General features: G+C 65.8%; 18 protein-coding genes. 10 read left to right on the top strand and 8 right to left on the bottom strand.

Translation table 11 applies throughout. The features are described 5' to 3' along the window. Positions 1–38 precede the first annotated feature (38 nt). The 3 genes from ACF8E5_RS02140 to ACF8E5_RS02130 all read right to left on the bottom strand — a co-directional run bounded on the left by ACF8E5_RS02140 (position 39) and on the right by ACF8E5_RS02130 (position 2,536). Entirely contained in the window at positions 39–1,358 is a 1,320-nt protein-coding gene (locus ACF8E5_RS02140) for an MFS transporter (RefSeq protein ID WP_392474852.1), read from the bottom strand. A 74-nt stretch (positions 1,359–1,432) separates the two neighbouring features. Beyond that, positions 1,433–1,906, bottom strand: a complete 474-nt coding sequence (locus ACF8E5_RS02135) for a histidine kinase (protein WP_392474851.1) — start codon at positions 1,904–1,906, stop codon at positions 1,433–1,435. Between the two features lie 153 nt (positions 1,907–2,059). Next, complete coding sequence (locus ACF8E5_RS02130; RefSeq protein WP_058602651.1) at positions 2,060–2,536, bottom strand: sigma-70 family RNA polymerase sigma factor; 477 nt, start codon at positions 2,534–2,536, stop codon at positions 2,060–2,062. Positions 2,537–2,747: 211 nt separating this feature from the next. Between ACF8E5_RS02130 and ACF8E5_RS02125 the strand changes: the two genes are divergently transcribed. From ACF8E5_RS02125 to ACF8E5_RS02115, 3 genes are read left to right on the top strand one after another with little or no spacing between them, the layout of a single operon-like run. Continuing rightward, positions 2,748–3,917: an efflux RND transporter periplasmic adaptor subunit gene (locus ACF8E5_RS02125; RefSeq protein ID WP_392474850.1), complete on the top strand. Its 1,170-nt coding sequence runs from the start codon at positions 2,748–2,750 to the stop codon at positions 3,915–3,917. Beyond that, entirely contained in the window at positions 3,914–5,878 is a 1,965-nt protein-coding gene (locus ACF8E5_RS02120) for a MacB family efflux pump subunit (protein WP_197844778.1), read from the top strand. Before ACF8E5_RS02125 ends, ACF8E5_RS02120 begins: the two co-directional genes overlap by 4 nt. A gap of 3 nt (positions 5,879–5,881) precedes the next feature. Beyond that, a complete protein-coding gene (locus ACF8E5_RS02115) occupies positions 5,882–7,294 on the top strand; it encodes an efflux transporter outer membrane subunit (protein WP_392474849.1) in 1,413 nt (470 codons plus the stop codon). 249 nt (positions 7,295–7,543) lie between these two features. On the opposite strand, the gene ACF8E5_RS02110 is transcribed toward ACF8E5_RS02115, so the two are convergent. Continuing rightward, on the bottom strand, positions 7,544–9,172 hold the full coding sequence (locus tag ACF8E5_RS02110) for a PvdJ/PvdD/PvdP-like protein (RefSeq protein WP_392474848.1): 1,629 nt from the start codon (positions 9,170–9,172) through the stop codon (positions 7,544–7,546). 211 nt (positions 9,173–9,383) lie between these two features. On the opposite strand from ACF8E5_RS02110, the gene ACF8E5_RS02105 reads away from it, so the two are divergent. The 5 genes from ACF8E5_RS02105 to ACF8E5_RS02085 all read left to right on the top strand — a co-directional run bounded on the left by ACF8E5_RS02105 (position 9,384) and on the right by ACF8E5_RS02085 (position 17,211). Further along, positions 9,384–10,730 (top strand): dipeptidase, encoded by a 1,347-nt coding sequence (locus tag ACF8E5_RS02105; protein WP_058602646.1) that lies wholly within the window; start codon positions 9,384–9,386, stop codon positions 10,728–10,730. A gap of 16 nt (positions 10,731–10,746) precedes the next feature. Next, positions 10,747–12,033, top strand: a complete 1,287-nt coding sequence (locus tag ACF8E5_RS02100; RefSeq protein WP_392474847.1) for an aminotransferase class V-fold PLP-dependent enzyme — start codon at positions 10,747–10,749, stop codon at positions 12,031–12,033. Between the two features lie 37 nt (positions 12,034–12,070). Continuing rightward, a complete protein-coding gene (locus tag ACF8E5_RS02095) occupies positions 12,071–12,973 on the top strand; it encodes a formylglycine-generating enzyme family protein (RefSeq protein WP_078478832.1) in 903 nt (300 codons plus the stop codon). Positions 12,974–13,000: 27 nt separating this feature from the next. Further along, entirely contained in the window at positions 13,001–14,650 is a 1,650-nt protein-coding gene (locus tag ACF8E5_RS02090; protein WP_058639758.1) for a cyclic peptide export ABC transporter, read from the top strand. Positions 14,651–14,760: 110 nt separating this feature from the next. Then, positions 14,761–17,211 (top strand): TonB-dependent receptor, encoded by a 2,451-nt coding sequence (locus ACF8E5_RS02085; RefSeq protein WP_081321339.1) that lies wholly within the window; start codon positions 14,761–14,763, stop codon positions 17,209–17,211. 560 nt (positions 17,212–17,771) lie between these two features. On the opposite strand, the gene ACF8E5_RS02080 is transcribed toward ACF8E5_RS02085, so the two are convergent. From ACF8E5_RS02080 to ACF8E5_RS02070, 3 genes are read right to left on the bottom strand one after another with little or no spacing between them, the layout of a single operon-like run. Beyond that, a complete protein-coding gene (locus tag ACF8E5_RS02080) occupies positions 17,772–18,734 on the bottom strand; it encodes an alpha/beta hydrolase (RefSeq protein ID WP_078478834.1) in 963 nt (320 codons plus the stop codon). A 36-nt stretch (positions 18,735–18,770) separates the two neighbouring features. Next, positions 18,771–36,458: a non-ribosomal peptide synthase/polyketide synthase gene (locus ACF8E5_RS02075; protein WP_392474846.1), complete on the bottom strand. Its 17,688-nt coding sequence runs from the start codon at positions 36,456–36,458 to the stop codon at positions 18,771–18,773. Then, positions 36,458–46,108, bottom strand: coding sequence for an amino acid adenylation domain-containing protein (locus ACF8E5_RS02070; protein WP_392474845.1), 9,651 nt, complete (start codon positions 46,106–46,108; stop codon positions 36,458–36,460). Before ACF8E5_RS02070 ends, ACF8E5_RS02075 begins: the two co-directional genes overlap by 1 nt. Before the next feature lie 186 nt (positions 46,109–46,294). On the opposite strand from ACF8E5_RS02070, the gene ACF8E5_RS02065 reads away from it, so the two are divergent. Further along, the gene (locus ACF8E5_RS02065; protein WP_145257544.1) at positions 46,295–47,416 is read left to right on the top strand and encodes a cupin-like domain-containing protein; all 1,122 of its coding nucleotides are present in this window, start codon (positions 46,295–46,297) and stop codon (positions 47,414–47,416) included. A 65-nt stretch (positions 47,417–47,481) separates the two neighbouring features. Continuing rightward, positions 47,482–48,450 (top strand): siderophore-interacting protein, encoded by a 969-nt coding sequence (locus tag ACF8E5_RS02060; protein ID WP_392474844.1) that lies wholly within the window; start codon positions 47,482–47,484, stop codon positions 48,448–48,450. A 39-nt stretch (positions 48,451–48,489) separates the two neighbouring features. Here the strand turns inward: ACF8E5_RS02060 and ACF8E5_RS02055 are convergent, their stop codons facing one another. After that, positions 48,490–49,881 (bottom strand): aspartate aminotransferase family protein, encoded by a 1,392-nt coding sequence (locus tag ACF8E5_RS02055; protein ID WP_392474843.1) that lies wholly within the window; start codon positions 49,879–49,881, stop codon positions 48,490–48,492. Positions 49,882–50,047 lie beyond the last annotated feature (166 nt).

Raw genomic sequence — 50,047 nt, 5'->3', positions numbered from 1 at the left:
CGGCCAGGGCGTGCTCGGAAACGGCAGGGTCGCACGTGTCAGGCCGTGCGCGAGAGCTCAAGCCCAGGTTCACCCGCCGCCAGGGGCTCTCGGCGCCCGAAGTACACCGCCGTCATTACCCCTACCCCGCCCATCACCAGACAGAAACCCACACATACCCAAGGGCTCCATGGCATCAGTGCGATAAGCGCCAAGGGCGTGATACTGGCCCACAGCGCATAGGCCACGTTGTAGGTGAACGAAATACCCGATACGCGAATCTGCGCGGGGAACAGCCCGACCATGACCGAGGGCACCACGCCCACCACGCCGCACGACAAGCCCGCCAGGGCATAGGCCACCCATGTCATGCCCCAGTGCCCGATCAGGCTGGCATAGAGCACGCCGATCCCCAGGGGTAGCAGCACGCTGTACAGCAGCAGCGCCCGCCACGCGCCCACGCGGTCTACCAACAACCCGGCAAGCACACAGCCCAGATTCAGAAACACGATGCCCACGCTGCTCAGGGCAAAGGTATCCCCGGCACTCATGCCAAAGCGCTGCTGCATGACCGTCGGGGTGATCACCACCAGCACCACCACTGCCGAGGTCAGCACGCAGGTCAGCAACGCCGCTGGCGCCAAGGCACGTTTATGTTCGCCAAGCACCTGTCGCAAGGGAAACTTCACCGGGGCCTGCTGGCTGCGCAAGGCCACAAAAACCGGCGTTTCACTCAGCCAGCGGCGCAACCACACGCCGATGACCCCGAACACGCCCCCCAGCAGGAACGGATAACGCCAGGCGTAGCTGAGTATTTCCTCGGGCGAGAACACGTGGGCCAGCAAGGTTGCCGTCAGGGCGCCCAGCAGATAGCCGAACGTGAGCCCGGCCTGCAGAAAACCCAAGGCATAGCCGCGTCGCCCGGGCGGTGCATGTTCGGCAACGAAGGTCCAGGCACTGGGCACTTCACCGCCTACTGCAGCCCCTTGCAGAATGCGCAGAGCCAGCAACAACAACGGCGCCGCGTAGCCGATGTCGGCATACGTCGGCATGACGCCGATGAGCAGGCAAGGCAGCGCCATCAACAGAATGCTGAGGCTGAAAACGCGCTTGCGGCCCAGGTGATCCGCGAAATGCGCCATCAGGATGCCACCCAATGGCCGGGCCAGGTAACCGGTGACGAAGATGCCGAAACTTTGCAGCAGCCGTAGCCATTGAGGCATTTCGGGCGGGAAGAAAAGCTGGCTGAGGGTCAGGGCAAAAAAGACGAAGATGATGAAATCGTAGATTTCCAGCGCGCCGCCCAGCGCAGCCAGGCCCAGCGTCCTGTGGTCACGGCGGGTGAACCGGGGTGGACGAGCGGTATCGGTGGCAGTCATGGCAGGTTTCGCAGCAATGGTCAAAGGCCGGAGGATAGCAAATAGCGACCCGATTGCCCCCTACCCTGCCCGGCTCAGCGATGAAAGACCGTCTGGGCCAAGTTGCCGGGCGCTCTGGGGCCCGCCCTGCGTAGCCCGTCCGGCATAGGTAAGGTGCCCACCACCACGGGGGCGTCGATGATGGACATGAACGACGCCAGGGCATCATCGTCAGGTACGTGGGGCAGGCTCAGGCTGACCGCCTGGCGCTCGGCCTGGGGCACCGCAGGCACCTTCAGCTGGGCGCAATGGTAAAGCAGGGCATGCTGGATCTGCGTGCTGACCCGGCAAAACCGTGCCAGGTCTACGCCTGCGTGGCTGGTCAATTCGATGTTGCCCAGCAGCAGGTGGAAGGGCTGCAAGGCACCGAGTACCAGGCGCTGCAGCTCCTCGAAACTGTCGACAGGGGCAATACGGTAATACCCCAGACCATTGAGCATACGCTCCAGTTGCAGGCGTTGGTGCGGGTGGGCATCGGCAATCAGGATACGCAAGGACTTGTTGGCCATGGTCGGACCTGCACAGTGGTAGGAGCGCCCAAGACCTGGCCGAGCCCGTCAAGCCCATGCCAGGTCCGGCATTGATACCCCTAGATACAAGCCGGGAAACCCTCGGAAAGCAAGCGGCGGCCCAACAGAATGTGCAGTTTGCGCGGCGTGCCGTCAGGACTCCCACTGGCGCATGCGTTGCCGGCAGTGTTTCATGGCATTGACGATGTGCTTCTCCACCAGGCTACGCGACAGGCCCAGCCGCTCGGCGATCTGCGGGTGGGACAAGCCTTCGAGCTTGCGCAGCAGAAAGCTGTCACGGCATGGCTTGGGCAATTCGTCCAAGGCGCGCTTGAGCAGGTCCAGCCGCTGGGCGTGGTGCATGTCCTGGGACCAGACCGTGTGCTGCCACTGAACGCCCTCGTCGAGCACTTCCAGCGGTTCGGTCTGGCGAATCAAGTGGCGCCGATGTCGATCCACCACCAGATTGAGCGCGGTGCGATAAAGAAACGCGCGGGGGTGTTCGATCACTTGCGCATCGACACGCTCCAGTACCCGAACGTAGGCGTCATGGGCCACATCTTCGGCAGCCTGGCGGCTGCCAAGGCGTGCGCTCAGGAAATTGACCAACTCGCGATAATAGTGTTCCACGGCGGCACCCTGAATCGCCCGATGAAGGCCCCGCGCAGCCCAGATGGTCGCAGGTGATATCAAATTGGAATCTTACAAATTATCATTAACCGCAGCAACCGACGTCGGTCGCCTGCCAAGGCTAAATTCAACACCATGACCTTCGTTTAACGGGGACCTGCCTGCGCACAGGCATTGCTTGCGCTCAGGCCCACTTCGGCTGGAAGTCCCCATGAGACGTGCACCCGCTACTCGCCACCGCCTGCTTCTGGGCGGCTTCGCCCTGCTGAGTCTGGGCAGTCTTCTGGCCTGGAGCACCCTGCCCCTGGGCGCGGTACCGGCCAATACCGTCACCGTGACGCGTGCAGACATTGAAAGCAGCGTCACCGCGCTGGGCACGCTGCAACCCAGGCGCTATGTGGATGTTGGCGCACAAGCCTCCGGGCAGATTCGCACGCTTCACGTCGAAGCCGGCGATACCGTGCGCAAGGGACAACTGCTGGTGGAGATTGACCCGTCAACACAGCAGGCGCGCGTGGATGCCGGGCGCTTTTCCATCGACAATCTCAAGGCGCAGCTCGCCGAGCAGCGCGCCCAGTTCAAACTGGCCAAGCAGCAGCTCGCCCGCCAGCGCAGCCTGGCCGATGCCGGCGCCACCCGCGAAGAGGATGTGCAGGCGGCCAATGCGCAGCTCAGCGTCACCCAGGCGCGTATCGACATGTATCAGGCGCAGATCCGTCAGGCCCAGGCGAGCCTGCGCAGTGACGAAGCCGAATTGGGCTACACCCGCATCTACGCCCCGATGGATGGCACCGTGGTGGCGGTGGATGCCCGTGAAGGCCAGACCCTCAATGCCCAGCAGCAAACCCCGTTGATCCTGCGCATCGCCAAGCTCTCGCCCATGACGGTGTGGGCGCAGGTATCGGAGGCCGACATCGGTAAGGTCAAGCCTGGCATGACGGCCTACTTCACGACACTGGCAGGCGGCAAGCGCCGCTGGAGCAGCCGCGTCAGGCAGATCCTGCCGATTCCACCCAAGCCGCTGGAGCAAACCAGCAGCGGTGGCGGTAGCCCGGCGAGCGCGACCAATGGCGCCACCGGTACTCAGGTGGTGCAGTACACCGTCTTGCTGGATGTGGAGAACCCTGACGGTGCGCTGATGGCCGAAATGACCACGCAAGTGTTCTTCGTCGCCGGGCAGGCCAGCGGTGTACTGACCGTACCCCTGGCCGCGCTGGACGAACGCGATGGCATGCACATCGCCCAGGTGCTCGCCCCCGATGGCCAGGTGCAACCGCGTCAGGTACGAACAGGGCTTAGCGATCGCCTGCGTGTGCAGGTGCTCGAGGGCCTGGGCGAAGGTGAGCGGTTACTGATCGGCCAAGCAGTGGAGGCTAGATGACCACGCCCCTGATCGAACTGCGCGACATCTGCAAGGCTTACGGCGGCTTCGGCACCCCCAGGGTGGACGTGCTGCGGGGTATCAGCGTGCGTATTCATCCCGGTGAATTCGTTGCCATCGTTGGCGCTTCGGGCTCCGGAAAGTCGACCCTGATGAACATCCTCGGTTGCCTGGACCGTCCCACCCGCGGCAGCTATCACTTCGCGGGGATGGACGTGGCCGAGCTGGGCAACGATGAACTGGCGTGGCTGCGCCGCGAGGCCTTCGGATTCGTCTTTCAGGGTTACCACCTGATCCCTTCCGGCTCTGCGCTGGAAAACGTCGAAATGCCCGCCATTTACGCAGGCATCCCGGCCCAGGAGCGCCAGGTGCGCGCCGCGGCCCTGTTGGACCGGCTAGGCTTGGCAAGCCGCACTGCCAACCGCCCGCATCAACTCTCGGGTGGTCAGCAGCAGCGGGTGTCGATTGCCCGCGCCTTGATGAACGGTGGCCACATCATCCTCGCCGACGAGCCCACCGGTGCCCTGGACAGCCACAGCGGCAAGGAAGTCATGGCCTTGCTGGACGAGCTGGCCAGCCAAGGCCATGTGATCATCCTGATCACCCACGACCGCGATGTAGCGGCCCGCGCGCACCGGGTCATCGAAATTCGCGACGGCCTCATGATCAGCGACTCGGCCGACCAGCGCGACGGCGCAGTCCGCCACCCCGGCCTGCAGGCCGATGATCTGCGTCAGCGCCTGGGCCAGGGGGCGCAGCTGCGCGGCGCCTGGAAAGGCGAGCTGGTCGAAGCACTCCAGGCAGCTTGGCGCATCATGTGGATCAATCGTTTTCGCACCGCGCTCACCTTGCTGGGCATCGTCATCGGAGTAGCCTCGGTGGTGGTCATGCTGGCCGTGGGCGAAGGCAGCAAGCGCCAGGTGATGGCGCAGATGGCCGCGTTCGGCTCCAACATCCTTTATCTCAACGGCAAGCCGGCGACACTCGGCGAGCCGGCAGGTACCGTCACCCTGGACGATGTCGCCGCCATCGGCCAGTTGCCGCAGGTCAAGCACGTCATGCCCGTTATCGGGGAAAAGCTCATGGTGCGCCAGAACAACACCAGCCAGATGTTCTACGTGGGCGGCAACAACACCTGGTTCGAGGACATTTTCAACTGGCCCGTGGTCGAGGGCTCATTCTTCAGCCAGGCCGACGAAGCCGGCGCGGCGGCAGTCGCCGTGATCGGCCAGAAAGTGCGGGAGAAGATGCTGGGCGATCATGCCAACCCGATCGGCCAATACCTGCTGATCGGCAACGTGCCCTTCCAGGTGATCGGCATACTGGCGGGAAAAGGCGCCAGCTCCGGCGACCAGGACAGCGACGGACGTATCGTGGTGCCGTACTCGGCCGCCGCCATCCGCCTGTTCGGTCATCGCGACCCCGACTACATCACCATCGCGGCGCGCGATTCGGCGCAGGTCAACGGGACCGAGGCGGCCATCGATCACCTGTTGCGCCAGCGCCACCAGGGCCGCCACGACTTCGAACTGACCAACGATGCGGCCTTGATCCAGGCCGAGGCACGCACCCAGAGCAGCCTGTCGTTGATGCTCGGCGCCATCGCGGCCATCTCGCTGCTGGTGGGCGGCATTGGGGTGATGAACATCATGCTGATGACCGTGCGCGAGCGTACCCGCGAAATTGGTATCCGCATGGCCACCGGAGCGCGCCAGCGCGACATCATGCGCCAGTTCCTCAGCGAGGCGGTCATGCTGTCGATGGTGGGCGGGCTCAGCGGCATCGTCCTGGCCCTGGTCGTCGGCGCCGGCTTGATGCTGGCCGATATCGCGGTGGCCTTCGCGCTGCCTGCCATGCTTGGCGCTTTTACCTGCGCTGTGATCACCGGCATCGTGTTCGGCTTCATGCCCGCACGCAAGGCCGCCCGACTCGACCCGGTCAAAGCCCTTACCAGCGAATAAGCCATGCCCTTGCCAAGCCGCATCAGCCTGTTGACCCTCTACCTGGCGCTCGCCGGGTGCAGCCCGCCCACTCTGCCCCAGGCAGAGGTCCAGCTGCCAGGGGCCTGGCAGGGCCCGACACGCGCTTTCAGTGAGGGCGATAGACCGGCGCGTCAGTGGTGGCAGTCCTTCAACAGCCCCGAACTGGACAACCTGGTGCAACGCGCCCTGCATAACAGCCACGACCTGGCGGCCGCCACCGCGCGCATCCGCCAGGCCAGAGCCCGCGCTGCCATCGCCAATGCACCCTTGCTGCCAGCGGTCGAACTGGGCGTGGATGCCAGCCGCCAGCGGCTGCTCAAGGGCGAGGGTTATAACGACCTCGATGCCACCAGCAGCCAGCGCACCAGCACCGCGTTCGATACCCAGCTCAGTGCCAGCTATGAAATCGATTTCTGGGGCGGCCTGCGGGCTAGCCGCGACAACGCCCTGCACGCACTGCAAGCCAGCCGCTTCGACCGGCAGACGGTGCAGCTGAGCCTGCTCAGCGACATTGCCAACACGTATCTGCAGGGCCTGGCCCTGGCCGAGCAACTGCGCATCGCCCAACTGAACCTGGACAATGCACGGGGCATCTTGCGCCTGGTCCAGGCGCGTCAGCGCGCAGGCTCGGCAACACGCCTGGAGCTTGCCCAGCAGCGCAGCCTGGTCGCGGCCCAGGCGCGTCAGATCCCCCTCTTGGTGCAACGCGTGCAAGACGCCCGAATCACCCTCGCGACATTGCTCGGCGACCCGGTGCAGCAACTGCCAACAAGCCGTCAGCCGTTCGCCAACGTGGCCTGGCCGACGGTCGACAGCGGCCTGCCCAGCGACCTGCTGACCCGTCGCCCCGATATTGCCGCCGCCGAGGCCCGCCTGGCAGCGGCCAATGCCAACGTGCAGGTGGCCCGAGCGGCCATGCTGCCCAAGGTAACCCTTGGCGCCACCCTTGGCAGCGGCGCCCGCACCTTCGCCCAGACACTGGAAAGCCCCTATTACACCCTGACCTCCGGCCTGCTTGCGCCGATTTTCGACAACGGCAAGCTGCGCGCCTCCCGCGACCTGGCCGAGGCCGAGCAGGCCGAATTGCTGGAGCAGTATCGCAGCAGCATCCTCGCTGGCCTGAGCGATGTGGAGAAGGCGCTCAATGCCCTTGACGGTGTCGACCGCCAGCGTCACTGGCAGGACGAAGAAGTGCGACAAGCCCAACTGGCCTTTGACCTGGCCGAACAGCGCTACGGGGCAGGCGCCGAGACCGTGCTGACCGTACTGGAAACCCAGCGCACGCTGTATACGGCCCAGGACCAGCAGGCAACGCTACGCCTGGCCCGCCTGCAAGCGAGCGTGGCGCTTTACAAGGCGCTGGGTGGTGGGTGGTGGGTGGTGGGTGGGAGGTGATGCACCCTAGGCGCAACGCGGAGCTCGAAAAACGCCAGGATCGCCGAGGCCGCGGCGCAAGGCCACTCCCACACGGGCTAACCTTTAGATGCGATGCAAGGCAGTTGCTTCGGTATAGTCCTGGAGCGGCCTCGCCAGGGCGCCAGACCGACCGCGTTGGGCTGCGCAGCAGCCCCAAGAACCCAGCGTCGCAGCGCATATTGTCGGGGCCGCCTTGCGTCCCATCGCTGCATGAATTGCCCCAGGCCCTTACCGCGACGCCCGCATCACCTTCAGATGCCGGGCATACCACGGCCGCTGCGGCACCTTGGGCCGTAACGCGGCGAAGCGCTCGTCTTCGGCATAGATGATACGCAGGGCCAGCTTCATGGTCTCCGGGTCCATCTCCACGCTCCGCCCTGGGCGCAAACCGGGCACTGTAGAGCACCCATGGGTATCCGGCCCCAGCCAGGGGTCGGCGACCTCTACCCAGCGCCCCGGCGCGAACCAGGGCACGCCGTTGACCTCCAGGCGCCGCACCTCACCAGGATGAAGCCGTTCATGGGCCTGGAACCAGTCCTCGATGCGGTCGTCGATCCAGCCATGAAAGCGCCAGAACACCGGGTTCACATGGGATGAAAAAGGGTCGCCGAGAAAATCGTTCTCGGCGCCATACCAGCGCTGGGCATAGTCGTCGGGCGTGCGCGCCATCGGCACCGGCATGCCGTTGGCCGGATCGCGCGGCACCGAGGCCCAGCGCATGTGCAGCCAGTCATGCAGGCCCAGCTCCAGCTCCGAGCCAAGCTGCCCCAAGGTCAGCGTACTGAGGTAATGAGGATCGCCATAGCGCGACTCCCAGACCTGGAAGTTGCCGTAGAAGGTGTCCGGGCTCTTGATGTCGCGCACCCACTGGGCGTACTCCTCGTCATCATCGGCCAACCATGTAGGCGGCAAAGCATTGCCGTCATGGTTGTCGAAGTAGGCCGCAAACCCTGCGCGGTCGCGCTCGAGCGCCGGTTGGGGCAAGGGAAAGCGCGGCCACGACGGTAAAGGCTCGATGGCCCTGGCGTTATCCAGCATGTGCCGGTGCATGAACAGAAAGTCCTCGCCGGAGCCGTTGCGGTCCTTGTGCCGGCCCCGGGCATCACGCTCGCGCGCCCTTGGCCCTGGCTGCCAGCCCAGCCCTCGCAGCGCACCGCGCTTTTCGTCATTGAGCTTGTGCCACTTGTCCCGCGACGCATGCCACAGCTGGTGAAACAGCCGGTGTTCCGGCGCGATCAACTTGGCCAGCAACGGCGCCGACAACGGCGTGCGCTCCCGCGCTTCGGGAAAGGTTTTTTTCAGCGCCAGGAAACGGTTGTCCTGCACAGGCAGCGCCAAGGGCCGCTCCAATACCGCCACGTGCCCGCTCAAGGTCGCAGGCCCTGCGTTGCCGTATGCCCCCCAGACCTCGTCAAGCACAACCTGGCACTCGTAGCGTGCCCCAAGCGGGTTGGCGTCCGTGGCCAACAGCCGCCAGCGTAGCGTCCCTGGCTGATCGAGCAACAAGTCAGCCACCACCCGATAGCGTGGCTCCAGGGTGCTGCGCAAACGTTCAGGTGTGTCGAGGTAGCCGCGCAAACCCCGCCCGCTCCAAGCCACATCCAGGAACAGCTCAAGCTCCCCTGGCGGCACGCCGGCAAGCCCGGCCTCGCGGCCTTGAGGTGTCCAGTGCCAGATACCGCGCAAGGTGTCGCCCAGTTGCCTGACAGGCGTATCGGCGAGTTCCACCACCGCCTCGCCAGGGGTCTCAGGGTATTGCTCTTCACTGGCTCGCCGCCGCTGCAGGTACCGCGCGCCTGGCACTGCCATACCCGTCAATGCCACACCGGCGATGAACCCGCGTCGAGAAATCGTCATTGCCCTACCTGTGCTTTCACTTCGGCCATGGAGCACGGCCCATCCAAGGCTAGGACGTGGCCCGGCGGGCGAAATTTAGCGCTGCAGTGCGCGCTGGCACCTGCCTTCAGCCAGGCCGCGGGGGCTTAAATTTCTGCCATCGCAGCTCGTTCCCTCCAGGTAGCGGCGGCATCCAAGCCCATCCCTCGACGGTGAACCTACTGAGACCAAGATGACGACACCACGCTGGAAGAAAGCCCTGTATATCAGCCTGGCCGCGGCCGTGGCCGCCGGTGCCGGGTGGGCGGCCTGGGACTACCTCGACACGCCGGCAGGCTACCCCAGGGAGGTCATGCGCCAGGCCAATGACCTGCAGGAGCGCCTGCTTTCGTTCGACAGCCACATCACGCTGCCGCTGACCTTCGGCACCGAAGGCAGCGAAGCCGACCAGGACGGTGCGGGGCGCTTCGACCTGAACAAGGCAGCGCGCGGGCGCCTGTCTGCCGCTGCCCTGACCCTTTTCGCCTGGCCCGAATCCTGGACCGGCGACAATGGCCCACACCGCCCTACCCCCGGCTTCGTCGAGGCCGCCCGCCATACGCAAGAGGTGCGCTACAACGCCATCATGGGCATGGTCCGCGACTTTCCCGAAAGGGTGGGCATTGCCTATACCCCACAGGACATGCGCAGGTTGCACGGCGAAGGCAAGTTTGCGGTGTTGCTCAGCATGCTCAATGCCTACGCACTGGGCGACGACCTGGACCAGCTGGACCGTTGGGCCGCCCGCGGCATGCGCCTGTTCGGCTTCAGCTATGTGGGCAACAACAGCTGGGCCGACTCCTCGCGCCCGCTGCCCTTCTTCAATGACACCGTCGATGCACTCGAAGGCCTGTCACCCATAGGCAAACAGGCGGTACAGCGCCTGAACGATCTGGGGGTGGTCATCGACGTGTCGCAGATGTCCAGCCAGGCACTGGCCCAGGTCGTGGCGCTCAGCCGGGCACCGGTGGTGGCGTCGCATTCAGCGCCCCGGGCGATGGTCGACATCCGCCGCAACCTGTCGGACAAGGAAATGCAACTGATCAAGGACAGCGGCGGCGTCATCCAGATCGTCGCCTTCTCCACCTACCTCAAGCCCTTGAGCAGCAAAACCCAGCAGCGGCTCAACGCGCTGCGCAGCGACTATGCCCTGCCGCCCCTGGCCGACCTGAACTACGCCCTCATGCCGGGCGACCCTGTCATCGCGGGCTGGCCTGAACAGAAAGTGGGCCAGTACGCCAATGCGTTGTACGCCATCCTCGACGAAGAACCGCCAGCCACGCTCAAGGACTACGGCGACGCCATCGACTATGCGGTGCGCAAGGTCGGCATCGACCATGTCGGCCTGAGTTCGGACTTCAACGAAGGCGGCGGCATCGACGGCTGGCAGGATGCCAGCGAGGCCCGCAACGTTACGGCCGAACTGATTACACGGGGTTACTCCGAAGCTGACATCAGCAAGCTGTGGGGCGGCAATTTCCTGCGTGTCTGGCAGCAGGTACAAGCGGCAGCGGCCCCTGGCGCCACCCCCTCCCGATGATGATGCGAGCCCTTAGATGAACGACCGTCGCGCCTTTCTGAAGCAGGCCAGCCTGCTCGCTGCCAGCCTGCCACTGGCAGGGCACTTGATAGCCGCCGCCCAGGCCGCGCCCACACCCGCCACAGGCGCTGACGCCTGGGCGGGCTTTCGCAGCCTGTTCAACCTCGACCCGGCCTACGCCCACTTCGCCAACTTCCTGATCACGTCGCACCCAAGACCGGTGCGCGAGGCCATCGAGGCCTTGCGCGCGCAATTGGACCGGCACCCGGCACGGCTGGTGGACTGGGACAGCCAGTCGGAATGGAAACACGAAGCGCAGGTGCGCGAAGCGGCGGCCCGCTACCTGGAAGTCGCCCCGCGGCAAATTGCCCTGACCGGCAGCACCACCGAGGGGTTGGGCCTGATCTACGGTGGGCTGAAGATAGCACCCGGGCAAGAGATCCTGACGACGGTGCACGAGCACTCCGCAGCGCGCCACACCCTGGACTTTCGCACCGCCCGCGACGGCACCCCGGTACGCCGCCTGCGGCTGTTCGACGAGCCGTGGAACCTGTCCACCGACCAGGTGCTGAGCACCATCAAGGCGGCCATCAACCCCAAGACCCGCGCGCTGGGCATGACCTGGGTGCACTCGGGCAGCGGCGTGAAGCTGCCGGTCGGCGCCATCGGCGAACTGGTCCGCGAAGCCAACCGCGACCGCGCCGAGCATGAGCGCATCCTGTACGTCATCGACGGCGTACATGGCTTTGGTGTCGAGGACATGCGCTTTGCCGACCTGAACTGCGACTACTTCATTGCCGGCACGCACAAGTGGATGTTCGGCCCACGCGGCACAGGGATCATCTGCGCTGCCACCACCGCACTCGATAACCTGAACCCGCTTATCGCGACCTTTTCCGAGGACGAGGATTTCGCCACCACCTTCACCCCAGGCGGCTATCACGCCTTCGAGCATCGGTGGGCGCTGGGCACAGCCTTCGACTTGCACCTGCAGCACGGCAAGGCCGCCATCCAGGCACGCATCCACGGCCTCAACAACTACCTCAGGCAGCGGCTCGAAACGTTACCGGGCGTGCAGCTGGTCACGCCGCGCAGCACCCGCCAATCGGCTGGCTTCACCTTCTTTCGGGTGGCCGACCAGGATGCCGACGAGGTCGCCGCCTACCTCAACAGCCAGCGCATCGTCGTCGATGCGGTATCGCGCGACGTGGGACCGGTGGTGCGCACTGCACCGGGCCTGCTCAACACCGAAGCCGAAATCGACCGGCTGATCGCCGTACTCACGCCACGCTTGCGCCGCTGAACCCCTCATCCAGACCACCGATCACGGACTTATCACCATGCCCAACCTGCCTTGCGCTTCACCCAAACCATTGTCCAGCAGACTGTACAAGCTAGGCGCTGCCTTAGTGCTCGGCCTGCTGGCCTGCCCTGTTGTCCACGCAGGCGAAGCGATCAAACCCGGTAGCGTTTTCAAGGACTGCCCACATTGCCCGGAAATGGTGGTACTGCCCGCCGGCAGCTACCTGATGGGTACCCCGGAGGATGAAGTGGGCCGCGAATACGACGAAGGCCCGCAGCACACCGTGACCTTCGCCAAGCCGTTCGCGGTGGGCCGCTTCCCGGTCACCGCAGGCGAGCTGGATGCGTACATCCGGGAAACCGGGGTCAAAATCGCCGATGGCGACACCCGTCCTGGCCGCTTCTGCAAGGCCAGCAAACCCACCTATAAGCAGGGCCCTCGCCAACCGGCGGTGTGCATCAGCTGGTTCGACGCCGATGCGTACGCTCAATGGCTGACGAAAAAGACCGGGCACACCTACCGTCTGATCAGTGAGGCGCAGCGCGAATACGCCGCCCGGGCCGGCTCCACCGGCCCCTTCCCGTTCCCCTTCGACAACAACGACGAGAAGGCCTACAGCATCAGCCAGCACGCCAACACCTACGGCCCCGCCGATGGCTACTCCTACACCGCGCCCGTGGGCAGCTACCCGGCCAACGCCTTTGGCGTGTACGACATGCATGGCAATGTCTACGAGTGGACGGCCGATTGCCTGAACCCTGACTACGAGGGTGCGCCTGCCGATGGCAGCGCCTGGAAGACCGGCAACTGCGAGAAGCGCGTCATGCGCGGCAACGACTGGGGTGAGGCCCCGGTGTTCTCGCGCTCGGGCAACCGCAACAACCGCTCCCCCGAGGTGCGCGGCGACTTCCTTGGTTTCCGAGTCGTCCGCGACCTCTGACAGCCCCACGCGATTGAGGAGAAACACATGACCCATCAACCTCGTGGCGCCGTCAGGGAACTGTTCGCCCTGCTCAAGCCGTTCTGGCCCCTGGTCACGGTTTGCATCGTCCTGGGCATGATCGGTGGCCTGAGCGTCACCGCTCTGCTGGCCACCATCAACAGCAGTTTGCACAGCGACGCCGGCCTGACCCAGGGCGTGGTGCTGGGCTTCGCCGGCCTGTGCCTGCTGGCGCTGCTCAGCTCGATTCTGTCCGACATGGGCACCAACTACGTAGGCCAGCACGTCATCGCGACCTTGCGTCGTCAGCTGGGTGAAAAGGTGCTGGCCGCACCCATCGACCAGATCGAGCGTTACCGCAGCCACCGGCTGATCCCGGTACTGACCCATGATGTGGACACCATCAGCGACTTCGCCTACGTCTTCGCCCCGCTGGCCATCTCGCTCACCGTGACGCTGGGGTGCCTGGGCTACCTGGCCCACCTGTCGTGGCAGATGTTCCTGGTGATCCTGGTGGCCATCGGCGTGGGAACCGTGTTGCAGTTCATCGCCCAGGCCAGGGGCATGCGTGGCTTTGAAGCCGCCCGAGAAGCCGAGGACGACTTGCAGAAGCACTACAGCGCCATCGCCGAAGGCGCCAAGGAATTGCGTATTCACCGTCCACGCCGTCAACGGATGTTCAGCCACGGCATCCGCGACACGGCCAACCGGATTTGCGCCACCCAGGTCCGCTCGATCAACACCTTCGTGATCGCCAAGACCCTGGGCTCGATGTTGTTCTTCGTGGTCATCGCGGTGGCGCTGGCCCTGCAATCGTACTGGCCCTCGGCGGACAAGAGCGTTACCAGCGGTTTCGTGCTGGTGCTGCTGTACATGAAGGGCCCGCTGGAGCACCTGATCAGCACCCTGCCGATCATCGGCAAGGCCCAGATCGCCTTTCGCCGCATTGCTGCGCTGTCCACGCAGTTCTCCTCGCCCGAACCACACCTGCTGCTGGACGACGCACGCAAGCCAGCCCTGGCCATGAACTCGCTCGAACTCAGGGATGTTCGCTACACCTTCCCTGCCGTGGAGGGCGCCGAGCCCTTCCAATTCGGGCCGGTAAACTTACAGGTCGAGCAAGGCGACATCGTGTTCATCGTCGGTGAAAACGGCTGCGGCAAGACCACCCTGATCAAGCTGCTGCTGGGCCTGTACGCCCCGCAGGCCGGAAGCATCGTGCTCAACGGCCAGCCCGTGACGGCCCAGACCCGCGATGACTATCGCCAGCTGTTCACCACCATCTTCGCCGACTACTACCTGTTCGACGACGTGATCCAGGGCGACCAACCGCTGCCCGATGACGCAGGGCGTTACCTCAGGCGGCTGGAGATCGACCACAAGGTGAGCATCCGCGACGGGGTGTTCAGCACCACCGACCTGTCTACCGGCCAACGCAAGCGCCTGGCGCTGGTCAGCGCCTGGCTGGAGGAGCGGCCCGTCCTGGTGTTCGATGAATGGGCCGCCGACCAGGACCCGACGTTCCGGCGGATCTTCTACACCGAGCTGCTGCCAGACCTGAAGCGGCTAGGCAAGACCATCATCGTGATCTCCCACGACGATCGCTACTTCGATATCGCCGACCACTTGGTGCGCCTGCACCGCGGCAAGATCGCGCCAGCACTCCACCCCGCCTGATCCGTTGTAACCGGACTGAAACTTTTCTTTCCGGTTTTCCTACGCTGATGCGTCTCACTGAGCAACTAATACAAATCATTATCATTTCAAACTCCATCAGAGAGGATGTAATGCCAGCCCTTAGCACGCTCAACCCGCTCACCCAGGCCTTAAGGCTTCACCGTGCCTTCCAGACGACGCTGCTCGGCTCAAGCCTGAGCATGGCGCTGTGCCTGCCGTTGTCGGCCCAGGTGATGGCCCAGGAAGTGGATGTGGACATTGCCGCCATGCCGCTCTCCGCTTCGTTGCAGGCGTTCGGGCGGCAGGCCGACCAGCAGGTGTTGTTCAGCCCGGATGATGTGCAAGGGCTCAAAGGTCGAGCCGTCAAAGGCCACCTCACCGCGCAGCAGGCCCTGGCCACTTTGCTGGCAGGCACGGGGCTTGCGTACGACATCCAGGGCAACAGTGTGACCATTCACCGTCGTGGCAACGACACCAGCTCGCTGCAGCTGGACGCCACCACCGTGCAAAGCAACCTGGACGGTTCGAGCGAAGCCAGCCGTTCGTACACCGTCAACAGCAGCAGTGCGTCCACCAAGCTGCCCATGTCCCTGCGCGAAACGCCTCAGTCGGTCAGCGTGATGACCCGTCAACGCCTGCAGGACCAACAGCTGACCACCCTCAGCGACGTGCTCAAGCAGGCGCCGGGCCTGTCGGTGCAGAACATCGACAGTGAGCGGGTGAATATCTATTCGCGCGGCTATTCGATCGACAGCTACCAGTTCGATGGCATCCCCACCACCCTGATCGTGCAGACCAGTGCCAGCCCGCAGAGCCTGATCGACACTTCGATCTACGACCGCGTCGAAATCGTGCGCGGCGCCACTGGCCTGATGACAGGTGCCGGTGACCCATCGGGCAGCATCAACCTGGTCCGCAAGCGCCCGACCTCCACCTTCCAGGGCTCGATCACCGCCGGGGCGGGTTCCTGGGACACTTACCGCACCGAGGTGGACGTGTCTGGCCCCCTGACCGACGATGCCCGCCTGCGCGGTCGCACAGTCGTGGCGTACAAGCAAGGCAACAGCTACATCGACCACTACCAGCAGGAAAAACAGACCTACTACGGCATCCTCGAAGCCGACCTCACCGACAGCACCCTGTTGAGCGTGGGCGTGGACTACCAGAAGAACAACCCGCGTGGCGTATCGTTCGCCAGCTTCCCGCTGTTCTACAGCAATGGCGAGCAGACCGACTTTTCCCGTTCGATCAACGCAGGTTCGCGCTGGAGCTATCGCAAGCAGAACACGCTCACCACCTTCGCCAACCTTGAGCAAAGCCTGGTCAACGACTGGAAGCTCAAGGTGGCGGTCAACAACATGTACAGCTCGCGTGACTATTCCCTGGCCTCGCTCAGCGGCGACTTCCCCGATAAGCAAACCGGCGAAGGTGCCTACCTGTACGGCGGCGACGGCTCAGGCTCGCAGCGCCAACTGGGTATCGACGCCCTGGTGCAGGGCCCCTTCCAGCTATTGGGCCGCGAGCATGAGCTGGTGATCGGCCTGAGCGGTTCGGAATTCCACGACTACAGCGACCCGGCAGACGACGACCTGGAAGGCCGCCCGGCCAATATCTACACCTGGGACAACGACACAGAGCGCCCCCTTTCAGTGGGCAAGCTGATGAACGACGACACCACCGTGCGCCAGAACGCCGCGTACATGGTGGCGCGCTTCAAACCCACCGATGACCTGTCGCTGATCCTGGGCGCGCGGGTAGGCGACTACAGCTACAAGAAAAAAACCGTGGCTAACCCGTCCTACCCGGGCCTGAACAGCCGGGCCTCGACCCGCGAAAGCGGTTTCGTCACCCCCTATGCAGGAGTGGTGTACGACCTCACCGACATCCACTCGCTTTACGCAAGCTACACCAAGATCTACAAGCCGCAGTCGATCCGCGATCAAGCAGGCAAGACCCTGGAATCGCGCGAAGGTGACAACTACGAGATTGGCCTGAAGAGTGAGTTTCTGGAGGGGCGAGTCAACACCGCCGTCGCCCTTTATGAAATCAAGCAGGACAACCTGGGCGTGGCCACCGGCGAGACTGTCGAAGGTACCGTTCGTGAGTCGGCATACCGCGCGGTGTCCGGCGCCAAGACCCGCGGCATCGACATGGAAATCTACGGCGAAGTCATGCCCGACTGGAACGTCAGCGCCAGCTACAGCCACAGCCTGACCAAGGACTCGGACCACGAGCGCATCATGACCGAGGCGCCGGCCAACCTGGTCAAGCTCTGGACCACCTACCGCCTGCCCGGCGAGCTCAACCAGCTGACCGTGGGTGGCGGCATGAACTGGCAGAGCGGCTTGAGCCTGACCACCAGCCAGGGCAAGGCGACCCAGCAGCAGTACGCCGTGTTCGACCTGATGGCGCGCTACGACATCACCAAGGAGCTGAGCGCCACCGTCAACGTGAACAATGTGTTCGACAAGAAGTACTTCAGCGCCTTGGACCCCACGTTCTTCACCGGTTATTACGGTGAGCCGCGCAACGTGATGTTCACGACCCGGTATAGCTTCTAAACCCCCTGCCTGGAACGTCAAGCCGGCTCGGCAACTGGGCCGGCTTGCCTGCGAGGCGCCGCAAGGCGGCTGTGCTCGAACGCTACCCATCCTGTAGCCATCTGCAACGCCTGCCTAGGCTCCGTGTGAAAAGTCTTGAGACGAAGGTCAGGCAAGGCGAAAACAGCCGAGGAACGGTCGGAGTCGCGCTCGACTTTACGGGTTGTAAATGAGCATTCCGACCGGGCTGGCGATCCAGGCTGTTTTCCACGCAGCATCACCGAGTATCAAGGCTTTTCTCACAGAGCCTAGGAAACGATCAGAAAAAAGCACACACCTACTGTCCAAGTTGGTCGCAATAGATAGGGCTGGATGTGTGTGCGCTCTATTCTGCTAACGGCACGCCAGGGCTATTACGCTCATCGCCTGCCCGCCGCTGTTGCACATGGGCTGCGCCGCCCGAAACGTGTACGTCATCCAAATGCAACGTCAGCTGAGAAATCGTCAGGTACCAGCGCCGTGGTAACGGCAGATCAGTCTGCTGTTGATGGCCAAATCGACGAAATAACACAACGCCCACCTCACCCCCCAACCGCGTTCAGCCACCCCCCCACATCCCGATAAATTCCCCCCACCTGCCCCACCAACCCCGACATCCGCAAAAAGTCATGGCTAAGCCCCTGTGCCCGTACAAACGTCACCGGCGTCCCGCTCGCCTGCAACCGGTCGCGATAGGCCAGGCCTTCGTCATGCAACGGGTCATATTCCGCCACCCACAGATAAGCCGGCGCCAGAGGCGTGTCCACTTGGGCTAGCAGCGGTGAAGCGCGCCAGTCCAGGCGTTGTTGGGGCAGCGGTGCGTAGTGCTGGTAGAACCACTCCAGCGTCTCGGTCTCCAGCAAATAGCCTTCGGCATGCTGGCGGTGGGAGTCGCGCAGGCACGACAAGTCGGTGACCGGGTAGAACAGCAGCTGCGCCAGCGGCTTGATCGCCAACGTTTCAGGGGCCTTGACCGCGGTGATGGCCAGGACGGTCGCAAGGCTTGCGCCGACGCTGTCGCCGGCAAATACCACCCGGCGGTTGTCCAGCCCAAGCGCAAGGGCATGCTCGGCCAGCCAGTTGGCGGCATCGAGCGCATCGTTCACAGGAACGGGGAAACGGTGCTCCGGCGCCAGTCGGTAATCCGGGGCGAGCACCGCGAAGTCGCCCATGCTCGCCAGGCGCCGGCACACCGAATCGTGTGAGTCGAGGCTGCCGACCACATAGCCGCCGCCGTGCAGGTAGAGGATCACCGGTTGCGGTGCAGCTGCAGGCTGCCCGTTGCGGTAGAGCCGTGCGGGCAGCTGGGCGCCGTCGCGGGTGGGGATGCTCAATTGGCTGACACTCAGGTCACCGGGCGGGCTGGGGTCGAGCACTTGCGAGCTGGCGGCGAATTCGGCGCGGGCCTGGGCCACCTCCATCGCGTGCATGGGCTGGCTTTTGCCGGTCAGCCTGCCGAATTCGACCAGTTCCAGAAACGCGGCCAGGTCAGGGTGCAATGCCATGTTCAATCCTTACTTGAAAGTCAGTGACAGGGCGCGTCACGCGCGCCCCTGGGTTTCGGTGGTCGCGTCCAGGCACTGGCACACCTCGCGCAACACCTGGGGCTGCTTGAGGATGTCGAAGTGCGACGCCTGGATGAGCGTTGCGTCGTCATGGCTGAACCGCCGTTGATAGGCGTGGGCCGGCGCGCCGTACCCCTCCTCTGCCCACCAGAAGCTGGCCGGGCACTCGATGGCGGGCAGCGGCGCCAGGCGTCGCGACAGTGCCTTGAGGCGCAGCGCCACCGTAAAGGCATGCACCAGTTCCTCGGCAGCAAAGCGCGGTGAATCACCGCTGCCCAGCACGTGGGCCTGCACCTGCGCTACCAGGGCTTCGAGGGCCAGGTGGGAGCCATCCGTAGACAGGTCGAACGTCGGCAGGCTTTCGGGCGGCTGGTCCAGGATGATCGACAGGAAGTTGCGCAGCTCTTCGGTCAGGTCGTCCTCTGGGCCGTGGTCACCGGGCACGAAGCTGTCCACCAGCCCAACGAAGTGCACGCAGTGGCCCTGCCCTTCCAGCACACGGGCGACCAGCAGCGCCAGCGGCCCGCCCAGCGACCAGCCCAGCAGGTGGTACGGCCCTTGTGGTTGCTGTTCGCGGATGAACCCTGCGTAGTCCTGGGCCATGGCTTCCAGCGAGCTGTCCTGCCAGTGCTTGTCCAGCAGCATGCGGCACTGCACGCCGATGACCTGGCGCACTCCGTCCAGTCGCCGCGCCAGGGGCTCGTAGTCGAACACGGTGCCGAACCCTGCGTGCAGGCAGAACAGGGGCTCGCATTGCGCGACCGGACCGTTGAGCGGCAGCAGCGGTGACGGCACTGCCACGGCGTCATCCACATAACCGGACAACTCGGCGATGGTGGGTTTGCTCATCATGTCACGCAGCTTCAGCTCAATGCCCAGCGCCGGTTGATTGCGCACCTTGGACAACACCTTCAGGGTGCGCAAGGAGTCGCCGCCCAGCTCGAAGAAGTTGTCCGTCACCCCGACCTGCTCCAGCTCCAGCACCTCTTGCCAGATCGCGACAAGGCCCGCTTCGAGGGCGTTGCGCGGCGCCACGTACTCGCGGCCCTTGAAGGACGGGTCTGGCAGCGCCTTGCGGTCGACCTTGCCGTTGGGGCTCAGCGGCAGGTGTTCCAGCACCAGGATCTGGCTGGGCACCATGTAGTCGGGCAAGCCCTGTTGCAACGCCATGCGCAGCGCCTCGCCTTGCAGCGCCGGGCTGCTGGTGGCCACGTAGCCGATCAGTTGCTTGCCGCCTTCGGTGTCACGGGCCACGACGACCGCATCGCGCACCTGGGGTTGACTGCGCAAGCGGGCCTCGATTTCGCCCAGCTCGATGCGAAAGCCCCGGATCTTCACCTGATGATCCAGGCGGCCAAGGAAGTCGATCACTCCGTCTGCGCGGCGGCGCACCAGGTCGCCGGTGCGGTACAGGCGCGCGCCACTGCCGCTGGGGTCGGCGACGAAACGCTCGGCGGTCAGGCCTGGCCGCGCATGGTAGCCCCGCGCAAGCCCCTCCCCGCCAATGTACAACTCACCCGGTACGCCATCGGGCAATGGGTTCAGGCCGGCATCGAGAATGTGCAGGGTACGCTCGCCCACCCGTGTGCCAATCGGCGCATAGGCCGCCTCGCAGCGCTGGTCGGTATCGACCACCCACAACAACGGCGTGACCACGGTTTCGGTAGGGCCGTAGCCATTGGTCAGCAGCCTTGGGCGCAGGGTGCGCTTGACCAACTCGAAATTGGCATCGGCCACGGCGTCGCCGCCAAAGCAGTAGATCTGCACCGGTGGCGGGTTGTCGAAGGCCTGGCCGTATTCGGCCAACTGTTGCAGGTACGCAGGCGGGAAACAGGCGATGGTGATGGCCTGCTCATGCAGCACCTGCCAGGTTTCCTCGGGCGTCCACAGACGGTTGTCGCGCACCACCAGCTGACCACCGGCCGCCAGGGTGGACAGCCAGCGTTCCTGGGCGCCATCGAAGGCGAACGACATGAACAGCAATTCGCGGGTTGCCTCGCTCATCCCATAGCGCTCGATGATGGCCTGGCAGTGCATGGCCAGCGGCCCGCGGGCGACCGCAACGCCTTTGGGCTTGCCCAGCGAACCGGAGGTGTAGATCAGGTACGCCAGGTTGTCCTCGTCGATCGCAACCGCCGGCAAGGCGACCTGCGCCTGCACCGGCGCAAGCGATTCGAGCAGCAGGGTGTCGACCCCTTCGGCGCTTGGCAAACGGTCACTGACGCTGGCCTGGCTGATGAGCAGTCGCATGGCCGAGTCCTCGATGATCCACTGCACCCGCTCGCGTGGGTAGTCGATATCGACAGGCACATAGGCAGCGCCGGTCTTGAGCACCGCATAGAAGGCCACGATCATGTCCACCGAGCGCTCCAGCGCCACCCCGACACGCACCTCCGGGGCAGCACCGGCCTCGATCAGGGCCACGGCCAGGCGGTTGGCGCGCGCCTCAAGTTCGGCATACGTCAGGGACCGCCCGGCGCAGCTGACCGCCACCTGCTGACCACGGGCCTGCACATGCCCGGCAATGCGCTGCAGCAGCGGCGTGCGGGTCGGGTTGGCGACCAGCCGGTTGGCCTGGGCTTGCTGGCGCTCAGCGTTGGCATCGAGCATGGGCAGGCTGCCGATGGCTGCCAGTGGGTCGCCCAGCAGCGCTTGAAGCAAGCGCTCGAAGCTGCGCCGGATGCCTTGGCAGGCGGCGGGGCTGAAGCGGCTGCGCCAATAAAGGAACTCGATGCTCAAGGTGTCATCCAGGTGCACGGCGAGGTCCATGGCATAGTTGGTCACGTCGCGGCCTTCGCTGGCGCCGAAGCGCAAGCCGTCTTCACCGGCGTCTTGCAGGCGCTCGTCCAGGGGATAGTTCTCGAACACCACGATGCTGTCGAACAGCGCCTGCCCGCTTTGCCCGGACCAACGCTGCACATCGGCCAGAGACACATGCTCGTAGTCGCGCACCTGCACGTTGTAGTCCTGCAGGGCCTGCAACCACTGGCCCACCGGCTGTTCGGGCGCAGGTGCCTGGATGATCGGCAGCGTGTTGATGAACAGGCCCAGCATGTCTTCAGCACCCGGCAGGTTTGCCGGACGGCCGGCAACGGTTGCGCCGAAGCACACGCGCGATTGCCCGGTGTAGCGTTGCAGCAGCAGCAACCACGCCGCCTGGATCAGCGTGTTGGGCGTGACCCGCAGGCGCTGGGCCTGATCACGCAGTTGCCGGGTTTGCGCGGCGTCCCAGTTCAGGTACAGGGCGTCGTAGCCGTCGGCCTCGGCGACGGGCGCTGGATGCAACCCGGTGGCCAGCAGGGTGGGCCCTTCCAGCCCGGCCAGCTTGTCTTTCCAGAAGAGCTCCATCTGCGCCTGGGGCTGGGCGGCCAGCCAGCCGATGTAGTCGCGGTAGCTGCCGCGCTTGCCGGGCAGTGCTTGCCCACCGTACACGGCGAACACCTCGCCAAGCAGGCGTGAGTGGCTCCAGCCGTCCATGAGGATGTGGTGGCTGCTCCAGATCAGTTGCTGGCGCTGCTCGTCCAGGCGCACCAGGGTCAGGCCCATCAAGGGCGGGTGCAGCAGGTCGAAGCCGCGGGCGTAGTCCTGTTCGGCCAGGCGTTGCAGGTCGGCGACGCTGACCGGGCGATCCCGCCAATCGAGCTCGCGCACACGCAGTTCGGCGCGCTTGGCCACCCATTGCAACGGCTCGCTGAGGTGGCTTTCGGTCCAGAACCCAGTGCGCAGGATTTCATGGCGATCGACCATGTGCTGCCAGGCCGCAATGAAGCGCGCGTTGTCCAGCCCTTGTACCTGCACACTGGTTTGGCTGACGTACAGCCCCTGTTGGGCGGCTTCGAGGGTATGGAACAGGATGCCCTGTTGCATCGGCGACAGCGGGTACAGGTCTTCGACAGCCCCGGCCGGCACCGGCAAGCGGTCCAGCTGCGCCTGGCTCAGCCCTGCGAGCGGGAAGTCGGACGGGGTCAGGCAGGGGTGCTCCAAGGCCAGGCAGTGTTCAATGACCGCACGTAGCTCGCCCACATAGGCCTGGGCCAGTTCCTCGATGGTGCCCGCGGCGAACCGCTGGCGGCTGAAGGTGAAGTCCAGCTTCAGGGCGCCTTCGAACACCTGCCCGTTGATGGTCAAGGCATTGCCCAGCGGCGCCTGATCACTGACCTGGCGCCCACCGCTCTGCGCAGCCGGGGCGAACAGCGCGTCGTCCTCACGTGCGGCGCTGGCGTCGAACTGGCCCAGGTAGTTGAAGGTGATGCGTGGCTGCGCCAGGGTGGCCAATGCCTGGCGGGTGGCCGCATCGCCCAGATAACGCAGCACTCCAAAGCCAAGGCCCTTGTCCGGGATGGCACGCAGGTGCTCCTTGACCTGCTTGATGGTGTCCCCCACTGGCCCCGCCACCGGCAGTTTCACTGGGAACAGGCTGGTGAACCAGCCCACGGTACGGGTGAGGTCGACGTCGTCGAACAGCGTCTCGCGGCCGTGGCCTTCCAACTCGATCAATGCCGCCTGCTCGCCCGTCCATTGGCAGATCACCCGCGCCAGGGCGGTCAGCAGCAGGTCATTGACTTGGGTGCGGTAAGCGGCCGGGGCCTGCTGAAGCAGTTGTCGGGTCAGCGCTGGATCCAGTTCAACCTGCACGGTGTGGGCGTCGCCCACCTGCTGGCTGCCTTGGGCATCTTCGCCAGGCAACGTCTGGGCAAAGCCCTGCAGTTGGGCCTGCCAGTAGGCCAGTTGCTGGCATAGGGTTTCGCTTCGGGCGTGGGCTTGCAGGCGTTCAGCCCAGGCCTTGTAGGCGCTGGTCTTGGCCGGCAGGCTGAGCGGCTGCCCGGTCAGGCACTGCTGGTAAGCCTGTTGCAGGTCCTCGAACAGAATGCGCCACGACACGCCATCGACCACCAGGTGATGGATCGCCAGCAGTAAGCGCTGACTGCCATCGGCCAGGGTGGCCAACACCGCGCGCAGCAGCGGGCCCTGGGCCAGGTCCAGGCTACGCTGGGCATCGTCGCACAGGGCGGTGAGTGCCTGGGCATCGGTCACCTCGCGTTGCCACAGCAGCGCCTGGGCACTGTCGCCGTGGCAGGCCTGCCAACCCTGCTCGCCTTCACTGAAGCGCAGGCGCAGGGCATCGTGGTGGTGCACCAACGCCTGCAACGCCTGCTCCAGCGCAGCCCCTTGAAGCGGCGCGCTCGGCACCAGCAACACCGACTGGTTCCAGTGGTGACGCTGGGCAATGGCCTCACTGAAGAAGCTGTGCTGCACAGGGAGCAACGGCGTGCTGCCGGTGACCGCACCTTGGTCGATCTGCAGAGCTGTGTCTGCCGTGCCAACGACCTGGGCCAAGGCCCGGAGGGTCTGGTGCTGGAACAACGCTTTCGGGGTCAGGTGCAGCCCCAGTTGCCGCGCTCGGCTGACCACCTGAATGGAGATGATCGAGTCACCGCCCAGCTCGAAGAAGTTATCGTCCACCCCGACCCGCTCAAGCTTCAGCACGTCTTGCCAGACTGTGGCCAACTGCTGTTCGAGCGCTGTCTGCGGGGCGGCGAAGGCATGGCGGCTAGCGGCCTCGGGTAGCGGCAGCGCCTTGCGGTCGATCTTGCTGCTTGGGCTCAATGGCAGGCTGTCGAGCACCACCAGGTGCGCCGGCACCATGTAGTCCGGCAGGCTCGCTTTCAGGGCATCGCGCAGCGTGACCGCAGCCACCTGCGTGACCACGTAGCCCACCAGTTGCGGCCCATTGGGGCCAGGCTGCGCCATGACCAGCGCCTCGCTGACACCGGCCTGCGCCAGCAGGCAAGTCTCGATCTCGCCCAGCTCGATACGGAAGCCACGGATCTTCACCTGATGGTCCACCCGGCCGACGTATTCGATCACGCCATCGGCACGGTAGCGCGCCAGGTCGCCCGTGCGGTACAAGCGCCCGCCGTTGCCGCCGAACGGGTCGGGCAGGAAGCGCTCGGCGGTCAGCGCACTGCGGCCGAAATAGCCGCGCGCCAGCAACTGGCCACCGATCACCAGCTCACCCACGACACCGGTCGGCACCGGCTGCCCGGCGTCGTCCAGCAGGTAGATGTCCCGCCCTGGCAAAGCCGTGCCGATCGGCAAGGTGTGAGGCACGGGTTGTTCGCCCAGCACGTACGGGGTGCAGTCGAGCGTGGTGGAGGTGACCGTGGTTTCGGTCGGGCCGTAGGTGTTGAGCAGACGCACATGGCCCAGCCCGGCCTTGTGCCAGGCGGCCATGCCTTCAGGCGGCATGGCTTCGCCGCCCGCATGAATCTGGCGCAGCTGCCCGTAGTCGCGTGGCCCTACGCTGGCGAACTGGGTGGCCAGCAGGTTCCAGTACGCGGTCGGCAGGTCGGCCACGCTGATGCCGTGGGCCAGCACCCGCTGGTAGAACGTCTCGCTGTCCCAGATTTCGTTGCCCCGCAGCATCACGGTGGCACCGCAGACCAGCGGGGCGTACAGCTGCTCGACGAAGGCGTCGAAGTTGAACGTGGCGAATTGCAGCACGCAGTCGGAAGCGTGGATATCGGAATACCACTGGGCCACGAAAGCGTGGCGGGTCAAGGCACCATGGCTGATGGCTACGCCCTTCGGCCGGCCGGTCGAGCCGGAGGTGAAGATCACGTAGGCCAGGTTGTCGGCGTGCACGCGGTTGAGCGGGTCGCTGTCGGCGCCGCTGCCGTCCTCAGGCGTATCCAGCAGCAGGCACTGCACCTGCGCGTCCAGCGCCAGCGCTTGGCGCAAGTGCGACTGGGTCAACAGCAGCGCGATGCGGCTGTCCTCGACCATCTGCTGCAAGCGCTCGCGGGGGAATTTCGGATCGAGCGGCACGTAGCCGCCGCCTGCCTTGAGCACGGCCAGCAAGGCGATGACCATCGGCGCATCGCGCTCGACGGCGATGCCGACCAGCACGTCCGGGCCCACGCCCTGGGCGATCAGGCGGTGGGCCAGGCGGTTGGCCGCCGCGTTGAGCTGGGCGTAGGTCAGCTCGGTGGTTTCAGTGATCAGCGCAGTGTGGTGCGGAACGCGCTGGGCCTGCTGCTCGAACAGCACATGGGCAGGGGCCAGGCTTGGGTATTGACCGGCGGCCATGCCCCAGTCCTGCACCGGGGCGTGCTGGCGCCCGTCGTCCAGCAGGGTCAGATCGCCCAGGCAAAGCCCGTCGGGCCCCTCGACCATTTGCAGGAGCAAGTGGGCCAGGTTGTCACTGATGCCCGCGATACCCGGCGCATCGAACGCCTCGCCCGCGTAGGTAAAGTGCAGCAGCACGGTGGACCCGGCGTTTACGCTGACGGTCAGCGGGTAGTTGCTCTGCTCATGGTTGTCGATGCTGCCAAAGCGCAGGTCCACGGGCGCTGCTTGCAGCGCCTCGGAAACCGGATAGTTCTCGAACACCAGGATGTTGTCGAACAGCGCTTCACCGCCCTGCCCGGCCCAGCGCTGGATATCGAAGAGCGGGGTGTGCTCCTGCTCGCGCAGTGCCAGGTTCAGTTGCACAAGCGCATGCAGCCACGCCTGCAGCGGCTGATCTACCTGGGGGCTGGCCACTACCGGCAAGGTGTTGATGAACAGGCCGATCTGCTGCTCCACACCGCTGATCGCCGCCGGGCGCCCGGCCACGGTGGCCCCGAACACGACGCCGTCGTGCCCGGTGTAGCGTTGCAGCAGCAACAGCCAGGCCGCCTGGATGACGGTGTTGAGGGTGACCTTGTGGCGCCGCGCAAAGGCGTTCAGACGCTGGGTGTGATGTTCGTCCAGCCGGTGGTAATGATCGTATTGACCTGAGCTGCGCGTTGCCGGCTTCAAGGCTTGTGCCAGCAGGGTCGGTGCCGGCAGGCGGGCCAGTTGATCGCGCCAGAACGCCTCGCTGGCCTGACGGTCCTGACGCAGCAACCAGCCGATGTAGTCGCGGTACTGCGTAGGCCCTTGAATGACCGGGTGACCGGCATAGCGCTGGAGCACTTCGCCCAGAAGCTGCGAGGTGCTCCAGCCGTCCATCAGGATATGGTGACTGGTGTAGATCAGGTGATAGTCCTGCACGTCGGTCTGTGCAAGTACCAGCCTGAGCAACGCCGCGGTATGAAGCTCGAAGCCACGTTGCAGTTCGCTTTGCGCCAGGGCATCAAGGGTTGCTTGCGCAGAGGTTTCGTCGCGCAGGTCCAGCAGGCGGAACGGCAGCTCGACCCGATTCATGACCACCTGCACGGCCTGCTCGAACTGCCAGTTGAACCCGGTGCGCAGGATGGCGTGGGCATCGAGGGTGGCCTGCCAGGCACTGCGGAATCGCTGCGGGTCGAGCCCACCGATGTCCAGACGCATCTGGTTCAGGTAATCGCCACTTCCCTGTTCGTAGAGGCTGTGGAACAACATGCCCTGCTGCATCGGGGACAGCGGGTAGATGTCCTCAAGGTTGGCCGCAGGCACCGCAAGCTGGTCCAGTTGCGCCTGGTCAAGACTGGCCAGGGGGAAATCGGACGGCGTCACGCCGCCCGCGTCAGGCGCCAGGCAGTGTTCGATCAGCGCTTGCAGTTGTGCGCCGTAGGCATCGGCCAAGTCCTCGATGGTCTGCACCTCGAACTGCTCGGCGCTGAACGTCCAGTCCAGGCTCAGGCAACCGTCGTACACGCGCCCGTTGAGCACCAGCCAATTGTCCAATGGGGCATCTGGGCTTTGCTCACGGCCGCGCTTTTCGGTAGCCGGGGTGAACAAGGCGTCATCGTCGTCGGCAAAACTGCCGTCGAACTGGCCCAGGTAGTTGAAGGTGATACGCGGCGTCGCCAGGGCCCCCAGGGCCTCGCGTGTGGCAGCGTCCCCCAGGTAGCGCAGCACACCATAGCCGATACCCTTGTCAGGGATGCCGCGCAGGTGTTCCTTGACCTGGCGAAGCGTGTCGCCAAGGTCGGTCGACACGGGCAACTTCACCGGGAACAGGCTGGTGAACCAGCCCACGGTACGGGTGAGGTCGACGTCGTCGAACAGCTCCTCGCGGCCATGGCCTTCCAACTGGATCAGCGCGGCCTGTTCGCCCGTCCACTGGCAGATCACACGGGCCAAGGCGGTCAGCAGCAAGTCGTTGACCTGGGTGCGGTAGGCCGCAGGCGCCTGCTGCAACAGGCGACGGGTTTGCTGGGCGTCCAGGCGGGTCTGCACAGTCTGGGCGTGGTGCCCCTGCATGCCCGCATCGGCCTTGGCGCCCGGCAGGTCTGTGCGTTGACCACGCAGTTGCGCCAGCCAGTAATCCTTCTGGCCCAGCAGCGCCGGCTTGTGGGCATGCGCCTTCAGTTTCTGCGCCCAGGCCTGGTAGGCCGTGGTCTTGCTCGGCAGTTTCAGGGGCTGCCCGGCCAGGCATTGTGCGTAGGCCTGTTGCAGGTCCTCGAAGAGGATGCGCCACGATACGCCATCGACCACTAGGTGATGGATCACCAGCAGCAAGCGCTGGCTGCCGTCGGCAAGGGTGGCCAGCACCGCGCGCAGCAGCGGGCCGTGGGCCAGGTCCAGGCTGCGCTGGGCATCGTCGCACAGGGCGGTGAGCGCCTGGGCATCGGCCACCTCGCGCTGCCACAGCAGCGCCGTCACGGGCTCGCCATGTTCGGCCTGCCAGCCTTGCTCACCCTCGCTGAAGGTAAGCCGCAACGCATCGTGATGCTGCACAAGGGCCTGCAATGCCTGCTCCAGTGCAACGCCCTCAAGCACGGTGCGTGGTACCAGCAGCACTGACTGGTTCCAGTGGTGACGCTGGGCAATGGCTTCGCTGAAGAAGCTGTGCTGCACCGGCAGCAGGGGCATGCCGCCGAGGACGGTACCCTGGTCGATGTGCACGGCGCTGTCGCCAGTGCGCACGACCTTGGCCAGGGCGCGCAGGGTCTGGTGCTGGAACAGCTCCTTGGGCGTGAAGTGCAGCCCCTGCTGACGGGCTCGGCTGACCACCTGGATGGAGATGATCGAGTCACCGCCCAGCTCGAAGAAGTTGTCGTCCACCCCGACCCGCTCAAGCTTCAGCACGTCTTGCCAGATACGCGCCAGTTGCTGTTCGAGCGGGCGCTGGGGGGCGATAAATGCCTGGTTACTGGAGGCCTCGGGCAGCGGCAGTGCCTTGCGGTCGATCTTGCCGCTCGGGCTCAGCGGCATGTGGTCGAGCAGCATGAGATGGGCGGGGACCATGTAGTCCGGCAAGCTCGCCTTGAGCGCTTCGCGCAGCGTCTGCACGTTTGCATCTGCAACCAGGTAAGCGACCAGTTGCGGCCCGTTCGGGCCAGGCTGCGCCATGACCAGCGCCTCGCTGACACCGGCCTGCGCCAGCAGGCAAGTCTCGATCTCGCCCAGCTCGATACGGAAGCCACGGATCTTCACCTGATGGTCCACCCGGCCGACGTATTCGATCACGCCATCGGCACGGTAGCGCGCCAGGTCGCCCGTGCGGTACAAGCGCCCGCCGTTGCCGCCGAACGGGTCGGGCAGGAAGCGCTCGGCGGTCAGCGCACTGCGGCCGAAATAGCCGCGCGCCAGCAACTGGCCGCCGATCACCAGCTCACCTACGACACCGGTCGGCACCGGCTGCCCGGCGTCGTCCAGCAGGTAGATGTCCCGCCCTGGCAAAGCCGTGCCGATCGGCAAGGTGTGAGGCACGGGTTGTTCGCCCAGCACGTACGGGGTGCAGTCGAGCGTGGTGGAAGTGACCGTGGTTTCGGTCGGGCCGTAGGTGTTGAGCAGGCGCACATGGCCCAGCCCGGCCTTGTGCCAGGCGGCCATGCCTTCAGGCGGCATGGCTTCGCCGCCCGCATGAATCTGGCGCAGCTGCCCGTAGTCGCGTGGCCCTACGCTGGCGAACTGGGTGGCCAGCAGGTTCCAGTACGCGGTCGGCAGGTCGGCCACGCTGATGCCGTGGGCCAGCACCCGCTGGTAGAACGTCTCGCTGTCCCAGATTTCGTTGCCCCGCAGCATCACGGTGGCACCGCAGACCAGCGGGGCGTACAGCTGCTCGACGAAGGCATCGAAGTTGAACGTGGCAAATTGCAGGACGCAGTCGGATGCGTGGATATCGGAATACCATTGGGCCACGAAGGCGTGGCGGGTCAAGGCACCATGGCTGATGGCCACGCCCTTCGGCCGGCCAGTCGAGCCGGAGGTGAAGATCACGTAGGCCAGGTTGTCAGCGTGCACGCGGTTGAGCGGGTCGCTGTCGGCGCCGCTGCCGTCCTCAGGCGTATCCAGCAGCAGGCACTGCACCTGCGCGTCCAGCGCCAGCGCTTGGCGCAAGTGCGACTGGGTCAACAGCAGCACGATGCGGCTGTCCTCGATCATCTGCTGCAAGCGCTCGCGGGGGAATTTCGGATCGAGCGGCACGTAGCCGCCGCCTGCCTTGAGCACGGCCAGCAAGGCGATGACCATCGGCGCGTCGCGCTCGACGGCGATGCCGACCAACACGTCCGGGCCCACGCCCTGGGCGATCAGGCGGTGGGCCAGGCGGTTGGCCGCCGCGTTGAGCTGGGCGTAAGTCAGTTCGGTGGTTTCAGTGATCAGCGCAGTGTGGTGCGGAACGCGCTGGGCCTGCTGCTCGAACAGCACATGGGCAGGGGCCAGGCTTGGGTATTGACCGGCGGCCATGCCCCAGTCCTGCACCGGGGCGCGCTGGCGCCCCTCTTCGAACAGCTTCAGCTCACCCAGGCAGCGCTGGGGCGAGCCGTCCGCCATCTGCGCCAGCAGATGGGCCAGGTGGCCTGCAACCTGGGCCATGCGTTCGGCACTGAACTGCGCCGCGTCATAGCTGTAATGCAACAACAGGTCGGCCCCGGTGCTGACGCTCAGGGTCAGTGGGTAGTTGTTCTGCTCATGGCTGTGCACGTCACCAAAGTGCAGGTCACTGACGCCGCCTTGCTGCAGCGCCTCGGACACAGGGTAGTTTTCGAATACCAGCAGGGTATCGAACACTCCATCGCCGCCCTGCCCGGCCCAGCGCTGCACATCACTCAGCGCACTATGTTCGTGGTCCCGAAGTGCCAGGTTGATGCTTTGTACGGTCTGTAACCAACCGGCCAGCGCCAGCTGCGGCTCGGGCCGCGCGACCACCGGCAGGGTATTGATGAACAGGCCGATCTGCTGCTCGATGCCCTGCAACTGCGTAGGCCGGCCCGCGACCGTAGCCCCGAATGCCACGCTGTCGTGGCCGGTGTAGCGCTGCAACAGCAACAGCCAGGCGGCCTGCACGAGCGTGTTGAGGGTGACTTTCTGCTGACGGGCAAAGCCGTGCAACTGTTCGGTCATCGCAGCGTCCAGGCGCCATTTCAATTCGCCTTGCCCGGTCTGGCCGGTGGCGGCGCACTTGAGCGCACGGCTCAGCCAGGTCGGCTCCTCAAGGGTGGCGAACTGTGCGCGCCAGAAGGCCTCGCTGGCCTGTTTGTCCTGGCGTTGCAACCAGCCGATGTAGTCACTGTAGCGCCCGTTCAGGCTCTGCAGCGCCTGGCCTGCGTAGTGCTGCAGCACCTCGCCAAGCAGCTGCGAATTGCTCCAGCCGTCGAGCAAAATGTGATGGCTGGTATAGATCAGCTGATAGCGATCATCCCCCGTGCGGGCCAGCGTCAAGCGCAGCAGTGGCGCCTGGGCCAGGTCGAAGCCTTGCTCGCGTTCGGCATCAGCCAGGCGCGTCAATGCAGCGTCAAGATCTTCATGGCCACGCAGGTCGATTTCACGGCACGGCAGCTGCACCTGCTTGCGCACCCACTGCAGCGGCTGGGCCAGCCCGCCTTGCCAGAGGAACCCGCTGCGCAATATGTCATGGCGCTGGACCACCGCCTGCCAGGCCTCACGGAAACGCTCGGGCGCCAGCCCCTCGACGCTGACCGACAGCTGGTTGATGTAGTCCCCCCCTTGTTGCTCAAGCAAGCTGTGGAACAGCATGCCCTGCTGCATGGGCGAGAGCGGGTACAGGTCCTGGACGTCCGCCCAGGGCAGGCCAAGGGCGTCCAGCTGTGGCTGGTCGAGCATGGCCAGCGGGAAGTCCGAAGGCGTCACCCCAGCACTGCCCGGCAACAGGCAGTGGGCGACCAGCTGGCTCAGCTCGCGTGCGTAATCCTGCGCCAACCGCTCGATGTCGCTGCGCTCGAACATCGCTTCGCTGAAGGTCCAGCCCAGGCGCAATTGGCCTGCGTACACCTGGCCGTTGATGCTCAGCCAATTGCCGAGCGGGGCCTCGGCGCCCTGTTCAGCGCCGGTGTCCTCGCTGGCTGGCACGAACAGGGCACCCTGGTCGCTGGCAAAGCTGCCGTCGAACTGGCCCAGGTAGTTGAAGGTGATGCGCGGCTCGGCCAGGCCGTTGAGGGCTGCCTGTGACTGGGCGCTGCCCATGTAGCGCAGGGCGCCGTAGCCGATGCCCTTGTCAGGGATCGCGCGCAACTGCTGCTTGACGCGCTTGATCGCGTCGGTCACCTCAGCGGCATCGTCCAGGCGTACCGGGAAGGCGCTGGTGAACCAGCCCACTGTGCGGGTCAGGTCGACCTCGTCGAACAGCGCTTCACGGCCGTGCCCTTCGAGCTGGATCAGCGCCGAGGCCTGCCCAGTCCAGCGGCAGATCACGCGGGTCAGCGCGGTCAGCAGCAGGTCGTTGACCTGGGTGCGGTAGGCCGCCGGGGCCTGTTGCAGCAATTGCCGGGTCAGCGTGTCGTCCAGGCGCGTGTGTACCGTACAGGCATGGCGTTTTTCCAGGCTGGCGTGAGGACGCGCGCCTGGCAGGTGGTCGGCGGCGCCTGCGACCTGCGCCTGCCAGTACGGCAGCTGCTCGGCCAGGGCCGGGGTTTGCGCCAGTGCCTGCAGGCGTTCTGCCCAGTGCTTGTAGGCCGTGGTCTTGGCCGGCAGCGACAGCGCCTCGCCTGCCAGGCACTGCGAGTAGGCCTGCTGCAGATCGTCGAACAGAATGCGCCAGGACACACCGTCCACGACCAAGTGATGAACCACCAGCAACAGCCGCTGACTGCCATCGTCCAACTCCGCCAGCACAGCCCGCAGCAGCGGCCCTTGGCGCAGGTCGAGGCTGCGCTGGGCCTGCTCGCACAACGCGGTCAGGGCCTGGCCGCGCGCGGCCGTGGCGTGCCACAGCAAAGGCGCCTGCTCCTCGGCGCTCTGTTGCTGGGCCGGTGCCCGGTGCCAGGCGAGCCCGGCTTGGGCATCGAAGCGCAGGCGCAAGGCGTCATGGTGCAGCACCAGCGCCTGCAACGCCGCTTCCAGCGCACGTGGCTGCAACGCCTGCGTCGGTGCCAGCAGCACGGACTGGTTCCAGTGGTGCGCATCAGCAATGCCCTGGGCGAAGAACCAGCGCTGGATGGCCAGCAGCGGCAGGCTGCCAGCGACCGGGCCCTGATCGATGCGGGCGACCTCGCCAAAACGGGCCACACCGGCCAAGGCCTGCACGGTCTGGTGCAGGAACAGGTCTTTGGGACTGAGCACGATGCCGGCCTGACGGGCCCGGCTGACCATCTGGATCGAGATGATCGAATCACCGCCCAGCTCGAAGAAATTGTCGGTCACCCCCACCTGAGGCACCTTCAGCACCGCCTGCCAGATCTGCACCAGCGCCTGCTCGAGCGGGCTGCTGGCGGCCACATGCTGGCCTTGCAGCTGGGTAAGGTCGACTACGGGCAGGGCCTGGCGGTCGATCTTGCCGTTGGGGGTCAAGGGCATGCGTTCGAGCAACTGCACGTGCGTGGGCACCATGTAGTCGGGCAGGTCCACCTTCAAACAGCGCTTGATCGATTCGCGGCGCTCAGCCTGGGCTTGATGATTGGACGCCAATTGCGGCGCGTCGTCGCTCACCACGTAGCCGACCAATTGCTGGCCGCTCGGGCCGGCCTGGGCCACCACCACCGCTTCGCGCACCCCCGGCACCGCCAGCAGGCGCGCTTCCACCTCGCCCAGCTCGATACGAAAACCCCGCACCTTGACCTGGCGGTCGATGCGCCCGAGGTAGTCGATGATGCCGCTGCTGCGCAGGCTCACCCGATCACCGCTGCGGTACAGCCGGGCACCGTTGCCGAACGGGTCCGGTACGAACCTTTCAGCAGTGAGCGCCGGGCGCTTGAGGTAGCCACGGGCCAAGCCCTGCCCGCCCAGGTACAACTCACCCGGGATGGCCAGGGGCAACAGGTTCAGGTCGGCATCGAGCACATACGCGCGCCGTTCACCGACGCGATCGCCAATGGGCGCATAGGCCGCACCGCAGCTGTCCTGTTCGCCAGCTTTCCAGATCAGGGGGGTGACCACGGTTTCGGTAGGGCCGTAGCCATTGATGATATAGGTCGGACGCAGTGCGCGCCGAGCAATGGCGTAGCTGGCCTCGGACACCGCATCGCCGCCGAAGCAGTACACCCGCATCGGCGGTGGGTTGCCATCGCGCTCGGCGTGCTCGGCCAGTTGCTGAAGGTAGACCGGTGGAAACGCAGCGACCGTCACCCCATGTGCATGCATGGCGGCATAGGTTTGCTCCGGGGTCCACAGCTGCGGGTCGCGGATGAGCAGCGAAGCCCCGTGGGTCAGGGGCGTGAGCCAGCGTTCGTGGGCACCGTCGAAAGCGAATGACATGAAGTGCAGTTCGCAGTCGGCCGGCGTCATTTCGTAGCGCTCGCCAATGGCTCGGCAGTGCATGGCGATGGGGCCATGGGCCACTGCCACCCCTTTGGGCAGGCCCGTGGAACCCGAGGTGTAGATGACGTAGGCCAGGTTATCGGCCTGGGCGGCGTTCGCTGGCGCGTGGCAGGGTTGCGCGGCCAGGTCCATGTGGTCCAGGGCCAGGGTTGCCAAGCCATCCGGTACCGGCAGGCGCTGCATGAGCGCGCTGTCGCTGAGCAGCAGGGCCATGCCGCTGTCCTGCATCAGATAGGACAGGCGCTCGCGGGGGTATTGCGGGTCGAGCGGCGTATAGGCACCGCCGGCCTTGAGCACCGCCAACAGGCTCACGACCATCTCAAGGCCACGCTCCAGGGCGATACCGACCAGCACTTCCGGCCCCACCCCTGCTGTGACCAAAGCATGGGCCAGGCGATTGGCCTGCTGATCGAGCTGGGCAAAGCTCATGCGCTGCTCGCCAAACAGCAAGGCGGTGGCCTGCGGGGTTTGCGCAGCCCACTGGGCAATGCGCTCGTGCACCAGCGGGCCGTCGGCATGGCGCAGGTCCGGGGCGTTGCGCACGGCGTGCAGGTGCTCATGCTCATCGACGGCCAGCATCGGCAGTGCAGCAACGCAGCGCGACGGATCGCCGACGAGGCCGCGCAGCAGGGTCAGCCAATGGCCCCCCAGGCGCTCGATGGTGGCGGCATCGAACAGGTCGCACGCATAGGTCAGCGACGCCCACAGGCCGTCTTCACCCTCGACGGTGTCCAGCGTCAGGTCGAACGAGGCGCTGTGGCTTTCCCAGAACAGCCCTTCGATTTCCAGGCCAGGCACCTGCTGGGCACGTGGGTCGCGGCCCTGGCGCTGATGGTTGTACATCACCTGGAACAACGGGTTGTGGCTCAGGCTGCGGTCTGGCTGCAAGGCTTCGACCAGTTGCTCGAACGGCAAGTCCTGATGCGCCTGAGCACCGAGTACCGTCTGCTTGACCTGTTGCAACAACGTCGGGAAGGCCAAGGCCCCCTGCACATCAGCGCGCAGCACCTGGGTGTTGACGAAGAAACCCAGCAGGCGATCGGTCTCGACCCGGTTGCGGTTGGCGTTGGGCACCCCGACGCGAATATCGGTCTGGCCGGTGTAGCGGTGCAGCAGCACCTGGAACGACGCCAGCAACAGCATGAACAGCGTGACCTGTTGCTGCTGCGCGAGGGCTTGCAAGGCTTCGCTCAGCGCCTTGTCGATGGGCAAGTCGAAACGCGCGCCGCGCAGGCTTGGCTGGGCCGCGCGCGGACGGTCGGTGGGCAACTCGAGCACCGGTTGATGCGCGCCCAGTTGCTCACGCCAGTAGGCCAGTTGCTGCTCGCTGCCGCCGGCTTCCATCCAGCGACGCTGCCAGATGGCATAGTCGGCGTACTGAATGGGCAGCGCAGGCAGCTGGACCGCCCGCCCGTGGACCAAGCCCAGGTACAGCTGCATCAGCTCATCGACCATGACCTGCATCGACCAGCCATCGGAGACGATGTGGTGCTGCACCATCACCAGCACATGCTCATCGTCAGCCACCCTCAGCAGCCCCAGCCGTACCAGCGGGCCGTGCTCGAGGTCGAAGGGCCTGGCGATCTGCTGCTCGATCAACGCCTGCACTTGGGCGTGTTGATGCTCGGGTGCCAGGGTGGCCGGCAGGTGCAACGGCTCGATCGCGATCGGCAGTGAGCCATGCACGTGCTGGCAGGGCCGCTCGTCCTTCATCACGAAGGTGGTGCGCAGGGTCTCGTGGCGTGCCACCAGGGCATCGAACGCTTGTTGCAAGGCCTGGGTGTCGAGGTGACCGCGCAGGCGCAAGGCGGTAGGGATATGAGATGCGCTGCTGCCTGGCTCCAGTTGCCAAAGGAACCACTGGCGCTCCTGGGCGAAGGACAGCGGCAGGCTGTTTAACTGCTCGCGGATGACAGGAATTGGCAGGTTGCCGGGCGAGACCTTTTGTTCGGCCATCTTGGCCAGGTACTGGCGGCGCTTGTCCACGGGCAAGGCGATGAAACGCTGGGCAATGCGCAGGGCGCTGGCGTGATCCATTACACCGCCTCCATTTCGTCGAGCAGGCTTTCGAGCTGGTCGAGGGTGGCGGCATCCACCGCCCCGCCTTCGTGCTCCAGTTGGCGGGCCAGCTCGCCCAGGGTGGGGTATTGGAAAATCAATTGCGCAGTTGCCTTCATACCAAGCTCGAGTTGAATGCGTGAGACCAGGCTCACGACGAGAAGAGAGTGACCGCCCAGGTCGAAGAAGTGGTCGTTCAAGCCGACCTTGTCGAGCTGGAGCAGGTCCTGCCAGATCGCTGCCAGTTGGCACTCGACCGGGCGTTGCGGGGCTTCGTAGCCCTGTTGTGGTGGCGCTGCCTGGGGCAGTGGCAAGGCCTTGCGGTCCAGCTTGCCGTTGGGGCTGAGCGGCCACTGCTCCAGCAGCAGCCATTGGCCGGGGACCATGTAGCCGGGCAGGTTGGCCTTGAGGTGAGCCTTGAGGCGCTCGCGCAGCAGCGCCTGGCGGGTGGGCTCCAGGTCAGCACCGTCGACCAGCACGTAGCCGACCAGTTGCGCGCCAGCGGCGCCAGGCTGAGCCAGCACGACCGCTTCCCGGACTTCGGCCACCTCCAGCAGGCGCGCCTCGATTTCTCCCAGCTCGATGCGCTGGCCACGGATCTTCACCTGGTGGTCCAGGCGGCCGAGGTACTCCAGCACGCCGTCGGCGCGGTAACGCACCCGATCACCCGTGCGGTACAAGCGCTCGCCATTACCCAGAGGGCTTGCCACGAAGCGCTCGGCGGTCAGCGCCGGGCGGCGGTGGTAGCCACGGGCCAGGCCTACGCCACCCAGGTACAACTCACCAGCCACCCCTGGCACCACCGGTTGCAGGGCCGCGTCCAGCACATGGGTGTGCAGGTTGGCGATGGGGCGCCCGATAGGCACGCTGTCGCTGCCCTCCTCCACGCAGGTCCAGTGGGTGACGTCGATGGTGGCTTCGGTCGGGCCGTACAGGTTGTACAGGCCGGCCTTGGGCAGGCGTGTGAACACCTGGGCCTGGGCATCGAGCGCCAGCGCCTCGCCGCTGCACAGGATGCGTCGCAGGCTGTGGCACCCGTCCAGGTCCGGCGATTGCAGAAACACCTGCAGCATCGACGGCACGAAGTGCAGCGTGCTGATGCCATGCTGCTCGATCAGCGCCACCAGCTGCGCCGGGTCGCGGTGCGCACCGGGCTCGGCCACCACCAGTTGGGCGCCGGTCATCAACGGCCAGAAGAACTCCCACACCGACACGTCGAAGCTGAATGGGGTCTTTTGCAGCACCCGGTCAGCAGCGGTCAGCTCATAGGCCTGCTGCATCCAGTACAGGCGGTTGGCCAGGGCCACGTGGCGGTTGCCGGCGCCCTTGGGCTTGCCGGTGGAGCCGGAGGTGTAGATCACGTAGGCCAGGTGCTCCGGCGCCAGGTCGACGTGCGGGTTCGGTACGTCGGCCGGGTCTGCCTGCGGGGCCGGCAGTTCGAGTATCGCCAGCCCTTCAGGCACCGGCAGGCGCAGGCCTGGCGCATGCAGCAGCAAGGCCATGCGGCTGTCCTCGATCATGTAGGCCAGGCGTTCCTCGGGGTAGTCCGGGTCCAGCGGCAGGTAGGCACCACCGGCCTTGAGGATGGCCAGCAGGCCGATGACCAGCTCCAGCGAACGCTCGGCGGCGATGCCTACCAGCACATCCGGGCCGACGCCACGCTCGATCAGCTGCAGGGCCAGGCCATTGGCGGCGTTGTTGAGCTGGCGATAGGTGAGTTGACGTGGGCCGAATACCACGGCGCTCGCCTCGGGGCTGCGCTGGGCCTGCTGCTCGATCAGGCGGTGGACACAGTATTCGTCGGGGTAACGCTGCGCGGTCTGGTTCCAGGTGCGCGCAGTGTCCAGCTGTCCTGCGTCCATGAGTGGCAGCTCGGCCACTGGCGCCTGGGGGCTGGCAAGCATGCCACGCAGCAGGGTTTGCCAATGGCTGGCCATGCGCTCAAGGGTGCTGGTTTCGAACAGGTCGGTGGCGAAGGTCCAGGTCGCGCCCAGGCCGTCGGGTGTCTCGAAGGTGTCCAGTGCCAGGTCGAACTGGGCACTGTGGTGTTCGCCGCTCAGGGTCTGGACATCGAGCTGCGGCACCTTGAAGCCATCACCCAGCTGCTGGTCGAGCAGATTGCGATGGGTGAACATCACCTGGAACAGCGGGTTGTGGCTCAGGCTGCGTGCAGGCTGCAGGGCTTCGACCAGTTGCTCGAACGGCAGGTCCTGATGCTGCTGGGCGCCCAAAGCGGCCTGGCGCACTTGTTCCAACAGCGCCTCTACGGTCAGTTGCCCATCGAAGCGCGCACGCAGGACCTGGGTATTGACGAAGAAGCCGATCAGCCGCTCGGTCTCCAGGCGGTGGCGGTTGGCGACGGGCACGCCGACACGGATGTCGTCCTGGCCGCTGTAACGCTGCAACAGCGCCTGGAACGAGGCCAGCAGCAGCATGAACAGCGTGACGTTGTGCTGTTGCGCCAGCTGTTGCAGGCCTGTGGTCAGCTGCGTGTCCAAGGTCAGCCCCAGGCGGGCACCGCGGTAGCTCTGCACCGCAGGACGCGGGTGATCGGTGGGCAGCTCCAGTACCACCGGCTCATCGCCCAACTGCTCACGCCAGTACATCAGCTGACGCTCGCGCTCACCGGCTGCCAGCCAGTCGCGCTGCCAGTGGGCGTAATCCAGGTACTGGACGGGCAGCGGCGCAAGGTTGGGCTGCGCGCCGCTGGTCAGGCTGGCATAGCTCTGCATCCATTCATCGACCAACACCTGCATCGACCAGCCATCGGAAACGATGTGGTGCTGGACCAGGGTCAGCACATGGTCCTGTGCCCCCAGTTGCAGCACACCGATGCGCAGCAACGGCCCATTGATCAAGTCGAAGGGCTGGGCAGTCTGGACTTGGAGGAAGGCCTGGATCGCTGCGCCCTCCTCTTCTTGGCCCGCAACGGAGTGCACCGGCACAGGCAAACGCCAGTGGGCGTGGATGACCGGACGAACCTGGGCCTGCTCCTGGATGAAGGTGGTACGCAGGCTTTCGTGACGCTGCACCAGCAGGTTGAAGCTGTCTTCCAGCGCTTGCAGGTCCAGCTCGCCACGCAAGCGCAGGGCCATGGGGATGTGATAGGCGCTGCTGTGCGGTTCCAGCTGCCAGAGGAACCACTGCCGCTCCTGGGCGAACGACAGCTGCAGTGGCTGGTTGCGGTCCACCGGGGCAATCGGCGCGACGCGGTGGCCTTGCAGGGCGCTCACGGCCTGGGTGAAGGCATGCAGGGTGCTGTGTTCGAACAGCAGCGCCAGTGGCACCTCCAGGTCCAGTTCCTGGGCAACACGCGAAATCACCTGGGTGGCGAGCAGCGAATGCCCGCCCAGGTCGAAGAAGTGATCGGCCATGCCTACCTGGTCCAGGTGCAACACCTGGCGCCAGATGGCTGCAACGGTGCATTCGAGCTCGGTGCTCGGTGCCTGGAAAGCCTGCCGGGCTTGATCCAGATCAGGCGCAGGCAAGGCCTTGCGGTCCAGCTTGCCGTTGGGGCTCAAGGGCATTGCCGGCAGCCACACCAGGTGCGAAGGCACCATGTAGGCCGGCAAGGTCTCGGCCAGCCGGGCCTTGAGCTGGGCTTGCCAGGCGGCAAGATCAGCAGGCGCGCACGCCTCGGCCACGTAGCCGACCAGGTGCTGGCCTTGGGCATCCTGGCGGGCCACGACCACGGTTTCACTCGCGCCGGCCACCTCCAGCAGGCGCGCCTCGATTTCTCCAAGCTCGATGCGCTGGCCACGGATCTTCACCTGGTGGTCCAGGCGACCGAGGTACTCCAGCACGCCGTCGGCGCGGTAACGCACCCGATCACCCGTGCGGTACAAGCGCTCGCCATTACCCAGAGGGCTTGCCACGAAGCGCTCGGCGGTCAGCGCCGGGCGGCGGTGATACCCACGGGCCAGGCCTACGCCACCCAGGTACAACTCACCGGCCACCCCTGGCACCACCGGTTGCAGGGCCGCGTCCAGCACGTAGGTGTGCAGGTTGGCGATGGGGCGCCCGATGGGCACGCTGTCGCTGCCCTCCTCCACGCAGGTCCAGTGGGTGACGTCGATGGCGGCTTCGGTCGGGCCGTACAGGTTGTACAGGCCGGCCTTGGGCAGGCGTGCGAACACCTGGGCCTGGGCATCGAGCGCCAGCGCCTCGCCACTGCACAGGATGCGTCGCAGGCTGTGGCACCCGTCCAGGTCCGGCGATTGCAGAAACACCTGCAGCATCGACGGCACGAAGTGCAGCGTGCTGATGCCGTGCTGCTCGATCAGCGCCACCAACTGCGCCGGGTCGCGGTGCGCGCCGGGCTCGGCCACCACCAGTTGGGCGCCGGTCATCAACGGCCAGAAGAACTCCCACACCGACACGTCGAAGCTGAACGGGGTCTTTTGCAGCACCCGGTCAGCAGCGGTCAGCTCATAGGCCTGCTGCATCCAGTACAGGCGGTTGGCCAGGGCCACGTGGCGGTTGCCGGCGCCCTTGGGCTTGCCGGTGGAGCCGGAGGTGTAGATCACGTAGGCCAGGTGCTCCGGCGCCAGGTCGACGTGCGGGTTCGGTACGTGGGACGGGTCTGCCTGCGGGGCCGGCAGTTCGAGCGTCGCCAGCCCTTCAGGCACCGGCAGGCGCAGGCCTGGCGCATGCAGCAGCAAGGCCATGCGGCTGTCCTCGATCATGTAGGCCAGGCGCTCCTCGGGGTAGTCCGGGTCCAGCGGCAGGTAGGCACCACCGGCCTTGAGGATGGCCAGCAGGCCGATGACCAGCTCCAGCGAACGCTCGGCGGCGATGCCTACCAGCACGTCCGGGCCGACGCCGCGCTCAATCAACTGCAGGGCCAGGCCATTGGCGGCGTTGTTGAGCTGGCGATAGGTGAGATGACGTGCGCCGAACACCACGGCGCTCGCCTCGGGGCTGCGCTGGGCCTGCTGTTCGATCAGGCGGTGGACACAGTATTCGTCGGGGTAACGCTGCGCGGTCTGGTTCCAGGTGCGCAGGCCGTGCTGTTCACTGGCAGCGAGCATCGGCAGCTCGCCTATGGCCTGTGCAGGGCAGGCCACCATGCCGCGCAGCAGGGTCTGCCAGTGAGCGGCCATACGCTCGATGGTGGCGGCTTCGAACAGGTCGGCAGCGTACACCAGGGCCACGGAGATGCCCTGCGGCGTTTCCAGGGTCTCAAGGGACAACTCGAACTGCGCGCCGCCGCCGTCAAGCTGCAGTTCGCGGGCCTGCAAACCCGGCAGGCTGGTGCCAGTGGCAGTGGCGCCGACCGTGCTCAGGTGGTTGTACATCACTTGGAACAGCGGGTTGTGATTCAGCGCGCGCTGGGGGTTGAGCACTTCCACCAGGCGGTCGAACGGCAGGTCCTGGTTGGCCTGGGCCGACAACGTCACTTCCTTGACCGTCTGCAGCCAATGGCCTGACGACTGCTCAGGTTGCGGACACAAACGCATGACCAGGGTGTTGACGAAAAAGCCCACCACCGCCTCCAGCTCCTGGCTGTTGCGGTTGTTCACCGGCACCCCGATGCGCAAGTCTGGCTGGCCGCTGTGGCGTTGCAACAGCAAGGCGAAGCTACCCAGGAACAGCTGGAACAAGGTGACGCCCTGGGCCTGGGCCAGCTCGCGTACCTGACGCTCCAGGTCCTGCGGCAGGTGCAGGTCAAGGCGCCCGCCACGGTCGCTGAGCTGCGCCGTGCGCGGGTGATCGGTCGGCAGCGACAGCACCACCGGTTCACCCCCAAGGCGTTCGACCCAATAAGCCTGCTGGCGCTGCATCTCGCCTTGGGCCAGCCACTGGCGCTGCCAGTGGGCGTAGTCGGCGTATTGCACCGCCAGCGGTTGCAGGGGGCACGTATGGCCGGCATTGAAGGCGCTGTAGAGCTCGACGAACTCGTGCACCAACAGGCTCATGGACCAGCCGTCGGAGGTGATGTGATGCAGCGTCAGCACCAGCACCCATTCGTCCATTGCGCGCTCGATCACCTTGACCCGCATCAGGGGCCCCTGGTGCAGGTCGAACAGGCGCGTGATTTCGGCGCGCACCGCAAGCTCCAGCTGGGGTTGGCTGGCATCGGGCAAGGCCGTCCATTGCAGGTCCACCGCCCCGGCCGGCTGCACCTGCTGATAAAGCTGGCCATCCTCCTGGACGAACGTGGTGCGCAAGGCTTCGTGCCGTGCCAGCAAGGTGTCCATCGCCCGCTGCAAGGCCTGGCGATCAAGCTCGCCCTGCAGCCGCACGGCCAGCGGGGTGTGGTAGGCGGTGCTCTGGGGCTGCAGGGTCCAGTACAGCCATTGACGCTGCTGGGCGAATGACGCCGGCAGGCGCTCGCTGCGCGGCAGTGCCGCAACGGCCGTCTGTTCGCGGTAGCGCTCGCAGTGCTCCAGCGCCTGGGCCAGTTCACCCAGGTTGGCCGTGTCGAACATGGCCCGCAGCGGCAGGTCGAGCCCCAATTGGCGGCGCACCCGCGAGACGATCTGCACGGCCAGCAACGAGTGGCCCCCCAGGCTGAAGAAGTTGTCGCCAAGCCCCACTGCCGGCACCTTGAGCACCTGTTCCCAGATGCCCGCCAGGGCGTGTTCTCGCTCGGTCACAGGCGGCACGTGGGCAGCGGCGGCACGCGCCTGGGTCGGCTGAGGCAGCGCGCGGGTGTCGAGCTTGCCGTTGGCGGTCAGGGGCATGACGGCCAGGGCCTGGTAGGTGCTGGGCAGCATGTAATCAGGCAGGCGCGCTTGCAGCCAGGCTTCCAGTTGCGCCTGCGCGTCAGTGCCCGCATAGACCACATAGGCCACCAGTTGCGCATGGGCCGCTTCGCCCACCAGCAGCACGGCCGCGTCGCGCACCTGGGGCGCCGCACGCAGGGCCAGCAGCACTTCATCCAGGTCGATGCGGTAGCCGCGCAGCTTGACCTGGCGGTCGACACGGCCAAGGAACGCCAGCTCGCCCGAGGGCAGACGACGCACCCGGTCGCCTGTGCGATACAGGCGCGCACCCGGTGCGCCGAAGGGATCGGGCACGAAGCGTTCGGCGGTCATGCCCGGGCGGTTCTGGTATCCACGGGCAAGGCCGGCGCCGCCGATGTACAACTCGCCGTGGCTGCCCGGCGCCTGGCGTTGCAGGCCGGCATCGAGCACCTGGGTGCTGGTGTTGGGCAATGGCCGGCCCAGCACGATGGGGCTGTCTGCCGCGCTGAGGCTCTGGGTCAGTACGCCGACGGTGGTTTCGGTCGGGCCGTAGTGGTTGATGATGTCGCAGCGGCCCAGTGCGCGCAGGCGTTCGATCAGTGCAGGCGAACAGGCCTCGCCACCGAGCACCAGGCAGCGGGCAGGCAGCACCTGTTGCGGTTGGTCAGCGCCCAGCAGCGCCTCCAGGTGCGACGGCACGATTTTCAGCACGTCGATGCCATGGTCCTGCATGTAGGCGCCGAAGCGCTGCGGGTCGAGGGCCACGTCCTGCTCGATGATGTGCAGCGAGCGTCCGGAGCACAGTGCGCCGAACAGCACGGTATGCCCCAGGTCCGCCGCCAGGGTGGAGACCACCGCCATGCTGCTGGCGTCCTGCAGCGGCAGGGTCTGGAAAATGCCTTGCAGGTAGTTGCCCAGGGCGGCGTGGCTGACGGCCACGCCCTTGGCGGTGCCGGTGGAACCGGAGGTGTAGATGACGTAGGCCAACTCGGCCGCGTCGATTGGCCGCTGTGGGCCCCGTGCACTGACTTCAGGGCGAGCGGGGTCGAGCAACAGGGTCGTCACCCCGGCGAGCTGCGGCAGGCTGGCTTGCAGCGCCTGCTGGGTCAGTAGCACGCCGACCCGGCTGTCCTCGATCATGTAGGCCAGCCGCTGGGCGGGGAATGCCGGGTCCAGCGGTACATAGGCCGCCCCGGCCTTCCACACGGCCAGCAGGCCGATCACCATTTCCAACGAACGCCCGGCGGCCAGGCCGACGCACACCTGAGCACCGACGCCCAGCTCGACCAGTTGCAGGGCCAGCGCGTTGGCGCGGGCATCCAACTCGGCGTAGCTCAGGCGTTGCCCAGCGAACGTCAGCGCCAGGGCATCGGGAACGCGCTGCACCTGGGCCTCGAACATCTCCAATGCCGACGGCGCTGCCGGTGCCTGCGGGCCCGTGGCCTGCTGGTGCAAAAGCGCCGCCTGATGGGCATCGAGCAAAGGCAGTTGGTCCAGTGGCTGGTCGGCATCCTCGCTCATCGCTTGCAGCAGCTGCAGCCAGTGCCCGGCCATACGCGCGATGGTGGCCGGCTCGAACAGCTCGCTGGCGTAGGTCAGCGAGGCATGCAGGTGGCCACCGCGCTCGAAGGTGGTGAGGGTCAGGTCGAAGGGCGTGGGGCGGCTGCTCGCCTCCAGAGGGCGCAGCTCCAACCCCTCGCCCACCGTCATCACCTCGATATCGGCAACGTTCGGCAAGTGGTTGTACATCACCTGGAACAGCGGGTTATGGCTCAGGCTGCGGTCAAGGTCCAGGGCCTCGACCAACTGTTCGAAGGGCAGGTCCTGGTGCGCCTGGGCACCGGCGGCGGTCTGTTTCACGGCGCCCAGCAGGCTGGCGACCGACTGCTGCCCTTGCAGGGTGGTGCGCAGCACCTGGGTGTTGACGAACAGACCGATCAAGCCTTCGACCTCGGCCCGATTGCGGTTGGCCACGGGCACGCCGATGCGCAGATCGGTCTGGCCGGTGTGGCGGTACAACAGCACATTGAATGCTGCCAGCAACACCATGAACAAGGTCACGTTGTGCTGGCGCGCCAGGGCCCGCAGTTGTTCCGCCAGGGCGGGATCGATGACCAGCTCGTGACGCTGGCCGCGCTGGCTGGCCACCGCCGGGCGTGGAAAATCGGTGGCAAGCTCCAGCAACGGCTGCTCATCGCCCAACTGCTCGCGCCAGTAGTCCAACTGCCGCGCCTGCTCACCGGCCTCCAGCCACTTGCGTTGCCACAGGGCGTAGTCCATGTACTGGACAGGCAAAGCCGGCAGCGCGGGTTCAACGCCTGCGGCAAAGGCTTGGTAGGCCTGGACGAACTCGTCGATGAGCACGTTCATCGACCAGCCATCGGACACGATGTGGTGCAGGGTCAACAGCAGCACATGCTCCTGCGCCCCAAGCGTCAGCAAGCTCACGCGCATCAAGGGGCCGACGGCCAGATCGAAGGGTTGCAGCGCCTCTTGTTCGGCCAGCTCGCGCACACGGCGCGCCTGGGCATCGGCGTCCAGCTCAACCAGGCTGTGCTTGGCAACGTGCACCGGGTGTTTGGCAGCCACCTGCCGGACCTGGCCGTCTGCGCCTTCGGCAAACACCGTGCGCAGGCTCTGGTGGCGCTCTACCAGGCAAGCAAAGGCCTGCTCCAGCGCCGCCACGTTCAAAGGCCCGCTCAAGCGCACGGCGCTGGGCAGGTTGTAGGCACCGCTGCGCGGGTCCAGCTGCCAGAGGAACCACATGCGCTGCTGGGCATACGACAGTGCATCGCGGTCCGGGACCTGCACGTCGGCGGCGATGGGGAATTGGGAAAAGTCGATGCCTTCGGCGCGCAGGCCATCCAGAAACAGATGACGCTTGTCCACTGGCAGCTCTATGAAACGGCGGGCAAGCTTGAGGGACTTATCGGCATTCATCTGCGACCTTCCATACAGTTGGGTATCGAGCGTTGGCTCGGCTATCCCTACGGGACGTAGGAAGACGCGAGAAAATTAGCCGCCCAGCTTAGGCGCTGGCGCCAGGCATGCCGGTAAGGCGCCGGTTAAATCGGTGCTCGTATCGCTCGTTAACCCTGCACAACGACAGATCGACAGGGGTTGACCGTGGACCTTCAGAGCATTCTCAGCAGGCTGTTCGCCAATGCCCATGGCGTGGGCATCGAGGGCGTCTACCAGTTCGTCTTCGCCCATGACCGGGCCTTCTGGTCGGAGGTACGCGAGCAGAGCCGCACCGGTGTTGGCCGCCACGCCGCGCCGGACGTCACCATCGAGGTAGCCGAACGCGACTTTCTCGGGATCATGGGCGGCACGGCCAATGTCGAGGAACTGTTCGCCAGTGCGCGGCTGAAGATCACCGGCAACATGGGCCTGGCCACGCTGCTGCCGCAGATCATCAACAGCGCGCGGCAAGGCACTTCGGCCAGCAAGGTGGCCATGAATCAACGCTACCCCACGCCAGCACGCATCAGCGAACGTGTATCGGCAGCGCAGCCTGTGCTGCGTGAGGTACCCCGCCTGCCGCGGGCGCAGCTGTCAGCCGAGCGTTTTGCCCGGGAGTACCTGCCGCTGGGCATGCCGGTGGTGATGAGCGACGCCCTGCACGACTGGCCGCTGTTCAGCATGGGGCGTGAGGCGTCCATCGCGCACTTTGCCGAGCTGCAAGGCATCACCCGCCACGGCGACTACGTGAAGAAAACTTTCTCCACCGACCGCGACTTTCGCGCCACCTCCATGGCCGACTTCATTGCCTCGCTGGACACGCCGGCCAAACCGGGTGAAACCCCGGCCTACATGGGCAACAACATCGTCCCGGAAAAGCTCCTGGCGCTGATCCGCTTCCCCGACTACTTCGAGCGTTCGCGCTACATCGCGCCGCGCATCTGGATTGGGCCCAAGGGCACGCTCACCCCCTTGCACCGGGATGACACCGACAACCTGTTCGCCCAGGTCTGGGGGCAGAAGTCGTTCATCCTTGCCGCCCCGCATTACCGTCCGGCGCTGGGCACCTGGTCGACCAGCCCCAAGGGTGGCCTGGACGGCTGCGACTTCAACCCCGATGCCGCCGACTACCGGCGGTTCCCAGCCGCCCGCGATGTGCCGTTCCTGCGTGTGGTGCTGCAAGCCGGCGACCTGCTGTTCTTGCCCGAGGGCTGGTTCCACCAGGTGGAGTCGGTGTCCACCTCGCTGTCGGTCAACTTCTGGGTGAACTCCGGTCGCGGTTGGTAAGGCGCGGTTAATTTGCCTGGGCGTCGGCTCGTTTCTCAGCAAAGACGTCTGCACGAGAACGCCCCATGCCCAGCCCAGCCCGCATGACCCAAACCCTCCAGCAAGGCCTGCGCCGTCTGATTGGCGGCGCCAGGCGCCAACCCCAGCCCTACCGCCTGTTCGACCTGGTGCTCAGCCGCCGCCTGAGCCTCACACCTTCGCTCAGCCGGCTGGTGTTCACAGGCCCCGACGTGGCGCAGATGACCACCCTGGCACCGGACCAGCGGGTGAAGCTGTTCTTCCCCGCGCCCGATGGCTCCCTTGCGCAATTGCCTGCCGACCAGCACTGGAAGGCCGCCCACAGCGCGCTCGCTGCCGAACAGCGCCCACCGATGCGTACCTACACCTTGCGCGCGCTGCGCCCAGAGGCATTGGAGGTGGACGTGGATTTCGTCTTGCACGGTGTCAACGGCCCTGCCTCTGCCTGGGCTACCGAGGCGCGGCCGGGGGATCGCCTGCAGATGCTGGCACCGAACCTGGCCCATGCGGGAGACCCTGGTGGGTACGAGTGGAAGCCGCCGCAAGGGGTACGCAACGTGTTGCTGGTCGGGGATGAAACGGCGCTGCCAGCGATTGCCGGCATCCTCGAAGCTCTGGCCGTGACGCAACCGGACCTGGCGGTGCAGGCGTTCATTGAAGTGCCCTTGCAGGCCGACTGCCTGGAGGTGCGTCACGGCAGCGGCGTTGAGCTGCACTGGCTGCCACGGGATCTTTTGAACTGCGCGCAGGGCCAGGCCATGCTGCATGCCGTGCGTGAACTGGCCCGACTGCCCCAGGGGCACGCAGTGCCCGAGGCCAGGCTGGAGGATATCGATATTGACACGCGCATTCTGTGGGAACAGGCCAGTACCGCCTGCAGCGTGTTCCACGCCTGGGTGGCGGGCGAGTCGGCCACGGTCATGGCCATCCGTCGCCATTTGATCAAGGAGCGCGGGTTGCCACGTCAATGGCTGACCCTGATGGGCTACTGGCGCGCTGGCAGAACCCTGGACTGACGGGGCGTGTAGCCGGGGGCACACGGCCCCCCGCTGGACTCAGACCGCCGCGGCCACGGCAGCGGCGAAGCGCTGAGCGACCTCGTCGACCTGCTCGTCGCTGATGATCAAGGGCGGCAGGAAACGCACCACTGCCCCGTGGCGGCCACCGAGTTCCAGGATCAGGCCTCGCTTGAGGCACTCGCGCTGTACGCGCGGGGCCAGTTCGCGGTTGGCCGGCGGGTGCCCCTGGGCGTCTGCCATGCCTTGCGGATCGACCAATTCCACGCCCAGCATCAACCCCCGACCACGGATATCCCCCAACTGCGGATAATCTGCCTGCAGGCGCTGCAAATGCCCGCGCAGGCGCTGACCCATGGCCTCGGCATGGTCGGCCAGGCGGTGCTCGACCAGGTATTCGAGCACGGCAGACCCTGCGGCCATGGCCATCTGGTTGCCGCGGAAGGTGCCGGCATGGGCGCCTGGCTTCCAGGTGTCGAGCCAGTTGCGGTAGACCACCACGGCCAGGGGCAGGCTGCCACCGATGGCCTTGGACAGGGTGACGACGTCTGGCACGATACCGGCGTGTTCGAAGGCGAACATGCGTCCGGTCCGGGCGAAACCACTCTGGATTTCATCGACGATCAGCGCAACACCCGCCTGCTCGGTGATGCGCCGTACACCCTTGAGCCACTCGATGTCGGCGGGTATCACGCCGCCTTCGCCCTGCACCACTTCCAGAATCACCGCGGCTGGCAGCGGCACCCCGCTTTCGGGGTCGAGCAGCAGGTTTTCCAGGTAGTGCAGGTTGGCCTTCACCCCCGCTTCGCCGCCCAGGCCGAACGGGCAGCGGTAGTCGTAGGGGTATGGCATGAACTGCACGCCGCTGCCCAACAATGCGCCCAGGGGCTGCTTGGGACCCAGGCTACCCATCAGGCTCAGTGCCCCTTGGCTCATGCCGTGGTAGGCGCCCTGGAAGGTCAGGACCGTGCTGCGGCCGGTGGCGCTGCGCACCAGCTTCAGCGCGGCCTCCACCGCATCGGTACCGGTCGGGCCACAGAACTGCACCTTGGCTTCACGGCGCAGTGCTTCGGGCAGCACGGCGAACAAGTCCTGGACGAAGCGGTCCTTGACTGGGGTAGTCAGGTCCAGGGTGTGCAGGGGGAGTTCATCGGCCAGCACGCGCTGGATGGCTTCGACTACCACGGGGTGGTTGTGGCCCAGCGCCAGCGTACCGGCACCGGCCAGGCAATCGATGAACTGGCGGCCTTCGACATCCTCGACATAGATGCCACGGGCGCGCTTGAGGGCCAGCGGGATACGGCGGGGGTAGCTGCGGGCATTGGATTCCTGTTGCTGCTGGCGGTGCAGCAGCGGCGAATCGGTGAATTCGTATAGGGGGTGCGGGGTGGTGGCCGGTGGGACCTGAGCAAGGCTGGTAGCGGTGGACATGGTGGATCCTCGCAAGCAAGCGAATGGGCGGTAGTCGCTTGAGAGACGCTTAGCCGGGGGGAGGATTTAGGGGGGCTTTGCTCTTGCTCTTGCTCTTGCTCTTGCTCTTGCTCTTGCTCTTGCTCTTGCTCTTGCTCTTGCTCTTGCTCTTGCTCTTGCTCTTGAT

It is taken from the genome of Pseudomonas sp. WSY_20, assembly GCF_043104335.1.
Lineage (GTDB): Bacteria > Pseudomonadota > Gammaproteobacteria > Pseudomonadales > Pseudomonadaceae > Aquipseudomonas > Aquipseudomonas parafulva_B.
The sequence above is the reverse complement of the archived record's forward strand: the minus strand, read 5'-3'. Positions and strand labels throughout refer to the sequence as shown.

Excerpts from the sequence above, each read along its gene's own strand:
- ACF8E5_RS02140 (WP_392474852.1), bottom strand. The coding sequence starts at position 1,358 with ATGACTGCCACCGATACCGCTCGTCCACCCCGGTTCACCCGCCGTGAC.
- ACF8E5_RS02135 (WP_392474851.1), bottom strand. The coding sequence starts at position 1,906 with ATGGCCAACAAGTCCTTGCGTATCCTGATTGCCGATGCCCACCCGCAC.
- ACF8E5_RS02125 (WP_392474850.1), top strand. The coding sequence starts at position 2,748 with ATGAGACGTGCACCCGCTACTCGCCACCGCCTGCTTCTGGGCGGCTTC.
- ACF8E5_RS02120 (WP_197844778.1), top strand. The coding sequence starts at position 3,914 with ATGACCACGCCCCTGATCGAACTGCGCGACATCTGCAAGGCTTACGGC.
- ACF8E5_RS02115 (WP_392474849.1), top strand. The coding sequence starts at position 5,882 with ATGCCCTTGCCAAGCCGCATCAGCCTGTTGACCCTCTACCTGGCGCTC.
- ACF8E5_RS02110 (WP_392474848.1), bottom strand. The coding sequence starts at position 9,172 with ATGACGATTTCTCGACGCGGGTTCATCGCCGGTGTGGCATTGACGGGT.
- ACF8E5_RS02105 (WP_058602646.1), top strand. The coding sequence starts at position 9,384 with ATGACGACACCACGCTGGAAGAAAGCCCTGTATATCAGCCTGGCCGCG.
- ACF8E5_RS02100 (WP_392474847.1), top strand. The coding sequence starts at position 10,747 with ATGAACGACCGTCGCGCCTTTCTGAAGCAGGCCAGCCTGCTCGCTGCC.
- ACF8E5_RS02095 (WP_078478832.1), top strand. The coding sequence starts at position 12,071 with ATGCCCAACCTGCCTTGCGCTTCACCCAAACCATTGTCCAGCAGACTG.
- ACF8E5_RS02090 (WP_058639758.1), top strand. The coding sequence starts at position 13,001 with ATGACCCATCAACCTCGTGGCGCCGTCAGGGAACTGTTCGCCCTGCTC.
- ACF8E5_RS02085 (WP_081321339.1), top strand. The coding sequence starts at position 14,761 with ATGCCAGCCCTTAGCACGCTCAACCCGCTCACCCAGGCCTTAAGGCTT.
- ACF8E5_RS02080 (WP_078478834.1), bottom strand. The coding sequence starts at position 18,734 with ATGGCATTGCACCCTGACCTGGCCGCGTTTCTGGAACTGGTCGAATTC.
- ACF8E5_RS02075 (WP_392474846.1), bottom strand. The coding sequence starts at position 36,458 with ATGGATCACGCCAGCGCCCTGCGCATTGCCCAGCGTTTCATCGCCTTG.
- ACF8E5_RS02070 (WP_392474845.1), bottom strand. The coding sequence starts at position 46,108 with ATGAATGCCGATAAGTCCCTCAAGCTTGCCCGCCGTTTCATAGAGCTG.
- ACF8E5_RS02060 (WP_392474844.1), top strand. The coding sequence starts at position 47,482 with ATGCCCAGCCCAGCCCGCATGACCCAAACCCTCCAGCAAGGCCTGCGC.
- ACF8E5_RS02055 (WP_392474843.1), bottom strand. The coding sequence starts at position 49,881 with ATGTCCACCGCTACCAGCCTTGCTCAGGTCCCACCGGCCACCACCCCG.